57 protein-coding genes, 1 tRNA gene and 1 pseudogene (1 of these 59 only partly in view) are annotated in these 56112 nt (G+C 60.1%); 13 read left to right on the forward strand and 46 right to left on the reverse strand.

What is annotated here, in order from left to right; all coding sequences use genetic code 11:
- Window positions 1–37: 37 nt before the first annotated feature.
- The 6 genes from pstB to AB1805_06455 all read right to left on the reverse strand — a co-directional run bounded on the left by pstB (window position 38) and on the right by AB1805_06455 (window position 5578).
- Window positions 38–802, reverse strand: a complete 765-nt coding sequence (pstB, locus tag AB1805_06430) for a phosphate ABC transporter ATP-binding protein PstB (GenBank protein MEW5745054.1) — start codon at window positions 800–802, stop codon at window positions 38–40.
- The gene (gene pstA / locus AB1805_06435; GenBank protein ID MEW5745055.1) at window positions 799–1638 is read right to left on the reverse strand and encodes a phosphate ABC transporter permease PstA; all 840 of its coding nucleotides are present in this window, start codon (window positions 1636–1638) and stop codon (window positions 799–801) included. The genes pstB and pstA overlap by 4 nt, the downstream gene beginning before the upstream one ends.
- Window positions 1635–2570 (reverse strand): phosphate ABC transporter permease subunit PstC, encoded by a 936-nt coding sequence (pstC, locus tag AB1805_06440; protein MEW5745056.1) that lies wholly within the window; start codon window positions 2568–2570, stop codon window positions 1635–1637. The genes pstA and pstC overlap by 4 nt, the downstream gene beginning before the upstream one ends.
- A 110-nt stretch (window positions 2571–2680) precedes the next feature.
- Complete coding sequence (gene pstS / locus AB1805_06445; GenBank protein ID MEW5745057.1) at window positions 2681–3691, reverse strand: phosphate ABC transporter substrate-binding protein PstS; 1011 nt, start codon at window positions 3689–3691, stop codon at window positions 2681–2683.
- Between the two features lie 290 nt (window positions 3692–3981).
- Window positions 3982–4962: an inorganic phosphate transporter gene (locus tag AB1805_06450; GenBank protein MEW5745058.1), complete on the reverse strand. Its 981-nt coding sequence runs from the start codon at window positions 4960–4962 to the stop codon at window positions 3982–3984.
- Complete coding sequence (locus AB1805_06455; protein ID MEW5745059.1) at window positions 4955–5578, reverse strand: DUF47 family protein; 624 nt, start codon at window positions 5576–5578, stop codon at window positions 4955–4957. Before AB1805_06455 ends, AB1805_06450 begins: the two co-directional genes overlap by 8 nt.
- A gap of 108 nt (window positions 5579–5686) precedes the next feature.
- Between AB1805_06455 and AB1805_06460 the strand changes: the two genes are divergently transcribed.
- Window positions 5687–6487 (forward strand): lysophospholipid acyltransferase family protein, encoded by an 801-nt coding sequence (locus AB1805_06460; GenBank protein MEW5745060.1) that lies wholly within the window; start codon window positions 5687–5689, stop codon window positions 6485–6487.
- A 7-nt stretch (window positions 6488–6494) separates the two neighbouring features.
- Here AB1805_06460 and malQ read toward each other — a convergent pair whose 3' ends face one another.
- The 6 genes from malQ to AB1805_06490 all read right to left on the reverse strand — a co-directional run bounded on the left by malQ (window position 6495) and on the right by AB1805_06490 (window position 12834).
- A complete protein-coding gene (gene malQ, locus AB1805_06465; protein MEW5745061.1) occupies window positions 6495–8759 on the reverse strand; it encodes a 4-alpha-glucanotransferase in 2265 nt (754 codons plus the stop codon).
- 245 nt (window positions 8760–9004) lie between these two features.
- A complete protein-coding gene (locus tag AB1805_06470) occupies window positions 9005–9412 on the reverse strand; it encodes a hypothetical protein (protein ID MEW5745062.1) in 408 nt (135 codons plus the stop codon).
- A gap of 530 nt (window positions 9413–9942) precedes the next feature.
- Window positions 9943–10194 carry a bacteriophage holin gene (locus AB1805_06475; protein ID MEW5745063.1) on the reverse strand — a complete coding sequence of 84 codons (252 nt, stop codon included), beginning with the start codon at window positions 10192–10194 and terminating at the stop codon, window positions 9943–9945.
- Window positions 10195–10251: 57 nt separating this feature from the next.
- Entirely contained in the window at window positions 10252–10467 is a 216-nt protein-coding gene (locus AB1805_06480; GenBank protein ID MEW5745064.1) for a DUF1059 domain-containing protein, read from the reverse strand.
- A 59-nt stretch (window positions 10468–10526) separates the two neighbouring features.
- Entirely contained in the window at window positions 10527–12506 is a 1980-nt protein-coding gene (locus AB1805_06485; GenBank protein ID MEW5745065.1) for a copper-translocating P-type ATPase, read from the reverse strand.
- A 97-nt stretch (window positions 12507–12603) separates the two neighbouring features.
- A complete protein-coding gene (locus AB1805_06490; protein ID MEW5745066.1) occupies window positions 12604–12834 on the reverse strand; it encodes an SHOCT domain-containing protein in 231 nt (76 codons plus the stop codon).
- A 142-nt stretch (window positions 12835–12976) separates the two neighbouring features.
- Here AB1805_06490 and AB1805_06495 point away from each other — a divergent pair, with 142 nt between their 5' ends.
- Window positions 12977–13993 (forward strand): DUF1566 domain-containing protein, encoded by a 1017-nt coding sequence (locus tag AB1805_06495; GenBank protein MEW5745067.1) that lies wholly within the window; start codon window positions 12977–12979, stop codon window positions 13991–13993.
- A gap of 27 nt (window positions 13994–14020) precedes the next feature.
- Here AB1805_06495 and AB1805_06500 read toward each other — a convergent pair whose 3' ends face one another.
- The 4 genes from AB1805_06500 to AB1805_06515 all read right to left on the reverse strand — a co-directional run bounded on the left by AB1805_06500 (window position 14021) and on the right by AB1805_06515 (window position 18754).
- A complete protein-coding gene (locus AB1805_06500; GenBank protein MEW5745068.1) occupies window positions 14021–17320 on the reverse strand; it encodes an EAL domain-containing protein in 3300 nt (1099 codons plus the stop codon).
- Window positions 17321–17585: 265 nt separating this feature from the next.
- Window positions 17586–17921 carry a hypothetical protein gene (locus AB1805_06505; protein MEW5745069.1) on the reverse strand — a complete coding sequence of 112 codons (336 nt, stop codon included), beginning with the start codon at window positions 17919–17921 and terminating at the stop codon, window positions 17586–17588.
- 207 nt (window positions 17922–18128) lie between these two features.
- Window positions 18129–18428 (reverse strand): two-CW domain-containing protein, encoded by a 300-nt coding sequence (locus AB1805_06510; GenBank protein MEW5745070.1) that lies wholly within the window; start codon window positions 18426–18428, stop codon window positions 18129–18131.
- Window positions 18429–18538: 110 nt separating this feature from the next.
- The gene (locus AB1805_06515) at window positions 18539–18754 is read right to left on the reverse strand and encodes a two-CW domain-containing protein (GenBank protein ID MEW5745071.1); all 216 of its coding nucleotides are present in this window, start codon (window positions 18752–18754) and stop codon (window positions 18539–18541) included.
- A 718-nt stretch (window positions 18755–19472) separates the two neighbouring features.
- Between AB1805_06515 and AB1805_06520 the strand changes: the two genes are divergently transcribed.
- Window positions 19473–19835 carry a hypothetical protein gene (locus AB1805_06520; protein ID MEW5745072.1) on the forward strand — a complete coding sequence of 121 codons (363 nt, stop codon included), beginning with the start codon at window positions 19473–19475 and terminating at the stop codon, window positions 19833–19835.
- A gap of 319 nt (window positions 19836–20154) precedes the next feature.
- Here the strand turns inward: AB1805_06520 and AB1805_06525 are convergent, their stop codons facing one another.
- The 7 genes from AB1805_06525 to AB1805_06555 form a co-directional block, all read right to left on the reverse strand.
- Complete coding sequence (locus AB1805_06525) at window positions 20155–22524, reverse strand: heavy metal translocating P-type ATPase (GenBank protein ID MEW5745073.1); 2370 nt, start codon at window positions 22522–22524, stop codon at window positions 20155–20157.
- 13 nt (window positions 22525–22537) lie between these two features.
- Complete coding sequence (locus AB1805_06530; GenBank protein MEW5745074.1) at window positions 22538–23713, reverse strand: type II glyceraldehyde-3-phosphate dehydrogenase; 1176 nt, start codon at window positions 23711–23713, stop codon at window positions 22538–22540.
- 100 nt (window positions 23714–23813) lie between these two features.
- On the reverse strand, window positions 23814–23993 hold the full coding sequence (locus AB1805_06535) for an ATP-binding protein (GenBank protein ID MEW5745075.1): 180 nt from the start codon (window positions 23991–23993) through the stop codon (window positions 23814–23816).
- Window positions 23994–24063: 70 nt separating this feature from the next.
- Window positions 24064–25566 (reverse strand): multiheme c-type cytochrome, encoded by a 1503-nt coding sequence (locus tag AB1805_06540; GenBank protein ID MEW5745076.1) that lies wholly within the window; start codon window positions 25564–25566, stop codon window positions 24064–24066.
- Between the two features lie 176 nt (window positions 25567–25742).
- Window positions 25743–26192: a hypothetical protein gene (locus AB1805_06545; GenBank protein ID MEW5745077.1), complete on the reverse strand. Its 450-nt coding sequence runs from the start codon at window positions 26190–26192 to the stop codon at window positions 25743–25745.
- A gap of 354 nt (window positions 26193–26546) precedes the next feature.
- Entirely contained in the window at window positions 26547–27350 is an 804-nt protein-coding gene (locus tag AB1805_06550; GenBank protein MEW5745078.1) for a copper resistance protein B, read from the reverse strand.
- 15 nt (window positions 27351–27365) lie between these two features.
- Window positions 27366–29138 carry a copper resistance system multicopper oxidase gene (locus tag AB1805_06555; GenBank protein MEW5745079.1) on the reverse strand — a complete coding sequence of 591 codons (1773 nt, stop codon included), beginning with the start codon at window positions 29136–29138 and terminating at the stop codon, window positions 27366–27368.
- 490 nt (window positions 29139–29628) lie between these two features.
- On the opposite strand from AB1805_06555, the gene AB1805_06560 reads away from it, so the two are divergent.
- The gene (locus AB1805_06560; protein ID MEW5745080.1) at window positions 29629–29991 is read left to right on the forward strand and encodes a hypothetical protein; all 363 of its coding nucleotides are present in this window, start codon (window positions 29629–29631) and stop codon (window positions 29989–29991) included.
- 536 nt (window positions 29992–30527) lie between these two features.
- Here AB1805_06560 and AB1805_06565 read toward each other — a convergent pair.
- The 6 genes and pseudogenes from AB1805_06565 to AB1805_06590 form a co-directional block, all read right to left on the reverse strand.
- A pseudogene (locus AB1805_06565) lies at window positions 30528–30980 on the reverse strand (class I SAM-dependent methyltransferase).
- Between the two features lie 149 nt (window positions 30981–31129).
- Entirely contained in the window at window positions 31130–32509 is a 1380-nt protein-coding gene (locus AB1805_06570; GenBank protein MEW5745081.1) for an amino acid permease, read from the reverse strand.
- Window positions 32510–32846: 337 nt separating this feature from the next.
- Window positions 32847–33224 carry a DUF1622 domain-containing protein gene (locus AB1805_06575; GenBank protein ID MEW5745082.1) on the reverse strand — a complete coding sequence of 126 codons (378 nt, stop codon included), beginning with the start codon at window positions 33222–33224 and terminating at the stop codon, window positions 32847–32849.
- Between the two features lie 152 nt (window positions 33225–33376).
- Entirely contained in the window at window positions 33377–34450 is a 1074-nt protein-coding gene (locus AB1805_06580; protein MEW5745083.1) for a HAMP domain-containing sensor histidine kinase, read from the reverse strand.
- Window positions 34451–34530: 80 nt separating this feature from the next.
- Window positions 34531–34959 carry a peptidylprolyl isomerase gene (locus AB1805_06585; protein ID MEW5745084.1) on the reverse strand — a complete coding sequence of 143 codons (429 nt, stop codon included), beginning with the start codon at window positions 34957–34959 and terminating at the stop codon, window positions 34531–34533.
- Window positions 34960–35147: 188 nt separating this feature from the next.
- Window positions 35148–35285 (reverse strand): hypothetical protein, encoded by a 138-nt coding sequence (locus AB1805_06590; GenBank protein MEW5745085.1) that lies wholly within the window; start codon window positions 35283–35285, stop codon window positions 35148–35150.
- Between the two features lie 43 nt (window positions 35286–35328).
- On the opposite strand from AB1805_06590, the gene gltX reads away from it, so the two are divergent.
- Window positions 35329–36738: a glutamate--tRNA ligase gene (gene gltX, locus AB1805_06595; protein ID MEW5745086.1), complete on the forward strand. Its 1410-nt coding sequence runs from the start codon at window positions 35329–35331 to the stop codon at window positions 36736–36738.
- A gap of 1 nt (window position 36739) precedes the next feature.
- A complete protein-coding gene (locus AB1805_06600; GenBank protein MEW5745087.1) occupies window positions 36740–36931 on the forward strand; it encodes a Trm112 family protein in 192 nt (63 codons plus the stop codon).
- Window positions 36932–37075: 144 nt separating this feature from the next.
- Here AB1805_06600 and AB1805_06605 read toward each other — a convergent pair whose 3' ends face one another.
- Window positions 37076–37951 carry an RluA family pseudouridine synthase gene (locus AB1805_06605; GenBank protein MEW5745088.1) on the reverse strand — a complete coding sequence of 292 codons (876 nt, stop codon included), beginning with the start codon at window positions 37949–37951 and terminating at the stop codon, window positions 37076–37078.
- Window positions 37952–38135: 184 nt separating this feature from the next.
- On the opposite strand from AB1805_06605, the gene AB1805_06610 reads away from it, so the two are divergent.
- Together AB1805_06610 and AB1805_06615 are read left to right on the forward strand one after the other, a co-directional pair.
- A complete protein-coding gene (locus AB1805_06610; GenBank protein MEW5745089.1) occupies window positions 38136–38384 on the forward strand; it encodes a helix-hairpin-helix domain-containing protein in 249 nt (82 codons plus the stop codon).
- A 113-nt stretch (window positions 38385–38497) separates the two neighbouring features.
- Complete coding sequence (locus tag AB1805_06615) at window positions 38498–39145, forward strand: ABC transporter substrate-binding protein (GenBank protein ID MEW5745090.1); 648 nt, start codon at window positions 38498–38500, stop codon at window positions 39143–39145.
- Between the two features lie 22 nt (window positions 39146–39167).
- Here the strand turns inward: AB1805_06615 and AB1805_06620 are convergent, their stop codons facing one another.
- Window positions 39168–39725: a hypothetical protein gene (locus AB1805_06620; GenBank protein MEW5745091.1), complete on the reverse strand. Its 558-nt coding sequence runs from the start codon at window positions 39723–39725 to the stop codon at window positions 39168–39170.
- 245 nt (window positions 39726–39970) lie between these two features.
- On the opposite strand from AB1805_06620, the gene msrA reads away from it, so the two are divergent.
- Entirely contained in the window at window positions 39971–40549 is a 579-nt protein-coding gene (msrA, locus tag AB1805_06625) for a peptide-methionine (S)-S-oxide reductase MsrA (protein MEW5745092.1), read from the forward strand.
- Between the two features lie 13 nt (window positions 40550–40562).
- Window positions 40563–40880: a c(7)-type cytochrome triheme domain-containing protein gene (locus AB1805_06630; protein ID MEW5745093.1), complete on the forward strand. Its 318-nt coding sequence runs from the start codon at window positions 40563–40565 to the stop codon at window positions 40878–40880.
- 58 nt (window positions 40881–40938) lie between these two features.
- Here AB1805_06630 and AB1805_06635 read toward each other — a convergent pair whose 3' ends face one another.
- Entirely contained in the window at window positions 40939–42696 is a 1758-nt protein-coding gene (locus AB1805_06635) for a glutamine--tRNA ligase/YqeY domain fusion protein (protein MEW5745094.1), read from the reverse strand.
- 222 nt (window positions 42697–42918) lie between these two features.
- On the opposite strand from AB1805_06635, the gene AB1805_06640 reads away from it, so the two are divergent.
- Both AB1805_06640 and AB1805_06645 read left to right on the forward strand, forming a co-directional pair.
- A tRNA-Leu gene (locus AB1805_06640) sits at window positions 42919–43005 on the forward strand.
- A gap of 257 nt (window positions 43006–43262) precedes the next feature.
- Window positions 43263–43646, forward strand: coding sequence for a PA2779 family protein (locus AB1805_06645; protein ID MEW5745095.1), 384 nt, complete (start codon window positions 43263–43265; stop codon window positions 43644–43646).
- A 144-nt stretch (window positions 43647–43790) separates the two neighbouring features.
- Here the strand turns inward: AB1805_06645 and AB1805_06650 are convergent, their stop codons facing one another.
- The 14 genes from AB1805_06650 to sdhA all read right to left on the reverse strand — a co-directional run bounded on the left by AB1805_06650 (window position 43791) and on the right by sdhA (window position 55553).
- Window positions 43791–44510, reverse strand: a complete 720-nt coding sequence (locus AB1805_06650; GenBank protein MEW5745096.1) for an RNA ligase partner protein — start codon at window positions 44508–44510, stop codon at window positions 43791–43793.
- A complete protein-coding gene (locus AB1805_06655) occupies window positions 44491–45804 on the reverse strand; it encodes a tetratricopeptide repeat protein (GenBank protein ID MEW5745097.1) in 1314 nt (437 codons plus the stop codon). Before AB1805_06655 ends, AB1805_06650 begins: the two co-directional genes overlap by 20 nt.
- A complete protein-coding gene (locus tag AB1805_06660; GenBank protein ID MEW5745098.1) occupies window positions 45804–46268 on the reverse strand; it encodes a 23S rRNA (pseudouridine(1915)-N(3))-methyltransferase RlmH in 465 nt (154 codons plus the stop codon). Before AB1805_06660 ends, AB1805_06655 begins: the two co-directional genes overlap by 1 nt.
- Window positions 46269–46372: 104 nt before the next feature.
- Window positions 46373–46888, reverse strand: coding sequence for a ribosome silencing factor (gene rsfS, locus AB1805_06665; GenBank protein MEW5745099.1), 516 nt, complete (start codon window positions 46886–46888; stop codon window positions 46373–46375).
- A gap of 6 nt (window positions 46889–46894) precedes the next feature.
- On the reverse strand, window positions 46895–47209 hold the full coding sequence (gene sdhD, locus AB1805_06670) for a succinate dehydrogenase, hydrophobic membrane anchor protein (protein MEW5745100.1): 315 nt from the start codon (window positions 47207–47209) through the stop codon (window positions 46895–46897).
- Between the two features lie 5 nt (window positions 47210–47214).
- Window positions 47215–47562, reverse strand: coding sequence for a succinate dehydrogenase, cytochrome b556 subunit (gene sdhC, locus AB1805_06675; GenBank protein ID MEW5745101.1), 348 nt, complete (start codon window positions 47560–47562; stop codon window positions 47215–47217).
- Window positions 47562–48206 carry a CBS and ACT domain-containing protein gene (locus AB1805_06680; GenBank protein MEW5745102.1) on the reverse strand — a complete coding sequence of 215 codons (645 nt, stop codon included), beginning with the start codon at window positions 48204–48206 and terminating at the stop codon, window positions 47562–47564. Before AB1805_06680 ends, sdhC begins: the two co-directional genes overlap by 1 nt.
- Window positions 48207–48293: 87 nt before the next feature.
- Entirely contained in the window at window positions 48294–48998 is a 705-nt protein-coding gene (locus AB1805_06685; GenBank protein MEW5745103.1) for an ABC transporter ATP-binding protein, read from the reverse strand.
- On the reverse strand, window positions 48991–49713 hold the full coding sequence (locus tag AB1805_06690) for an ABC transporter ATP-binding protein (GenBank protein ID MEW5745104.1): 723 nt from the start codon (window positions 49711–49713) through the stop codon (window positions 48991–48993). The genes AB1805_06685 and AB1805_06690 overlap by 8 nt, the downstream gene beginning before the upstream one ends.
- Window positions 49710–50696, reverse strand: coding sequence for a branched-chain amino acid ABC transporter permease (locus AB1805_06695; GenBank protein MEW5745105.1), 987 nt, complete (start codon window positions 50694–50696; stop codon window positions 49710–49712). The genes AB1805_06690 and AB1805_06695 overlap by 4 nt, the downstream gene beginning before the upstream one ends.
- Window positions 50693–51622, reverse strand: a complete 930-nt coding sequence (locus AB1805_06700; GenBank protein ID MEW5745106.1) for a branched-chain amino acid ABC transporter permease — start codon at window positions 51620–51622, stop codon at window positions 50693–50695. The genes AB1805_06695 and AB1805_06700 overlap by 4 nt, the downstream gene beginning before the upstream one ends.
- Window positions 51623–51716: 94 nt before the next feature.
- Entirely contained in the window at window positions 51717–52910 is a 1194-nt protein-coding gene (locus tag AB1805_06705; protein ID MEW5745107.1) for an ABC transporter substrate-binding protein, read from the reverse strand.
- 50 nt (window positions 52911–52960) lie between these two features.
- Window positions 52961–53680, reverse strand: coding sequence for a succinate dehydrogenase iron-sulfur subunit (locus AB1805_06710; protein ID MEW5745108.1), 720 nt, complete (start codon window positions 53678–53680; stop codon window positions 52961–52963).
- A gap of 148 nt (window positions 53681–53828) precedes the next feature.
- Entirely contained in the window at window positions 53829–55553 is a 1725-nt protein-coding gene (gene sdhA / locus AB1805_06715; protein MEW5745109.1) for a succinate dehydrogenase flavoprotein subunit, read from the reverse strand.
- 209 nt (window positions 55554–55762) lie between these two features.
- Here sdhA and AB1805_06720 point away from each other — a divergent pair, with 209 nt between their 5' ends.
- Window positions 55763–56112: the start of an NAD-dependent malic enzyme gene (locus AB1805_06720; protein ID MEW5745110.1), read on the forward strand. Its footprint extends 1057 nt past the window's final position; 350 of the gene's 1407 nt are visible here — the first part of the coding sequence; the start codon lies at window positions 55763–55765; the stop codon falls past the right edge of the window.

Below are 56112 nucleotides of genomic sequence, written 5' to 3' on the forward strand. Positions count from 1 at the left end.
CCCTTGAGCTGCATCAACTCGGTATCGAAGACAGACATCAGCCGAACCTCCCCGTTACGTAATCCTCCGTAAGCTTCTCGGAGGGAGCCGTGAAGATCTTGTCGGTCCTGTCGAACTCGATCAGCTCGCCCAGCATCATGAAGCCCGTCCAGTCCGAAATGCGCGCCGCCTGCTGCATGTTGTGCGTCACTATGAGTATAGTAACATTTTTCTTGAGCTCCACCAGCAGCTCCTCGATCTTGCCGGTCGATATGGGGTCGAGCGCCGAGGTCGGCTCATCGAAAAGCAGCACATGCGGCTCGACCGCCAGGGCCCGGGCGATGACGAGGCGCTGCTGCTGGCCTCCCGAAAGATCGTAGGCGCTGACGTTCAGCTTGTCTTTCACCTCGCCCCAGAGCGCCGCATCCTTCAGCGCCCGCTCGACCCGTTCGGAGAGGTCCGAACGCCTCTTTATGCCCTTCAGCCGCAGCCCGTACGAGATATTGTCGAAGATGGTCATGGGAAAAGGCGTCGGCTTCTGGAAGACCATGCCGATCGTGCTGCGCAGCTTTATGAGATCGATATCGCCGCCCAGGATATTCCTGCCTTCGAAGAGGATCTCCCCCTCGTACCGGTTCTTGGGGTAGAGATCGTGCATGCGGTTGAAGCACCGCAGCAGCGTCGTCTTGCCGCAGCCCGAGGGGCCGATCAGCGCGGTGACGCTGTTCTTGAAGGCGCCGAAGTTGATCTTTTTGAGGGCGTGAACGTTCCCGGCATAATAGAAATCGAGGTTCCTGGCCTCCAGCTCCACATCCGCCACTATTTGTACCTCCACTTGATAAGAAGTCTCCCCAGGATGGTGATGACGAGGATGACCACCGTGATCATGAATGCCGCTGCCCAGGCCTGCTGGTGCCACTCGTCGTAGGGGCCCATTGCGTATTGAAAGATGCTGACCGTCAGCGAGGCGACGGGGCCGCTCATGTCCGTCGTGAAAAACTGGTTGTTGAACGAGGTGAAGAGCAGGGGGGCCGTCTCGCCGGCGACCCGCGCGATCGACAGGAGAATGCCCGTGAATATGCCGGTCGCCGCCCCACGGTAGACTACCTGAACGATGACCTTGTAGTACGGAGCGCCGAGTGCGAAGGCGGCTTCGCGGAGCGTCCAGGGCACGAGGGAGAGCATATCCTCGGTAGTCCTCAGCACAACGGGGATCATGATCACGGCCAGCGCTACCGCTCCCGCCCAGCCGCTGAAATGGCCGAGGGGCTTCACGAGCACCGCGTAAATGAACGTTCCGATGACGATGGAAGGGACGCTCACCATGATATCCGAGAGTATGCTCGTCACCCGCGCGAGCTTCGTACCCCGCGCATATTCCGCAAGGAACGTCCCGCCGAGGACGCCGACGGGAACGCCGATCACGGTCGCGGAGATCGTGATCAGCAGCTGCCCGACGAAGGCGTTCCGCAGTCCCCCGCCGCTTATCCCCGGCGGCGCCGGATCGTTCGTGAAGAGCCCGGGATGCAGCGCGCCGATGCCGTGGACGAGCACGTCGCTGAGGATGAAGACGAGCCAGAAGAGCCCGAACACCGCGGCGAGCGTGCTCAGGGAGAGGGCGATGAAGCTCTCGACTTTTCTCCTCTTCTCCACGTTCATCGGGAATATCTCCGTTCCGCCTTGAGGAGGAAGAATTTCGCTACGGCGAGGACGATGAAGCTCAGCGCGAAGAGCACCAGGGCGAGATAGAAGAGCGAGGAGAGATACACATCGGTATCCGCCTCGGTGAACTCGTTGGCGAGCGTCACGGTGATCGTCGCGGCAGCGTCGAACAGCGAGGTCGTTATCTGGTGGTTGTTCCCCAGCACGAACGCTACGGCCATGGTCTCGCCGAGCGCCCTCCCCAGGGAGAGGGCGACCCCGCCGAAGACGCCCAGCTTCGAATAGGGGAGGACGACGTTCTTCACCACCTCCCACTTCGTAGCGCCGATCGCGTAGGCCGACTCCTTGACCACGGAGGGCGTCAGGGTGAACGAGTCTCTCGCTATGCTGGCGGTAAAGGGAATGATCATGATGCTCAGGATGACGCTCGCCGTGAAGAGGTCGATGCCCATAGGGGTCCCCTGGAAGAGGATGCCGACCCCGGGGAGCGCGCCGATGCTCTTCTGGAGCGCCGGCTCGATATAGTTCGCCATGATCGGGGCGAGGGTAAAGAGCCCCCACATGCCGTAAATGATGCTCGGGATCGCGGCCAGGAGCTCTATGGCGATCCCGATCGGCCCTTTCAGGAAATCAGGGGCGATCTCGGTGACGAATATCGCGATCCCTATGGCGGCGGGTATGGCCATGAGGAGCGCGAGAAGAGTGGTGACGGCCGTTCCGTATATCGCGGTCGCGGCGCCGAACGATTCGGTCACCGGGTTCCAGTCGGTAGAGAGGAGGAAGTCGATAACGCCGAACTTCCGGATCGAGAGGGAAGACTCCTGCCACAGCACCACGAAGATCCCGCCGATCAGCACGATCACCGTCAGCGACGCAAGAGCGGTGATGAGAGAGAACGCGAAATCGACCGGGTTCTTTTTCTGCAGTATCGGCACTCGGTACACTCCTTACGCAGCTGTGCACTGCCGTCTCTCGGGAGGGGCAGGCTCGAGGACCGGGAGACACCGCCTGCCCGGCCCTCTCTTTCACTCCGAACGGATCAATAAAGGTTGTTCGCCTTCCAGTAGGCGCGCACCTTGTCCTTGAGTTTTTGGGGGAGCGGGACGTAGGTAAGGTTCTTCGCCGTCGCGTCGCCGTTCTTGAACGCCCAATCGAAAAATCTAACGGTCTTCCGGTTCGCCTCGCTCTTGTCCTTCGCCAGGAGGATGAACGTCGCCCCTGCTATGGGCCAGGCGGTCTTCCCGGGAGTATTGTTGAGCCACGTATGGAAGTCCTTCTTCGGATCGAAATCCCCGGAATCAGCCGCATCTTCGAAGCTGTCGAAGCCCGGCTCGACAAAGCTGCCCGCCCGGTTCTTCAGCTGGGCGTGGTTCAGCTTGTTCTGTTTTGCATAGGCGAACTCGACATAGCCGATCGAGCTCTGCGTCCTCTTCACGTAATTCGCTACCCCTTCGTTACCCTTGCCGCCGATGCCGACAGGCCACTTCACCGCCTTGCCTTCGCCGACCTTCGCCTTCCATGCAGGGCAGGTCTCGCTCAGGTAGTTGGTGAAGATCGCGGTGGTCCCCGAACCGTCCGACCGGTGGACGACGGTGATTTCGGTGTGCGGCAGCGCGAGCTTCGGGTTCAGCGCTTTGATCGCGGGATCGTCCCAGTGCTTTATCTCCCCGAGGAATATCCTGCAGAGCGACGCTGCATCGAGCCGCAGCTCGCCCGCTTTTACCTTGGGGATATTGACAACCGGGACGACGCCGCCGATGACCGCCGGGAATTGGAGCAGCCTGTCTTTTTTGAGCTCTTCGGGCGTCATCGGGTCATCCGATGCGCCGAAATCCACGGTCCTGCCGGCGATCTGGCGGACTCCTCCTCCCGAGCCGATCGATTGGTAGTTGAGCTTCGCGCCGGTAGCCTTGTTGTATTCATAGGCCCACGCCTGGTACAGCGGCGCGGGGAACGACGCCCCTGCCCCGTTCAGTATGTCTTCTGCCTGTGCTATCGAGAACGTCGCTGCGACGATCAGCGCTGCGATGATTCCTGCCACTGCTCTCATGGTCCCTCCTTGCGTTCGACTCGCGTGCGGTTAGCATAGTATGCAGCCCGTTACACCATCGTTACGTCAGTGTTACATTTCTGTTACATGCCTGCCTCCCTCAATTATAGTGTCCGTACCCCGGCCGCGCAATTCCCTCGCATCCAATCGGAACAGGCCGATTGCCCGGCAGGCGCTCCGGAGCAGCCAGAGCGCTCCGTATCTTATAATTATACGGGGGCGGCGTTACGGCATTATTAAAGGGACGTTACGGTAAGGTTACAGGTGCGGCGACGGCGACAGGAGGAGGCTTACAGGGAAAGAGCCGCTTTGCAGAGGGCCCACGCAAAGACGGCACAGGCGGGCAGGGTAAAGATCCAGGCGAGCAGGATCTTTCCGGCGACCCCCCAGCGCACTGCGGAGAGCCGTTTCGTTGCACCCACTCCCATAATGGAAGTGGAGATCACATGGGTCGTGCTCACCGGAAGTCCCATCTGGCTCGCGCCGAGGATGATCGCCGTAGCCGACGCCTCTGCTGCGAAGCCGTGGATGGGCTCGAGCTTGAGCATGTTCATCCCCATCGTCTTGATGACCTTCCATCCCCCGAGCGCTGTGCCGAGCCCCATCGCCAGAGCACAGATGAGGACGACCCAGAACGGCACCTCCACGGACTGCAGGTAGCCGCCGCTCACCAGGGACAGGGTTATGATCCCCATGACCTTCTGGGCGTCGTTCGAGCCGTGGCTGAGGGCCATGAACGCCGAAGAGAGTATCTGCAGCCTCCCGAAATACTGGTTGATCGCGCCGGCAGGGAGCGTACCGAACCACCTGAGAATGAGCTTCATGAAGGCGAACCCGAAGAGAATTCCCATGAGGGGCGACGTGATCAGCGCCGCGAATATCTTCACTATCCCCGAGATATTGAGTATGCTCACCCCTCCGTAGGATACGGCGGCGCCGATCAGCCCCCCGATCAGGGCATGCGATGCGCTGACCGGCAGGCCGAGCCAGGTCATGGCCGCATTCCATGCGAACCCCGCGAAGAGCGCCGAGGCGACGACCACCTCCGTCACCGCTTTGGGATCGACGACGCCCTTGCCGATCGTCTTTGCCACGGCGGTCGTCAGGAAGGCGCCGATGATGTTCATGGTCGCAGCGAGCAGGACCGCCTGGACGGGGGTCAGCATACGGGTGGAGACGACCGTGGCGATGGCGTTGGCGGAATCATTCCAGCCGTTGCTGATATCGAAGAGGACGGCGAGCACAACGGTGAAGATGACTATTTCATGCATGCTTGAGGACTATGGCTTCCAGGATATTCGCGACATCCTCACAGCGGTCCGAGGCGTCCTCCAGGTGCTCGTAGATCTCTTTCCACTTTATGATCAGGACGGGATCTTTCACCTCGTCGAAGAGCTTCCCCAGCGCATCCCTGAAATCCCTGTCGATCCTGTTTTCGAGCCTGTTGATCTCGATGCAGAACTCCTGCACATGGGAATAGTTCTTCTCCTTGAGCTTCCGTATGGTCCTGTGGATGACCTCGGTAATGGCGAGGAGGTCCTTGGCCATCGAGGCCGCTTCCGGGGTGCTCTCCCTGATCCTGAAGACGTTCATCCTGTCGACGGCGCTCCAGATGAGGTCGATGACATCGTCCAGCCGTGAGGCGAGGGAATGGAGGTCCTCCCGGTCGATAGGGGTGATGAAGGTCTTGTTGAGCTTCTTCATGATATCATGCGTCAGCATATCGCCTTCCTGCTCGACCTCGTAGATCTCCTTTGAGAGCTCCTCGAGCCTGTCGAAGTTCTCCATGAGCTCGACGAGGAGCGAGGCTCCCCTCGCGATATTCGCCGCAGCCCTGTCGAAGAGCTCGAAGAAATCTATTTCTTTAGGGAATAATTTTCTGATCATGGCAGCCGGCTGATAGCATATAAAAAGCCCGGGCGAGATGTCAAATAACCCTGCTGCTGACCCGGCTCTGCCGGGCATGGTATAGTTCAAGGTGACTTTTCGATCGTCATGACGGTGATGGTGCTCAAATTACAGAGAATAGCCCTGCTGCTCCTTCTGCAGCTCGCCTTCCTCGCGCTCGGCGCGTCGGTAAGCATCCTCCCTTTTGCGGCAAAGGAGAGGAGATTGAGAATCGCTTCGCGCTGCATGCGGTGGTGGGCCCGGATCGGCTGCCTACTCCTCGGTATACGGGTAACGGCAACCGGCGCCTTTGATCGGGATGCGGTCTACTTTCTGGCGAGCAACCACTGCAGCTACCTCGATATTCTCGTCATCGGCAGCATCATGCCCGCGGTATTCGTCTCGAAGAGCGAGGTCGGTTCGTGGCCTGTAGCCGGCTGGCTGGCGCGGCTTGCCGGGACCGTGTTCGTCGAACGGCAGTCAAAGGCCTCGTCGCTCCCGGCGATCGGGGAAGTAAAGAGCCGCATCGCGAGCGGCGTCAGCGTCATCATCTTCCCTGAAGGGACGACGAACGACGGGAAGACGATCCGGGAGTTCAAGAGCACCTTTTTTCATGTGCCGGCGGAAATGCCGGTCCCGGTGCTCCCGGTGAGCCTCCTGTATGCGCGGATCAACGGACAGCCGGTGACCGCGGAGGCGAAAGACCCGATCGCCTGGTACGGGGAAATGCCCCTGCTCCCCCATTTCTGGAATCTTGTCGGGATACGGAGCATCGACGCGCGCGTCCACTTCAGCCCGCCGCTCTCCCCTCGCATTCGGGCCAGCAGCTTCCAGGAAAGAAAGGAGTTGGCCTCCCGGGCCGAAGCTGCGGTCAGGGCCGGGTACCTTCTCCTGCGGGATTCCGCATAGGTACGCATTACGACGGCAGGGTTGCCGTGCGGCGGTATCCCCTTCCGTTCTCCCTGAAGGCCTCCGCAAAGGAGGCGAGATGTCCGTCCGGGGCGATCTGTTCGATGGTGAAGGGCGTCCTCTGCATCCAGTTGGGATACTCGCCGGTGGTCCCCGGCATGTTCTGCTGGTTCAGCGTCCCGATGAAGTCATCGAGGCTGACCGCCAGCAGTTTGCAGGGGGTGCGGGCAAGATAGCGGTATATGGCCCGGCAGAGATCGTCCGTCATATGCGGCACCGCTGCGGGGTCCGTGGAAAGTCCTTCGGGCAGGAGCCCTTCCGCAGCAAGGGCCTGCAGCAGGAGGCCCTTGTCCCTCTCGCGGTCCTGTACATACCGCCGGTACTGCTCGTCGCCCGTGAAGAGGCTGAGCTCTTTCTTCACCTCGATATCACGGCCGGCCCAGTACCCGTACAGGGTCGGCAGGTCGTGGGTGGTGACGGCGCAGAGGGCGATCTCGGGGTATGCCCCGGGACGCACGAACGAGGGGTCGGGATAGGTGCGCTCGAAGTAGAGCAGGCGGTACGAAAGCATGCGGAACCTCAGGAGCATCTTGTGAACATTCTCTCCCACAGTGCCGAGGTCCTCGGCGACGATCACCGCCCTGTTCCTGACGCTCTCGAGCGCGATGATGCGCAACAGGTCTTCCACCGGATACGCCACGTACGCTCCTTCCAGGGGAGGCCTGCCCCGGGGGATCCAGAAGAGCCTGAACATGCCGAGGGCGTGATCGATCCTGAGGGCGCCGTTATACGTTATGTTCTTCCGAATGATGTCCGTAAAGAATTCATAACCCGTCTCGCGCAGCCGCTCAGGGATTATGGGCGGGAAATTCCAGTTCTGTCCGCTGGCGTTGAATTCGTCCGGGGGAGCGCCGACATCGATCGGTCCGGCGATGAGGTTCTGGTAGCTCCAGCCGTTGCTCCCCCCGCCTATCGAACCGATAGCGAGGTCGTGGTAAATCCCTACCGTCATGCCGAGGGATGCGGCGAGTGCGGCCGTTTCGCGGTGCTGGAGATCGATGAGCCACTGGATGTACTGGTAGAAGAGCACCTCCCGGCCGTTCTCATTCCTGAAATCCCGCACTGCGCTGCTGTCGGGATTATGGTACTCGGGAGGCCAGTCCTGCCATTCGTAAACCCTCAGCCGCGTATTCATATGCTCCCAGAGCGCCTGGAAAACGGCATAGGCCTCGAGGGGCCGGTCTTCGTCCTTGACATACTGCTTGAACGCCCTGCCCCGTTCGGTATTCTTCAGGTAGTGCTGCCCGTAAAACTGTTCGAAGGCATACGTGAGGATGGTCCTCTTTATAAAGGCGATCTTCTGGTAATCGATGAGCGCCGCGCTCTTCAGCTCCTGAAGCTCCCTGGTGAAGACCTCCGAGCGGAGAATCACCTGCGCTTCCTCCGACTCGGCCACGTCGGGGATGCTGTCCATATCGAGGTAGATGAAATTCTTGTACAGACGGCTGATGGGAGAATAGGGGCTGGTGCCGTAAGGCCTCTTGTTGGGGATGGCGTGGAGCGGGTTGATCCCCACAAAACCGCCGCCCGCACCGGCAACGGCCCTCAGGAGCTCCTTGAGATCCGCAAAATCACCGATCCCCCACTGCCGCCCGGAACGGACCGCGTAAAGGTTGGCATAGAGCCCCCAGGTCTTGCCCTCCTCCAGCGCAGGGGGAAGATAGCAGCGGTCCGGGGCTACAATGATGCGGGTCGGCTTCTGGAGAACAGTGCTTTCGCCGGGGAACACGGGCTCGGGATGGGCGCAGGCGACCGAGAGGAAATAGTAGCCGATAGCACGGGGGGCGGCATCCCTTATGAAGACCTTTATATACCGGACACCGTCGATCCAGTGCTGGCCGGCAACAGTGAGCGCCTCGCCCGGCAGGACGAACTCCTCCCTCCTGCCCGCCTCGTCCGCTACCGACCACGACAGCGTCACGCGGCGTTCCTCTCCCTCGGCCACAGGGATATAAACGGGGAGGGCAAACGGCTGCTCATTGACCGAGATAACCGTGACCGGCTCGACAAAGAGGTTCCACGGTCGCCCTTTTACCTTCCCGATCTCCCCGGCAAGGCTCCCGGGAGAGCTGATATCCATTCCCATCGCGCCGAGGATCGCCCTCTTCGTCTCGAGGGAAGCGACATGCCTCGTGCCGAAGGCATCCCAGTACTCGGGGATGATATCGCACACCGCCGCCAGTTCATCGATCAACGCCTCATACGATTGCATGCATGCCTCTCAATGGCCGGGGAGTATGCCGATAATGATCGTGAATAGCTTAGAGCTCATAGCAATAATGAACCAGCATGGAGTCGGACGAGGCATAGTATGAGAGCGGTATCAGCAGCCCGGGCGAAGTCATGGATGACGAAGCGGGCTGGTACCTCGGAGGACGGCTGGATGCCGTCCGAGAATGAGCGAACATACTGTGCCTTGTCTGACTCCCCCTGCTCATTCTGCGAGACACTCTTAGATCAGTGCTTATGCTCCTCGGCTTTCCGGGGTGCCTCTTTCTTCTGGGCATCCTTCTTCGGCGCGTCCTTTTTCTGTTCCGGCTTCTGGTCGGTCTGGGGCGCGGCGCCGTGCTGCATGCCGCCCATGCTATGCATTCCGGCCATCATCGTGTCGAGGCGCTCTCTCATTGTCGAGAGCTCCTTGAGGAGCCTCTTCTTTTCGGCGTCCGGGACCCCGGTCAGCATGCGCTCCTGTATCTCCATCATGTCCTTCATCATATGCATCATATCCATCATCGCCGTGCCGTGCATCTGGCCCATCATTCCCATATGGCCCATCATGCCACCGCCCATTTGACCCATCATGCCGCCACCGCCCATCATACCGCCCATGCCGCCGCCCATCGGGCCGCACTTCATTCCCCCCATTTGGCCCCCCATTTGGCCCCCCATTTGGCCCCCCATTTGGCCCCCCATTTGGCCCCCCATTTGGCCCCCCATTTGGCCGCCCATTTGGCCCCCCATTTGGCCGCCAGCCTGCTGGTCTCCGCCGGCTGCGGCGCCTGCCTGGCCATGCTGATGCTGCGCTCCCGCAGCCGGCGTATCGGCAGCGGTCTGTGCCCCTGCTGCGGCGGTCATCACAAGGGAAAGTACTGCAACGAGAACGAGACGTTTCATAGGATATTCCTCCGTGTTTGGTTTTAAAAGCCCCTGACAAAATAAGCAGCTTTGGAGTCGGACGAGGCATAGTATGTGGAGCGGTATCAGCAGCCCGAGCGGAGCAATGGACTGCGGAGCGGGTCGGTACGACTCGATTCCGAGCTGGTGCCTCGGAGGTCGTATCGACCGAGAATGAGCGAGCATACTGTGCCTCGTCCGACTCCCCCTGCTCATTCCGTTCAGACGCTTTAAGTAATTATACGATAAGTTGGAAGCAATTTCTCCATCAGAGGAGAGGCCTATACCCGGGCGACCTTGTTGTAAATCCACCCGAAGAGAGCGCCGAAGACGAGCATATCGATAAAGCCGTAGAGCAGCCCTATAATGCTGCCGGCAGGGGAGATGCTATACCCCGGGTAGATCGAGCCTCCCATCACCTGGAGGAACAGGGTTCCGTACCCGGTGAAATAGGATATCCAGGTCGTTATGAACAGCACGCCTCCCCATACAATACCGAGACTCACGCCTAATGCAACAGGTTTGAAGCGCATACCTCCCCCTCGCCGCTGCGAATGAACCGGAGCACAACGTGCGTCTGCCCGCGGGTATCAACCCTGTTCTTTATCGCTTATCTTCGTTCTCCAGCCTTTGAGCTCTTCTTCCGTGATTTCCCGCTCGTTATGGGTCTTGGCGTGGATACGGGCAAGTCGCAGCACCTCTTCATCGGTTTCACCTTCAGCAATGTAGTCGCAAAAAGGCCCCATCATACCGGCATCCCTGCACCGGAGCAGCCTCGTTCTCCCCTTCGTGCTGGTTTCCGCCATAGCACACCTCCTCATGAACGGTGTAAGGGGTTGGGTGATTGTCCGCACTTCTGCAGACGCTATCGCTTGAGCTTCAAAAACCTCGCGTTGATCGCGACGATGATGGTGCTCAACGACATGAGTACTGCGCCCAGGGCAGGGCTGAGCAGGATGCCGTAGTTGTAGAGCACCCCTGCCGCAAGCGGAATGGCAAAGGCGTTGTACCCTGTGGCCCAGGCGAGGTTCTGGACCATCTTCCGGTAGGTGGCGCGGGCCAGACCGATTATCGCCACCACATCGAGAGGATTGCTCCTCACCAATATGATGTCGGCGGTCTCGACCGCCACATCGGTGCCCGCGCCGATCGCGATGCCGACATCGGCCTGCGCGAGCGCCGGGGCGTCGTTGACCCCGTCGCCGGTCATCGCGACCACCAGCCCCCGCGACTGCACCTCCTTCACCTTCGCGGCCTTGTCCTGGGGGAGCACCTCGGCGAAATACTCGTCGAGACCGGTCTCTTCCGCCACCCATTTCGCGACCAGCCGGTTGTCGCCGGTGAGCATGATGCAGCGTATCCCCATATCCTTCAGCAGCGAGACCGCTTTCCCGGACTCGGGCCTGATGATGTCGGCGAGGGCGATAGCGCCCTTCACGCTGCCGTCGACGACCACGAAGATGACGGTCTTGCCCTGCGAGGAAAGCCGCTCGATGCGCTCATCGGCAACCGCCATGCCCTGCAGCCGCAGGTATCCCGGGCTCACGACCTTGATATCCCTGCCGTTCGCCCTCCCCTCGGCGCCCTTGCCGGGGATCGCCCTGAACCCCTCGACCGGGTACGTCTCCGGGAACGACGAGACGATGCCCTTGGCGAGGGGATGCTCCGAATGCGCCTCGATCGACGCCGCATACTTCGCGAGCTCTCTTTCGCCGATATCACCCGAAAGGACGAGCAGGTCGGTGACGCCGAACCTCCCTTCCGTGAGCGTGCCGGTCTTATCGAAGATGATCGCCTGTATGTTTCTTCCCCGTTCGAAGGCGGCCCGGTCCCGTATCAGGAGCCCGTTCGAGGCCGAGAGCGCGGTCGAGACCGCGACCACCAGCGGCACGGCGAGCCCGAGGGCATGGGGACAGGCGATCACCATCACCGTCACGGTCCGTTCGAGAGAGAAGGCGAGATCCCTGTTCATGATGCCCACCCATGCGCCGAGCGTCACCGCTCCTCCGCCGAGGGCGATGATCGTCAGCCAGAAGGCGGCGCGGTTCGCCAGGTCCTGCGTCCTCGACTTGCTCTCCTGCGCCTGCCGCACCAGCTCCATCACCTGCGAGAGGAACGAATCGCTCCCGGTCTTCCGCACCTCGACCACGAGCGACCCCTCGCCGTTGATCGCGCCGCCGATCACCTTGCCGCCCGCCTTCTTGTGCACCGGCTTCGATTCGCCGGTGAGCATCGCCTCGTTCACCGAGGACTCTCCCTCGACCACATCGCCGTCCGCGGGGACCTTCTCGCCGGGCTTCACCAGCACCCTGTCGCCTGCTGCGAGCGTGGCGAGCGGCACGTCCTGCGTCCCGCCGCCGGGCATGAGCTTGTGCGCCTCCGAAGGCATGAGCCGCGCAAGCTCCTCGAGCGCGCGCGAAGCGCCCATGACCGACCGCATCTCGAGCCAGTGGCCGAGGAGCATGATATCGACGAGGGTGGCGAGCTCCCAGAAAAAGTCCATCCCGGGCAGCCCGAAGACGATGGCGCTGCTATAGACGTACGCCGCCGAGATCGCCACGGCGACGAGGGTCATCATGCCCGGCTTCCTCTCCTTCGCCTCGTCGACGAGCCCCCTCAGGAACGGATAGCCGCCGTAAAAGAAGACGAACGAGGAAAGGACAAAGAGGACGTACATATCGCCGGGAAACCGCAGGCTCTCGCCGAGCCCCAGAAAGTGGTGTATCATCGGCGAGAGGGCGAGGATGGGAATGGTGATGATCAGCGATATCCGGAAGCGCTTCCTGAAGTCCTCGACCATGTGGGCGTGATGGTCGCCATGGCCTTTATGCTCATCATGCGCCATCCCGCGGTGCTCCGCAGGCGTCGCGTGCCCTTCGTGCCCCCCCTCTTCGGCTGCGCCCTGCCGATGTCCCGTATGTGTTCCGTGTCCCATGGACGCCTTACCGGATATCCTTCTTCTTCTCTTCGAACTCCTCTTTGCTTATCTCGCCTTTCGCGTACCGTTTCTTGAGGATATCGAGCGGCGTCTCATCCTCGAGCCCTCTCCCCCGTCCCGTGCCGGCGACCGCTTTCACGAGGTAGACGATCCCGATGATGACCAGTATCCAGAAGACCACCATGAGCAGGCCCATGCCCCACCCCCATCCGTGGTAATTCCAGCCCCAATGCATAGTCCTCACCTCCCTACCCCAAGGATACCATGGAATCCGCGACATCGAAAGAGCGGGACAGAAGCCGGGATAGGTGAGGGATGCAGCGGCGCTGCTCACGCGGACCCGTTGCGCTCATTCCCGGCTGTGATAAGATATCGCAATGAACGCCCGTGCTTATCTGCAAACAGGCCAGGTGACGTGCCACGATACGCTCGGCTGCCCGGTTCCCTGTACAGGCAGCGGGCAGGATGCGGAATTCAAGAGAGGCGTACCATGGCCGGCCCCGAGATTCGAACAGAAGGACGGCGTGGTTTCAGACCGCCTCACCGGCCTGGTGTGGACAGAGGACGCCAACCCTGCCGAGCTCCCTCTGACCTGGCAGGAGGCGCTGGACCTCATCGCCGATATGAACCGTGAAAAAGCGCTCGGCTTCACCGACTGGCGGCTCCCCAACCGCCGCGAGCTCAGGAGCCTCATGAGCCACCAGACCAGGAAACCCGCCCTGCCGGAAGCGCATCCCTTCAGGAACATTTTTTCGGGATGGTACTGGACCTCGACCACCGCAGCGATCAATACCGCGTATGCCTGGTATGTTCATACGGAAGGTGCACGTATGTTTTACGGGAACAAGGAGCAGTTCTTCCTGCTCTGGCCCGTGCGCGGCGAAGGATACGATCTTTTGCCCCGTACCGGCCAGGTGCAGTGTTACGACGCGTCCGGCCGCCTCATCCCGTGTGCAGGCTCGGGCCAGGATGGAGAGCTCCGTGCAGGGCTCGCATGGCCCGAGCCCCGGTTCGAGACCGCCGGGGACGGGGTGATCGACCGTCTTACCAATCTATGCTGGATGAGAACGGCGGACCTGACCGGCAGGCACGAGACATGGAGCGACGCGCTCGAAGCGGTGGAGGAGCTCAACCGGAGCTCAGGGGGAAGTACCGCCTGGCGATTGCCGAACATCAATGAGCTCGAATCGCTGGTGGATTGCAGTACGCATCATCCCGCATTACCGGACGGCCATCCGTTCGCCGAGGTCAAGGAGGCGTACTGGTCATCGACCACGAGCATGTTCGAGCCTGACTGGGCATGGGCCCTCTATCTCGACAAGGGCGCTGTCGGTGTCGGCCAGAAGCGGGGCGCTCATTTCTCCGTGTGGGCAGTGTGCGGCGCCGTTGATTGACAGGGATGCTCTTGGCAGGGAGCCGGGCTACCGGCCCTCGGCAATCAGCTCTCCGAGCTCCTTCGCCGGCAGCGGCCTGCTGAACAAGTATCCCTGCATCTCCTGGCAGCCTACCGACTTGAGGAACTCGAGCTGTTCCTCTGTCTCCACACCCTCGGCAATCACCCTGAGCTTCATGTTATGAGCCAGGGCAGTCACTGCCTTGACTATGGTCCGATCGTCGGAATCCGCAGCAATATCCCGGACAAAGGACCGGTCTATCTTGAGCTTATGGATAGGAAGCTTCTTCAGGTAGTTCAGCGATGAATAGCCGGTTCCGAAGTCGTCAATGGCAATCCCTACTCCCATTGCGGATAGTCTGGTCATGGTAGGAACCGTATGCTCCAGGTTTTTCATCGCTACGCTCTCGGTAATCTCGAGATCGAGATGCACGGGATCGAGCCCGGTCTCTTCCAGTATCCGGGTGACCCGCTCTACGAGGTCGGCCTTCTGGAACTGCTTGGCCGACAGATTCACGGTGACACAGAGCGGCGGCAAGCCGGTTTCCTGCCACTCTCTCACCTGGGCGCAGGCAGTCCTCAGGACCCATTCATCGATAGCTGAAATGAACCCGGTCTCTTCAGCAAGGGGGATGAAGTGCTCAGGGTCGAGCAGCCCTTTCTCGGGATGCCTCCAGCGGACCAGGGCCTCGGCACAGACCACCTGTCGCGTATCGGTCGTGATCTGGGGCTGGTAATAGACCTCCAGCTCCCCCCGGATGAGCGCCTGTCTCAGCCAGCTTTCGAGGCGCATGCGCTCGACGGTCCGGATGTTCATGGCCGCATCATAGAACTGGTAAGTGCTGCCGCCCAGCTCCTTCGCATGGTACATCGCGATGTCGGCATTCTTGAACAGGGACTCGCTGTCCAGGGCATCGTCGGGACAGATGCTGATGCCGATGCTGGTACTGATATGGAGGGTATGCTTTTTGACCGCAAAAGGCTCTCTGAAGGAGTCTATGATCTTCCGCGCAACGGTGATGATGTCTTCCGGATGTGCTATATCTGCCAGGAGGATGTTGAACTCATCGCCTCCCATACGGGACACGATATCCGACTCCCTGACACTGCCCCTCAGCCGCTCGGCAACCATGTTCAGAAGCTCATCGCCGATATCATGGCCCAGGGTGTCGTTGATGTATTTGAACCGGTCGAGGTCGAGGAAGAGCACGGCGAACCGCCCCTGGCTTCTCCTCGCTTTGGCCAGCTCCAGGCCGAGGATATCCGCGAAGAGCCGGCGGTTCGGCAACCCCGTGAGCGCGTCGTGGTGGGCCATGTGCCTGACCTCCTCCTCTCTCCTCCTGCGGTCGGTTATATCGGTAATGAAAGCATAATGATACAGTACGTCTCCTCGTTCATCGGTGACCTGGTGTACTTTCAGTTCCAGGGGAATCCGCGTGCCGTCCTTTCTGATGTATTCCTTCTGGAAAAGCTGGGGCTGCCCTGTGCGATGAAGCTCTTCCAGTATTCTTGCCTCATGCCCGTGCCATTCAGGGGGCGTGAGGTCCATCATGGTCATTGAGCGCAGCTCTTCCGTACTGTAGCCGGTGAGGTCGACAAATGCCTTATTGAAGATCATGAACGTGCCATCGGGGCAGATCGAGGCAAACGGCTGCGAGGAGTTTTCAAGCGCATCAGCAAAGAACGACGCATGCTCTTGTGCAGCCTTTACTTCTGCAAAGAGCCGGGCGTCCTCGAGGACCAGGGAGAGCGATGCCGAAAGCTTCCTGCCGAAATCGATATGCATATCTGAAAAGCTGCACTGAGATGCCAGACAGTAAAAACTGAGAGCGCCGAAAACGGTTCCCCGGGCGATAAAGGGGACCACCATCAGGGAACGGGCGCCGAGCCGCTGCAGCAGCTCGACATTGAGCCGCTCATCGTCAAGGGCGCTATCGAAAGCGACGACATCCCTCACCGACGCGGCATAGTGAACCCCCTTGATCTCTTTTGACGGGACACGCTGTCCGATAAGACCGTCGGGCACGTTGTAACCGTACTTCACGACAAAATAGTCGTCCTGGAACAGTCCTATCGAGGAGGCATCGGCATTCAGTGCGGCAGCTGCCTCCACAACCACCCGCCGCATGATCGTATCGATATCGAGCGTTGAATGGATGGCTGCATTGATACGGTTAAGCGCGTCGCTGAGCTCTTTTGACCTCCTGAGCTGCTCCTCGGACCTCTTACGCTCGGTAATGTCTTCGATCATACCCAGGAAGTAGAGCGGCGTTCCGTCATCGGCCCGTATAAGGGAAGCGGTCAATATTACCCAGATGATCCCGCCGTCTTTCCGTATATAGCGCTTATCCATGGAGAAATAGGGGATGCTTCCCTCATAAAGGCGGGATGCCAGCTCAGTGTCCTTTTCGATGTCGTCGGGATGGGTGATGTCGAAGGGAGTACGCGCCTTGAGCTCTTCCTCGGAGAAACCGACCATCTGGCAGAACCTGCCATTGACCTTGCTGAAACGGTAATCCGCTCCCACGAGTCCTATGCCGAGAGGCCCCTCTTCAAAAACCTTCCGGAACCGCTCCTCGCTCTGCCGCAAGGCATCCTCTATCCGCTTGCGCTCGGTAATGTCCTCGACCGTACCTACAAGCCGTACGGCGCGACCGTCCGCGAAAAAGACCTGCCCTGCAGCCTCGACCCAATGCGTTATGCCGTCTTTGCGGTTGATGACGCGGTATTCGGCATGGTACCGCCCGTCGCCCCGGGGGTCGAGGGCCTTGTCCACCGCCGCCTGGGTGGAGACGCGGTCGTCGGGGTGCAGCCCTGCGATGAACATCTCATAGGTGACCGGCTCATCCGGCCCCACGCCCCACAGCTCCCTCACGCGCCGGTCCCAGCGGATCGCCCCGGAAGCCACGTCGTAGTCATGGATGCCGATCCGGGCGGCCTCGGTCGCAATGGAAAACCGCTCCTGAACGCTCAGCAGCTCATGCCCGCTCTCCTGCAGCTCCCTGTTCACGTCTTCAAGAGCGCTCTCTGCCGCCCTGATGCGCCAAAAAAGAAAGGACATCGTCCAGAGGACGAAGAGAAACCCTATGCGATTGAGAGTCCCGATTGCCGATGTTATTCCCGGAGGGGACGCGAAGAGCCCTACGATGGTGAGTGCGGTGCTGAGGAGCAGGAATAAAACGAGCTGCAATCTCTGGCCGACGCGCGATACGAGGAAAAGCGGGAACAGATAGAGCAGCCACACGGCAGATCCCAGAGGGGTGAGCATATCGGCAGCGAAAATGCCGAGGAGGAGCAGAGCGACAACAAAATAGTCTCTGTGTTTCATCGAACGCACCCCCCCCTTGACGATCATATCCAAGAGCTTTGAATGCTGCTTCTCGGGACTCTGTGCCGGCGTCCTCTTTACCGGGCTCACGATGAGGCTATTAGGTAAGTATAAGGGAAACATAGACTATTATCAACGGCATAGGGGGGGAGGGGAAACAGTCGGATCTGACGAGGATTTTCCGGGCGTTGAAAAGCGCTCGTCGGGAAGGAGTGGACTGCGCCTTGCCGGGAGACGCCCCGGAAAGCTCGGTGCGCAGTGGCGCTCAAGGCGTCTGCCTGGTTCTGATCCGCTTCTGTCGCGCCCTGCCCCTGAGGAATATCATCACGCCGGAAACCGCTACCCATATAGTGCCGGCGCCCAGGACTATATGATAGGGGACGCTGAGCGGACCGAAACCGTAGTGGATCTCCACCAGCAGCTTGTCCCAGAGCAGCACGAGCGGAGGGAGCGTCCCCTCGATCGCCTCGCCTACCCGGTGGTGAACGCCGAGGAGCCAGTTCGCGCTGAGGAACATGCCGCTCGCCGCCTGGAGGACGAGCAGCAGGGCCAGCACGATCCCCGCTCTGCGGTGCCATTTTCTCAGCTCTCTCTCTTCCATTGGCAGGCCTCCTGGTCGGTACGCGTCCGTTCCACGGCAAAGAGAAGAAGCCATGATAGAATCCTATCAGGAAGCAGAGGGGAAATCCACCGCGCAGGCGGCAAACGACAGGCCGTACCGGGAAAGGCATCCTGTAGACAATGCCTTCTCAGGTCGTTTTTTACCGATACTGCTTTCGGCAGAGCCTCCCGGGCAGATCGGAAGCTGCTAGGAGCCGATGATCTCTAATATCTTATGAGCCGGGACTAACTTCTTTTCTTCCTTTGCCACACGATCAAAAAAATCACAGTTTGCACAGTCTCTCATCTTACTGGCAAAAGTGCCTTGCACCGTACCGCCGCAATAGGTCCCGGTAATTGCCCAGCAGGCACGACCACCGTTGATGCCATCATTGACTCGGTGAGCCTTGAAACAGCCGACAGCGGGGCATTCACCATATTCCACTACCTTCTCTCCTCCGGGCTGGCGGCCGCACTTCTTCTCTTCCCAGCAGTTCTTCTTAGCCATGACAACAATCCTTTCCCTGTACAAGTTTCTGCTAGCCGAAAACGTACTGCCTCTACGCCGAGCGTAATAGATGCGTTTGAGCGATAACGTCTTTTCGGTCAGGATTTCATCTACCCTTTCAAGTAATGCTCGCTCTTGTAGAACTCGCACTGCATGCAGTTGGCGAGCTTCACCGCAAAGGTGCCCTGCACTTTCCCTCCGCAGAGAGTTCCGGCTACCCGGGCGCACCTCCTTCCGTTGTCGGGGTACGCCGGGCACGGCCCGAGCTCTTTCTCCTTTACCCCGCCCTGCTCTCTGCCGCACTTCTTGAATTCCCAGCAGTTCATCGGTCTACTCCTCCTTTTCGAAACAGTTCGCTGAAAACCGTGCACCTTATATAGCGGAACGTAATGGAAAGGGGATAGAGATCTGTCCCCCGTTACAAGCTGCTAAATAATTATATCGTGGCTATGCCGGACATCTTTAGAGTCTCCGACGAAATACCGCAGCATGGAGTCGGGCGAGGCATAGCAGGTGAGCGGTATCAGCAGCCCGGGCGGGATCCCCCTCTCACTATGAAAGGGACGCCCGGAAAGCCGAAGGCTTTTCAGGGCGGTGGAGCGGGTCGGTACGACTCGATTCCGAGCTGGCCTCTCGGAGGACGGCTCGGATGCCGTCCCGAAGACGGGTCCCCCGAAGATCGTATGATCTCTGGGATAACAGTTGAGACGAACATACCATGCCTCGCCTGACTCCCTCTCGTCATTTTGTTAAGTCTTCTTGGTCATCTCACGTCTGAATAACAGATGCACTGTTTATTGTCGGCTGACAGGACGAAGCGCTCGCGTCGGCACCTTTATCGTGCCTTCACAAAATCTTCATAGAAGGTGTGGATACTAGGTTCTGCATTCGCCGGAGCCTGGCGCTCCGGGACGGATGCAAACCGCTGCTGCAGAGCGAAGAGGAGACAGGCGCGTCTGCTGCAAGTAAACAGGAAATGAACCGAAGAGAGAAAGGAGAAAAGACGTTATGAAGATCTCAGGCAGTTTAGTTGTTGGAGTCGCTATGGCTCTGTTGTTGGGCGTATCGCCGGTATTGGTGCAAGAGACGCATGCCGGCAGCTGGACAATCCGTGAGCAGATTCCTGCCGAATCACAGGAAGTGGAGATCGGCGGCGCAGCTTCCCGGACCTCCGTGCCTCAGCAGGACACGTATGCTGCGGATCGGGGTATCCGCCATCAGGTTCCCGCTGAATCGCAGAATGTGGATGCGGGCGGGACCCCCTTCAGCACATCCGCGGTGAAGAGGGAAAGAGCGCATACCGGGTGGACTATCCGGCACCAGATCCCTGCTGAGTCGCAGGAAGTCGATGCAGGCGGCGCAGCCCCCTGGACATCCGTCGCCAAAGGCGGAGCAGAGAAAGAATAGCAGGCGTCCTCTCACAGCGAAGGCATGGACGGATGATAAAGGGCATCCGTCTCATGCCTTCGCTGCACGCACCACGGTGGCGCCATGCGGAGAACGGTTCGGTCCGCAATGCCCGGTAATGTTTCTTATCTCCGAATTATATGTCTTTGAAGGGGATAGCAAACGTACTACATACAAAACACGTCGCCTTCAATCCTGCAAGCACAATGTTTCGCGTTTTCAATCACCTGCTTTCCCTCTCACTGCGGGTTCTCTGTTTAATGCGTTTGCCCCGGGGAAAAGAGAGCTTCGCAGAGAGTTCCAAGAGAGTGCCCGGACCTTACCCTTTGACACGCCGCAGACCGGGCAGGCGCGCCCACTTCAGCAGCAGCGCATTGATCGCAACGAGCAGCGAGCTGCCGGACATCGAGAGCGCAGCGATCCAGGGTCTCAGCAGCAGCCCGAACGCCGGGTAGAACACCCCGGCGGCAATCGGGAAGGCGATGATATTGTACCCGGCGGCCCACCACAGGTTCTGTCTCATTTTCCTCACGGTGGCCCTGCTGAGGGCGATTGCGCCGAGCACATCGAAGGGATCGCTCTTCATCAGCACCAGGTCCGCCGTCTCCATCGCCACATCGGTGCCTGCGCCGATGGCGATGCCGACATCGGCCTGCGCGAGCGCCGGCGCGTCGTTAATTCCGTCGCCCACCATAGCGACAAGCTTTCCCTGCCCCTGGAGCTCCTTGACCTTGTCCGCCTTGTGGCCGGGCAATACCTCGGCAAAGACGGTCTGGATACCCAACTCGGCCGCAATGCGTTCAGCCGTAGCCCGGTTGTCTCCGGTCAGCATCGCCACCTGAACACCCAACCTGCGCAACTCCGTAACGGTCTCCTTCGATGCGGGCCGGAGGGCGTCCGCAATAGCGATAATACCCGCCGACTTTTCGTCGACCGCAGCGTACACTACCGTCCGTCCGGCTCCCTCCAGGCCCGCCGCCCGCTCGCCTAAGCCGTCCAGTGCGATATTGCTATCGCGCATGAGCTTGCGGTTGCCGACGAGCACTGTCCGGCCGTTCACCGTAGCCCGCAGGCCGTGGCCGGGAACGGCCTCGAACCCGGTTGCCGCTGAAAGTTCGATATTCAGTTCCTTTGCATGCTCGACAACAGCTTGAGCCAGAGGGTGCTCGCTCGATTGTTCGGCTGAGGCAACCAGCTGCAGCAACTCGGCTTCTGAAAGGGGATTACCGGCTGCCGCCACCTCCACCACCCGGGGTTCGCCGACCGTAAGGGTGCCGGTCTTATCGAAAATGACCGCCTGCACCTTGGACGCCTGCTCGAGCGCGGTTGCATTTTTGAAAAGGATGCCGTTCAGGGCGCCGAGCCCGGTGCCCACCATGACCGCTGTCGGGGTGGCAAGCCCCAATGCGTCCGGACAGGCGATGATGACAACGGTTATGGCGAGGGTCAGGGCAAAGATAAGGCCGGCTCCGGCAACCCAGTACCACCCGGCAAAAGTAGCCAATCCGAATACTACCGCTGCCGCTACCAGCCATTGTGCGGCCCTGTCGGCCAGCCGTTGCGCCGGCGCTTTTGAATTCTGCGCTATCTGCACGAGCTTGACGATCTGGGCAAGGGCCGTATCCGCTCCCACCTTCGTGGCGCGAAAGCGGAAGGCGCCCGTTTTGTTCAGGGTTGCTCCGGTGACGACGTCGCCCGTCCTCTTCCTGACCGGCAGGCTCTCGCCGGTGATCATCGATTCGTCAACGCTGGATTCGCCCTCGACCACGACCCCGTCGACGGGGACTTTATCGCCGGGACGGATCAGAACGATATCGTCCGCCAGGACTTCCGACGTAGGCACCTCGACCGGACGGTTATCGCGAATGACGGTCGCTTTCGGCGGCGCAAGATCGAGCAGCGCCCGGATCGCGTCCGATGCCCCGGCGCGGGCGCGCATCTCCATCCAGTGGCCGAACAGGATAAACGCCAGCAGCACTACCGCCGCCTCATAGAACATTTCGCTCTCGAACAGAAACGTCGCCCCGATGCTGAAGAGATAGCCTGCACCCACCGAAAGCGCTACCAGCACCGACATGTCCAGGACACGGTTCTTGAGGGCGCGGTACGCACCGACGAAAAACATCTGCCCGCCCCAGAGCACTGCAGGCGTCGCCAGGACGAACATTATGATGTCTACGGGTATGTTGAACGGAACCGGCGGGTTGACGCCCAGCACCTCGGCGCCTATGGGGGAGTATACGGTGATGACAACCGCGAGCACAAACGTAACCCAGAAGCGGCGGCGGACATCGCGCACCATCTCCTCTAAGCTCATGCCGCCGCCGTGGCCCATTTCGTGCGCCGTCTCCGCTGCCTCGCCGGAGACCGCCTTTTCCTCTCCGGGAGGAGCGTGGCCGAAATGCTCCCGTGCCAGCACCGGCGGACGATGCCCGACCGCGCCCTGATCCGGTGCGCAGACATGCCGCGGCAGCACCTCGCCCCGGCAATGATACCCGCACTGCCCGATAAGATCGCGAACGGCGCTTTCCGTAACGACGTCTTCATCGTACGCGACGGTGACGGTCTCGCTCATATAGCTCGCTTCGGCGCGATGCACGCCCGGCTGCCGGCGCAGAAAGGTTTCGAGCGCAGGGCCGGAGCTGCCCCGCAGCAGACCTCCGGCCTCAAAAACTTTCTCTTTCACCATGCCTCCTCCTTACCTATCGCCGCTGCGCCTCGGTCGGGACCGCCTCCGCCGGCTCCTCTCTTCCTTTGAATCCCTCTTCCATGAACTCCCGCTGCGCCGCCTGCAACGATTCGCCCATGGCTGCGTGAACAGCCTCTTCGGGAATAGTGCGGGGGAGGAAGCTCTTGACTATCCCCAGCGACCGATCGGTCTTCTCGACGGACGTTCTCCAGTCCGTTTCGATGCCGGTCATCGCCCGTATGGCGTCGATCGCCTCGGGAATGACGATCGCCTCGTTGTGGACCTGATAGGTGATATATACTTCCCGGTCGTCGGCGGCGAGCGCGTCGTCCCAGACCGCCACCTCCCACATATCGCCCCGCGGGCGCTTGAGGTCGCGCATCATCTCTATCACCGCATTGAGCGCTACCAACCCGTCGACTGCGCGGATGAAGGCGATGCGGGACGACTCCCAGAGGGAGTGACGCAGCTCGTCCAGGTGCACCCTGCGCGTAGTCTCCAGCATGAGATAATGAAGATGGCTCAGGTTGTACGGGCCAGCCCCGGCCATCGTGGTGATGTCGAGGTCGGGGATGACCGTCCGGGCGTCGGGCCCCTGATGGCTGGGGACCTTTGTCTCCGGGATGGCGGTATTGATCATGCCGTTCTTGTGTGATTCCCAGGGGTCGGTCCCGCGCCGGAGGATGACGCCGCGCGCCCGCTTGACCAGGCCCTGCTTGTGCAGTGCATGGGTAACCCGGCAGATAGCCGTAGTGTTGCACGATACCACGCGTACGAAATCGCGATTGAGAGCGCCGTCGTAATTGACCTGCGCCACGAAGGAATAGCCCGCGAGCTCGTGCTTCTCTCCTCCCTGGAAGACGGCTTTCACCCCTGCCGCCGCGTAGCGCTCCTTATTGGCGGAGGCCACCTTCTTGGGTGTGCAATCGACGACAATATCCACCTGCTTCAGCAGGTCGTCTAACGTGCCGGCGACGGGGATGCCGGCGTCTTCCATGACCGCCCGCTTCTCGGGCGCCGAGGCATAGACAGGATAGCCGCGCTCGACCGCCACCCTGATCCGGTAGTCGTATACCACATCGGCGACCCCGGCGAGCTCCATATCGTCCTGCAGCGCCACTGCGTCGGCGACCCGCTTGCCGATGACCCCGTACCCGTTCACCGCCACGCGTACTTTAGTGCGTTCCATAGTCCCCTCCTTTCCAGCATATCGTGGGCTTCGTTCGCACCGGCTACGCCGCTGCCTGTTTTCGGTTCCCGACGGAACACGTGCCTCTCTTGGAGACCTGTTATCGTTTATAAGGCAATTCTAGCACTATTTCGGTCCCTCTTCCCGGCTGGCTGGTCACATGGAGTTTCCCCTGATGTCCCTCCACTATCTTTTTGGCGATAGGCATGCCGAGGCCGGTGCCGGTACTCTTCTTGGTATAAAAGGGAACGAAGATATTCTCGAGCGCCTCGTCATCCATGCCGGCCCCTGGTCTTTAATTCTGATAGTCACTATAATACCCCCACTTTTTTGCGGTGTCTCCGCCTCGCTCACCCTCCCCCTATGCCGAAGAACGAAAGGAGCACCGTAAGGTACTGAACAAGCCAGAACACGGCCAGGCCGATGCCCCACACCATTCCCGATCGCGCCCATCCCTTCTTGTACTTTCTGACCGCGATGATCTTGCCGCCGTAAAGAACAAGCCCGAGCACGCCGTTGAGGGGATGGACCAGGAACCAGCCGAGATTGAGCGCCTTCGAGGGATTGCGGAGGGGGAAATGAAAGTAAACGCACATAGCGGAAACGAATACATAGCAGGCAAAAGTGATCCAGGCCGCATGCTTGTGAACGCTCAGCGCTCTTTTCATGTTTTGCGCAGGCAGCAGCCACTTCTTCAGAGAGGCGGCGGACAGCAGCGCTAAAGCGGCACTAATAACGCCGAATGATGCGAACAGCATCTGGAAGCGCATGATCCTGATATTCGACGAGACCTGTATCCGGTGCGCCCCCATACTGTGCCGGACGGCCCACTCCCTGCTTTCGTACACGTTGTGGCATCGCATGCAGGCGTACTCGACGCCCAGATAGCCGGGGTTCACTCTCCGCCCGTTCCGCACAACCGCGGGGAAGGGCGCCGCATGGTCGATGGTGAACAGATGGCTTTTGAGGTCGCCGCGAAACAGGGCCGGATTCCCCTCGGCAACCACGCCCGCAGGAGGCATATGGCAATCGATGCAGGTTATGCCCCTTTTGCCCTTGTAGCTCTCCTTGAAGCGTGCCGCTATCCCCTGATGACAGCTCTCGCAGGACTGCCGTACCGATTCTTTCGAGGGGAGGTGCGGGTTGTGGCACACAGTGCAGGAAAAACTCCGCATCGTGCTCTTCAATAGCTGATTCGTTTCCGTGTACGGCGCTATAAAGACTCCCTGGACAGGGATGTCTCCCCGCGGCGAAAGGGCGTGGCACGTTGCGCAGCTGTTCCTGTCTATCCTGATATCCGCCTTCAGAGCTGAACGTGCATGGAGAGCGCCCGGACCATGGCAGGCCTCGCACTGCACCCCCTCGAGCCTCCAGGTCCCGATAATGCCCTCACGCCCTTCGTGATGCCCTTCCGGCGAGAACCCGGTCGTGTGGCATCCGCCGCAGTCGTAGGGGACCTTCTGTCCGGGGAGATAATCGACCCACTTCCTGCTTTCGAGGTTGTACTGGTTCCCGCCGCTTCCGTGCGGGGTCGAGGTAACCAGGTAGCCGTTGCCGTCAAGGAACAGGGCTTTCCAGCGGAAGCCCCCTATGATATAGGAAATATCCTTCTTCGTGAGGCCGGGAGGGAGCGGGACCTCTTTGCCTTCCTTTGAGGACGGCTTGAGAAGGATTCTGGCGTGTCCAGAGGTCTTCCAGTCGTCATACACCTGCCGGTGGCAGGGGGCGCACTGCCCGGCGCCGACATAGGCGTTTTCCGGAGCTGCCGCACGGGTCTGAAGAGGGAAGAGAAACAACATCAGGCACAGAATAAAGGGGGACAACGCTGCACTGCGTTGGGTGAAGCGCTCCATCGGCAAGCCTCCTGGTGGCAGTGTGCTTACGTTCCACGGCAGAGAGCAGAAGCGATGATAAAATCCTATCAGGAAGCGGAGGGGAAATCCACCGCCACGACGACAGCCGGGGCAGCCCGCGCCGCCGGGAGCCTCCTGTCACGGATATCCTCTCATCAGGCAGTGCCCTGCCCGCATTACCGGCGGCATAGCATCCTTCTCGTCAGCCAGAATGCCGCCGCCCCCGTAACGCTCAACTGGAGCAGCGGTGAAAGACCGATTCCGAACAGCGTGGGCATGAGCGGCGTGTAGCTCCAGGCTCCCAGCAGAAAGACTTTTCTATACTCGATGAGAAAGGCTATGGCAAGCCCGGCAATGAAAACGGCGGAGAGGTGCTTGCCTCCCATGCTGCATATCCAGAGCATATCCCGCCACAGCAGCATTACCATAAAGTAAATGCCCACGATAAGGGCTCCGTCAATAGCCGAAACATAGACGACCATCCGGACATACTTCACCGCCATGAAAGACGCGTGCCGCTCATAGAGGAAAGCGGCATGGAGTGATTCCCATACGAAGTTGAACACGTACGAGAACGCGAAAACCCACAGCAGAACCGCTCCGAGCGATGCGGCCCTGTCCCTCACGGGCTCCCTTTTCCCAAGGATGCATTCATAGTGATATTATATTCCTTTTGTCTGTGGCACGATCCCCGTTCTCGTTTCCTCACGCTACTCTCTTTTGAACCTATACTCTTTTTATAGCAGAGAGCCGAGTAGACTGCCTGTCAGAACTTTCCACCATCACTCGTCCTGAATAGTCGACTGACAGCGCCTCAGGGAAAGACAACACCATGGTGTAGAGAAACAGTGAGGTAACAGCTCCATGACCGGGCTCGGACCGCTCGACTTCGCTGTCAGGGGATGCCGCGTCTCAAGGGGAATAGCGATAAACAGGAAGGGAGGATAGCGTACACTTGCAAAGACGACACCAGAAAGTTTTTAAAACCATATCCTTATGCCGGCCACGAATGAAACGGACCCGGTGTCGTTACCCGCGGCTCTCGCCAGAGATGCCGTCTCCCCAATCTTCCGGCTCCAGGAAACGCCGATATACGGGGCGAATTCCCGGCGGAGCTCATAGCGCAGCCGGGCGCCGAGCTCGATATCGGTTATGCCCTGGCCGGTACCGTACTTTTCGACATCCTGAGCTGCGAGGCCTACTTCGAACCGCAGCTGCAGGATAAGCCGCTGGCCGAGGAAAAGATCATATTCCGCTTCGACGGCCGCCGAAACATCCCCGTCCTCACTGACATAGGCGGTCGCCTCCACCTCGAACCAGTTGGGCGCCAGCCCCTGTACGCCAAAAGCCGCGAACGTCCGGTCCGGATCGGGCTTGAAGTCGTGCCGGATCCCGAGCTGCAGGTCCCAGAACGGGGAGATGGTGCGGCTGTAGAACAGCTCTACCTGAGCCTCATCGACTTTCTCGTCATCTATCAGCCACGTTCCCTCGCTCTTGAGCCACAGCTTGTTGTAATCCGCGCCGACCCACGCCTGCACATCCCAGAGCAGCAGCTCCTTTCCCTCCCGGGTCTGATACTCGAGGCGGTCGCCGAAAAAAACCGCGAACACTTCATTGTCGTGGACGAACTGGACCCCGAAGTTTTTCTGCGGTCCCTCCCGGGCGTCTTCGGCATATTTAGGGATGTCCGGGCCCGCTTCAGGGACAGAAGGCCCTTCGGCGGTCAGCCCTGCACCGGGCATGAGCGCGAGGAACAAAAGCACCGCTAGTGTCTTGGTCGTCATCGTGATCTCTCCCTGTCAGGCGACCCGGATGATCTGGGCCATGCCGGCTTCCATGTGGTAGAGCAGGTGGCAATGGAAGGCCCAGTCCCCCTTCTCGATCGGCGTGATCAAAACCGAAAGCACCTCGCCGGGTTTGGTCAGAACCGTGTGCTTGAACGGCAGCTTGTCCGCGCCGTTTTCGAGCTGCATCCACATGCCGTGCACGTGTATGGGGTGCTCCATCATGGTGTGATTGACCAGGAAAAGGCGGAGCCGTTCGTTGTGCCGGAAAAGGTGGGGGCCGGGGTGCTCGCTGAATTTTTTGCCATCGAAGGAGAACATGTACCGCTCCATGGTGGCGGTGATATTGATCGTCATCTCCCGGTCGACGATTTCGGAGTAGGGCTGCGGCTCGGTGGAGACGAGGTCGTCGTAGATAAGGACTCGCCAGCCGTCATCACCCAGGCCGATGCCCGGTTCGTCCAGGCGGTACCTGGGGTTCATGACCACCATGGCCACATTCGTATTGCCCTTGTCCGGCTTGAAAGGGGTGGGACCGTTAGGGCCGGGGACCCTCGGGTCATGCCGCACTTTTGCGTGCCCGCCGTGTTTCATTTTGCCGCTGCCCATGTCGGCCATGCCTCCCATGCCGATGTCCTCAAGGGTGCGCACCGGACGGGGGCGAAGCTTCGGCACCGGCGCCTCGAGGCCGGGCTCGGGCGACAGGGTGCCCCGGGTGTAGCCGCTGCGGTCGAGGGATTCAGCGAAGATGGTGAACGGGCGGTCTTCTTTCGGCCTCACCAGGACATCATAGGTTTCGGCTACGCCGATCCGGAACTCGTGCACCGGGACCGGCCGCACCGACTTGCCGTCGGCCATGACCACCTCCATGTCCATGCCGGGGATGCGAACGTCGAAAATGGTCATGGTGGAGCCATTGATGAAGCGCAGCCGGACCGTCTCGCCCGGATTGAAAAGAGCCGTCCAGTTCATGGCCGGCGAGTGGCCGTTCATCAGGTAGGTGTACGTGGAGGCAGTCACGTCCAGGAGATCGACGGGGCTCATTCGCATCCGGCCCCAGGCCATGCGCTCGGAGATCGTATTCGCCAGGCCGCGCTTGCCGACGTCCTTGAAAAAATCCCACAGCGTGCGCTGCTGGAAGTTGTAGTAGTCGCTCCTCAGATTAAGGTGGCGGAAAATCGTATCGGGACTCTCGAAGGACCAATCGGAGAGCAGTATCGTATACTCCCGGTCGTAGGCGAACGGCTCGCCGTCTTTCGGATCGATGATCAGGGGCGCATAGGTGCCGGTCTGCTCCTGAAAGGCGGAATGGCTGTGGTACCAGTAGGTGCCCGCCTGTTTGAGCCGGAACCGGTACTCATAGGTCTCGCCCGGCCTGATGCCGGCGAAGTTGACCCCCGGCACCCCGTCCATGCGGAACGGCACCAGGACCCCGTGCCAATGGATCGAGGCGTGCTCGGTATCCATCAACCCGTTCGTCACATTGAGCGTGACATAATCTCCCTCCCGCAGATGCACCAGCGGACCCGGGACCGTGCCGTTGATTGCCGTGGCCGTACCCGTGCGTCCGTCGATCTTCAGCGGCGCATAGGCGATGGTGAGGTCATAACGGTCTTTCGGCCCCGTTATCCCGGGCTCCGGGCCCGGCGGTGATGCCCAGGAAGGCAGAGGCAGCGCGAACCGTACCCCTGCCAGAAAGATTCCCGCTCCCGCCGCCTTTATGAAGTCGCGCCGGGTGATGCCGTTCAAATCGCTGTTGCGAAGTGTCGTATACCCTTCTTTCAGCATGTGATGGTTATCCGTTGAACACTTGCCTAAAGTCTAGCTTCTTCAACACAGCTCGTCAACCGGAAAGTGCAAAGACTGCGGCTACAGCGCCTGCCGTCCTCTCCATTCCGCTCATACCGGGACGCCGTTTTCATCTCGCAGCTCAAGACGGCATCGCCCTTCCTGACTTCGGCGCGGTCGGAGAGCCGAAATCCCTCTTGAGCAAGCTGAAAAAATAGATGCGCTATCTATTGCGGGGCTGACAAGATATTACGTTTCATCTTCCGTTCATAAAATCTTCACAACAGGCGTGCATACTACTACCAAGCTAGCAGAACAAGAGGCCTCGGGATGAATGACTGCTTCCGTTACAGTGATGAACCCTGGTGTTTCATTATGCCGGAGCGAAGCAGTATCGGTTCGTGTATGACCATACGGAGAAGATGAACTAAAGTACAAAAGGAGAAAAAGCGATATGAAAAGTTCGAATGGTTTGTTTATTGGAGTCGCTATGGCTCTGTTGTTGGGCGTATCGCCGGTATTGGTGCAAGAGACGCATGCCGGCAGCTGGACAATCCGTGAGCAGATTCCTGCCGAATCACAGGAAGTGGAGATCGGCGGCGCAGCTTCCCGGACCTCCGTGCCTCAGCAGGACACGTATGCTGCGGATCGGGGTATCCGCCATCAGGTTCCCGCTGAATCGCAGAATGTGGATGCGGGCGGGACCCCCTTCAGCACATCCGCGGTGAAGAGGGAAAGAGCGCATACCGGGTGGACTATCCGGCACCAGATCCCTGCTGAGTCGCAGGAAGTCGATGCAGGCGGCGCAGCCCCCTGGACATCCGTCGCCAAAGGCGGAGCAGAGAAAGAATAGCAGGCGTCCTCTCACAGCGAAGGCATGGACGGATGATAAAGGGCATCCGTCTCATGCCTTCGCTGCACGCACCACGGTGGCGCCATGCGGAGAACGGTTCGGGAAACCCCTCCTGGCGCGGGGAGTATCCAAGCCCTTTATCCCCTCTCCTCTCAATGGAACACTACCGGCGCGGTCCGCTCTCCTCTTCCCGGTACGTTCGCCTGCACGGGACCGGAGTCCTTCTCGTCGAGCGGCGCCATGGTGCCTGCGTCGCGCCGGGCGCTCCACGCTGCTTTCGTCCCCTCCCCTGAACGCAGGTCGCCCGCGATCCGGTCCCCGTTGACCTTGGCGGTGAAGCGGGCGGGGGTCTTCATTCCCTGCACCGTATCGTTGATCGTGAATCTCAGCGTATCTCCTTTGAGCTGCACGTCGCTGAGCTTCACCCTGGCGCCTCCCGATTCGAGGGTGCCGGTGACGTTCTGGAACCGCTGCGTGAGCCTGAGCGTGTACGGCTTGCCGCCTCTCTCCGCTGTCCAGGTCCAGGTGCCGCTCACGTTGGCGGGAATGACCCAGTAGTAGACGGTATGCCCTTCCACGTCGGTCTTGTGGTCGGGTTTCCAGTCGTCCATGTCGAAGTCGTGGGACACCACGCGGGTCCCGGGTTTAAGCTCCCTGAGCAGTTTGGGGCGGAGCTGCAGGTTGACCGACGAGAGCAGGTAGAGCGTCACGACGCTCGCGTCGCGCAGGTCGACGTCGAAGAGGCTCTTCTGGACAAAGCGCACTTTGTCCGTTACCCCTGCCTTGCGCGCATTATCGTTGCTCTCTTTGATGCGCTCGGGGTCGATATCGACGCCCGTGCCGCGGGTCCCGTACTTCTGGGCGGCGGTCACGACGATGCGTCCGTCGCCGCACCCGAGGTCGTACAGCACGTCGTTCCTGGTGACGCCGGCCATCGAGAGCATGGTGCGCACCACCTCATGGGGTGTCGGCACGTAGGGGACATCGAGTTGGACGCCGTCATCGCTCTCGGTGAAGGAGAGGGCGGGGACGATCTGCGGGAATCCTCCCTGCCGTTCGATGAACACGCCGCGGTCCGGGGTGATCCCCCAGAGCGCGATCATCGCGATCACGATCGACGAATACATGAAATTTCGCTTCATTCCGGTCCTCCTTTTCGGTCAGACGTTTTTTCATGACTCCGGGCCACCAGCAGGAGCGGGAGCCCGGAGACCAGGACCGCCACGCCGGCCAGTGCCCCTATCCCGGTATACGCCAGGCTCGCCCTGAGCATATACGCGCAGAAGGCGCAGAAAATAATCGGGGTGAGGGGGTACAGAGGGACGCGAAAGGGGCGCGCAAGGGCGGGGTCTTTCCGCCGCAGGACAAAGAGCGCGATCCCCACGAGGAGAAAGAAAAACCAGAAGACCGGCGCGGTATACTCGACCATGGTGGTGAACCCGCTCCGCGTACCGGTGCCCATGAGGACCAGCGCCAGCGCGATCGCGCCCTGCAGGAGCAGCGCGTTGGCAGGCGTTCCGCTCCGCTCGTGCCACTGCCCGAGGAAGCGGAAGAGCGAGAAGTCCCGGCCCAGGGCATACGCGCTGCGGGCCCCGGTGATGGTCGCCGCATTGCCGGTGCTGAGGGCCGCGACAATAACGAGAAGGCTTATGAAATGAGCGCCGCTCTCGCCCGCGAGATACCGCATGAAGTCGGCGGCAACGGTCTCGGACGCCGCCGTGCCCGCAACGCCGAGCACGCGCATGAAGATGAAGTTGATCCCGACGTAGAGCACGGTTATAATGCCGATACCGTAGAAGAGGACCCTCACCATGGTGCGCTTCGCGCCGCGAAGCTCCGAGGAGAGGTACGCCGCTTCGTTCCAGCCCCCGTACGTGAGCAGCACGAAGATCATCGCCTTCCCGAGCACGGGGCTGCTCTCCACCGGCGGAGCGCCGCGGGGCAGCGCCGCAGGGGCGGTCGCCAGCCCCAGGGCGACGACCGAGACGAGTCCTCCCATGATCGCGGCGGTCAGGACATTCTGCACCCGTTTCCCCTGCTGTATGCCCGCGACATTGAGTGCCGTCAAACCGGCGATGATCAGCGCTGCATAGACCGAGGAAGAATAGGGACCGAGCCGCGCGACCCCTGAGGCATAATCCCCGATGAGGAACGCTACTAGGGCGATCGATCCGGTCTGTATCACCATGATCCGGGCCCAGGCGAAGAGGAAGGCCGTGCTGTTGCCGAAGGCGCGGCGGAGATAGTAGTAATCGCCGCCCGCATGAGGATAGGTGGAGGTCAGCTCCGCGTAACACAGGGCGCCGATGAACGACAGCACGCCGCCGAGGAGCCATGCTGTCAGCGCCGCTCCCTCGCTCCCCGAATTCAGAGCGACGAGCGAGGGGGTCTTGAAGATCCCCGCTCCGATCACCATGCCGATGATCATCGAAACGGCATCCGTTGTGGAGAGCGTCGGCCGGGGCATCGCTGCCCTGCCTGATACGGCCTCCTTACGGGATACTGTCTTTCTGCCCATTCAGGTCACCTCCCGGCAGAGCGCCCTGTTGGAGAGAGAGAGGGGGCGGGCTGTGCAGTAAGCATCGGGGAGAGCGGCAGCGCTGCGGCGTCAGCATCGAGCCGCAGCGTGCTCACTGCAGCGCCTCAGCGATGGTTGTCCCTGTGTGGTGGCTTGCTCTGTTGCGCGGTACTGAATACGGCTGTTGAACAGGTTTCGAGCGGGGTGCTGCTGTGCTGCCCGCGGCAGCCGCTCATTCCTTCATAAAAGCGGAGAAAGGTACTCCCCCCGACTTATTTAAACCATAGCACAGAACCGGGGAGTTGTGAAGGCAGCGGGAAGGACGTCCCCGCTTCTGCTACTGCTCCCCGGGCTGTTCCGTCCCGGTATGCTTCAGCTCCTGCATCAGGAAGAAATTGAGGACGACACGGATCCCGACGATCGCGGCGAGCCGCCCGATATCCTCCCACGAAGGCGAGATGGCGGTCCTCAGGAGATCGGCACCGATCAGGAACTCGAGGCTCAGGGAGAGGGAGTAGCCGAGACGCCGCCTGCTTGCAGCCAGGGCGCGGTATCCGGCAGCGCCGGATACCGCTCTCCGCAGATAGACGATCACCGCGCCGACGATCCCCGCGAGGATGAAGAGCACCGCGATCCCCTCGGCGAGGATAGCGATGTAGTAGGCGAACGTTTTGATGATGCCATGGAAGTCCGGCACTGCCTGGAATAGGACCACCGCTCCCCTCCTGTTCCGAAGCGATCTTCTTAATGGGGATGAGGACTGAGCAGCCCGATGATGAGAGTGTGCTCCATGTCTCATTATACCGTCGGAGCCCTGAAAACATAAGGGGGATACGCGGATACGGCAGCGACAGCAGGGAGGGCTCCTCACCGCCGCGCAGAGCGGCCGGTGAACGGTATCGATAGCAGGGACAGGGGCGCCGCCTTGCAGGGCAGCGTGATCATCGCTTCGGTACCCGCTCCCTCACGGCTGGTTATGCGGATCGTGCCGTAATGCCCCTCGACGATCTTCTTTGCGAGCGACATGCCGAGGCCGGTCCCCTTGCTCTTGCGCGTGAAGAAGGGGACGAAAATATTCTCGAGCGCCTCGTCATCCATGCCGGTCCCCTCATCCTTGATAGTGATCCTCAGGGAGGCCTCTTCGTGGAGCGCGCGAACGAGGACCGCCTGCCCCTTCCCGGAAGCTTCGAGGGCGTTGGTGATGAGATTCACCAGTGCCCGCTCCAGGTAAAACCGGTCCACCTCGACGTTCACGGGATACCCGGGGAGCTCCGCGGAGAGCGTTATTCCCATCACCGCGGCCTTTTCCTTGCAGGACTGGCACGCCTTATCGACGATGGAGCGGGCGTCCTCCTCTTTGAGCTCGAACCGGATCGGCCGCGCGAAATCGAGGACATCGAAGACGATGCGCTGCATCGTCTGGGCTGCATCGAGAATCTCCCGGGCGGCAGAGAGGACGTCTCCCTTCCCGTCCCGGATGCGCCGTGCGAACCCATGGACCGTGATGAGCGGGGTCTTCAGATCGTGAACGATGGTAGTGGCGACCCGGCCGATCGTGGCGAGGTCGTGCTCCCGCTGGAGCTCTCTCCGCTGCCGCCGCTCGCGGTCGATGAGAAAGCCGGCGAGCGAGGCGAAGAGCCCGGTGAACAAGAAGTGGAGGAGCCGGTCTGCTTCGTGCAGAGGAGATCCTGTCCAGTCCGCCAGGAAGACATAGGGCAGGTAGAGCACTGCGCAGAGGATATACGCGCCGACAGCGCCTTTGAGGCCGAAGACCAGCGCTCCCAAAAGCACCGGGATATAGTAGAGCTCCCGGTAAATGTTGTGGAGCGCATGGATCTCGGGGATCGTGACGTAGTGGAGATACGTGATGGCCAGTGCGGACAGAACGATGGCGCCGGCGGCGCATGTTCTCTTCTGTCCTCCCATGATACGACCTTTCACCGCGACCCTGCAGGGATATCCCTCGCAGGGGAAATCTATTCCACGTGTGGGGGAGGGCGGCTCGCTGCCGCCGGCCCCGCTCAGGAGAGCGATACGAGCTCGATCTCGAAAGTCAACCGCTTTCCGGCAAGAGGGTGATTGGCATCGAGAACGACCGTGCCGTCGTCTATCTCCCTTATCACCACGCTCATATCCTTACCGCCCGGCTGGCTGAGACGGAGGGTCATGCCCCGTTCGAGACTGATGTCCTTCGGGAGCTGCTCTCTCCGCACGCGCACGACGAGATCGTCGCGGTGCGGTCCGTACGCCTCTTCAGCGGGGATGGTGACCGTCTTCCGCTCACCCACCTCCATCTCCCCTACCGCTTTCTCGAAGCCCGGGATGAGATCTTTCTCGCCGAAGACAAACTCGATCGGAGCGCCCCCGTGCGAAGAGTCGAACGTCGTCCCGTCATCGAGCCGCCCCGTATAGTGCACCTTCACCCTGCTGCCGCTCGGTACCCGTCCCATGCTCCTCTCCTTTTCCGCCGGCTCCCCGTCCTCTTCCCGGAGGGCCGGGGAGAGTACGCCATGCAACCGGGACCTCACATCCCCTCTGCATGGCCGTCTATACCCTATACTAGCAAAAGCCGCCCGTTAAAGAAACCATGCTCCGGCAGATACACGAACAGGAGAGGGGCCGCGGCCCCTCTCCTCCCCTATGCAATTGCCCCCGGCTTGCCGGATTTGCCGGATTTGCCGGATTTGCCGGATTCGCCGGGCTTGCCGGGCTTGCCGGGCTTGCCGGGCTTGCCAGGCTTGCCAGGCTTGCCAGGCTTGAATGAATGCAGGGGCATAAGGTATCATGAGCATTCAGACTTTCATTACGAGGAGGCTTGCTTGGGCCGTTCTGTACGCGTCAGATTCGCGCCGAGTCCGACAGGGCATCTGCACATCGGCGGCGCACGAACCGCACTGTTCAACTGGCTGTTTGCACGCCATCACCAGGGGACGTTCATTCTCAGGATCGAGGATACCGATACCACCCGCTCCACCGAAGAGTACATCGGAGCCATTATCGAGGGTATGACGTGGCTGAAGCTCGACTGGGACGAGGGACCGTTCCGCCAGACCGCGCGGTTCGACCTCTACCGGAGCTATGTAGAACGGCTGCTCGGGGAGCATAAGGCCTATTACTGCTATTGTACGCCCGAAGAGCTCGAGCAGCGGCGGCAGGAAGCGCTCGCCCAGGGGAGGACCCCGAAGTACGACGGCCGGTGCAGGCTGCTCACCGAGCCGATGCCGGGACGTGCTGCGGCGGTGCGCTTCAAGATGCCCCAGGAGGGGCAGACCGCGGTGAAGGACCTCATAAAAGGGACCATCGAGTTCGACAACAGCGTCCTCGAGGATATGATCGTTCTCCGCTCCGACGGTACGCCGACCTATAACTTCGTCGTGGTCGTCGACGATATCGATATGAAGATAACCCATGTCATCAGGGGCGACGACCATGTCAACAACACCCCCAAGCAGATCCATATCTACAAGGCGTTCGGATGGGAGGTCCCCGAGTTCGCCCATCTCCCCATGATACTCGGCTCCGACAAGGCGCGGCTCAGCAAGCGGCACGGCGCTACGTCGGTGATGGCCTACAAAGATATGGGCTACCTTCCCGACGCGCTGGTCAATTACCTCGTGCGGCTCGGCTGGTCCTACGGAGACCAGGAGGTCTTTACCCTGGAAGAGCTCGTCCGCTATTTCTCGCTCGAGAGCGTCGGGTCGTCCGCAGCGGTGTTCAATCCCGAGAAGCTCCTGTGGCTCAACAGCCAGTACATAAACAACGCAGACGCCGGGGAGCTGGCGGAGCTGGTGGTCCCTTTTCTCGTACAGGAGGGCGTCGTCACCGCGGGAGGGGAGCTCGACCGGGCGTGGCTCGCCAGGGCAGTGGCATCGCTCAAGGAGCGGTCGCGGACCCTGGTCGAGCTGGCCGGCCAGATGCGCTACTATCTTCTCGATTATGTCGATATCGATCCCAAGGCCCGGGAGAAGTTCCTGAAGCCCGAAGCGCTCTCGCTGCTCGCCGAGCTGAGCCGGATGCTCTCCGACCTCACCGACTTTACCGCTCCCGAGGTCGAGAAGGTGTTCCTCGCCCTCGCCGAAAAGCACGGCGTCAAGCTCGGGGCAATCGCCCAGCCGGTGCGGGTCGCCCTCACCGGCGGCACCGCGAGCCCCGGCATCTTCGAGGTGATCGAGATCGTCGGAAAGGATAAAGTGCTCAAGAGATTGTCACGAGCCGCTTCAGGAGGATAAAATGGCGCTGTCAAAAGAACTGCTCGATATACTCGCCTGCCCGAAATGCAAGGGCGACCTTGTTTACCGCGAAGCGGCAGCGGACGACCAGAGCGGAGCTGAAGCTGCGCTGATCTGCGATGCCTGCAAGCTCCTCTACCCGGTCAGGGAGGGCATCCCCGTAATGCTCATCGACGAAGCGGGCGCGTTATAGCGTTATAGCGTTATAGCGTTATTGCGTTATAGCGTTATTGCGTTGCAGCGTTTGTAGCGTTATTGCGTTCATCGCGCTTGTCGGGTTTATCGCGTTGCGGATGACGAGAGACCCCGCGGTTGAGGAGACGGCACGATGCTCCGTTCACAGCTCGGGCGCCGTGAACTCGACCTCTCTGTCCTGGAAGGGGCAGGGGAAACGGAGCGAGACGGCGGTGAGGCGCATGCCTTCCGTGTTCTTGTTGCCGGTCCCGTATTTGGGGTCGCCCATTACAGGATGGCCGATCATGTCGAAGTGGCGCCGGATCTGGTGGAGCCGTCCGGTAGTGATGACCACCTTCGCCTCCGTGGTATCGCTTTCAGGACGGTAGCGCACCACCTCGTACTCGGTCCTCGCCGGCTTGCCGTCGAGGGGCAGCTCGATAATCTCCTTTGTTCCCTTTTTGCCAAGGCTGCCGAGCACCTCGACACGATACCCCTTGACGATGCGGTGCTTCCGGAAGAGCTCGGAGAGTCTTGCCGCCGCCTCCCTGCTGTGCGCCAGGAGCATAACACCCGAGGCCTCGCGATCGAGGCGATGGACGAGGAAAGTATCGCGGCCGGGTCCGAAGCGCACCTCGGCCTGCCGCACGAGCGAACAGTGGTCGCCGTACATGGTGCCCTGGGACATCAGTCCCGGGGGCTTGAGCCAGATGCTGTAGTGCTGCCGGTCGCTTAATAATACACCCTGCGGCGGTGCTGCCGAAAGGACTTTATCGTCGTAGTACAGCTCCAGGTAGTCGCCGGGAGCGAGCGCCGCGGTCGCGCGCCGAATCCGCTTCAGCCCGCTCTTCTTCTTCCGCACCCAGACGGCCCCCTTGTTCATCGCCTCTTTGACCTTCGTCTTCGAGAGGCCCGAGCGGGCGGCGAGGAAGTCGCTGACCGTCTCGTTCGTTGCGGTCGTGACCGTCGTCTTCACGACAAACTTGTCTTTCGATTGTATGCGCATACTGTTATTGTACCATTCTCTTGCCCGGTCCATGCCCGCTGCACGTTCTTGACAATTTCCCCTGTTCCCTTATCCTTGAGATAAGATACCGGGAGATGACGCCACGCTATCCCTGCGTTCTGTTCCGATCTTCACCACGGTTGCCCGCGTTCGCCTGCAGCGCCTCTCCCGTCGCGATCCGGTTCGCCGGTAACAGCACGCGCAAGGAGGAACGCCCATGACCGAAACCACGACCCGTGTGGTCAACATCAATATCGCAGCAGCGCCGGAGCTGGCCCACCTGACGATGCTCGGCAAAGAGCGGGCAGAGGCCCTTGTCAGCTACCGCAATGAGCACGGCTCGTTCAAGAGCTGGGAAGACCTGCACGCCGTCCCCGGCTTTTCGGACATCATTATCGACGATCTGAAAAACAGCGGCGCCACCCTGGGCGGCATCGCCGAAGAAGGAGAACAGATTCACGACTGACCGGGGCTCGCCCTCTCCCGTTTGTACCCGACCGCTTCATAATGCTACACTGAATACACGCCGGTGCGTCCGGCCTGATATCATCGTTACCGGGAAGGAGCTGAGGCAGCGTTATGCAGCAGAGAATGGCGACCAGGAGTGCGGCGCTCGTTGCGTTCGTTCTGCTCTGCTTCGGGTATGTCCCGGCTGCAGGGGCCGGGGAGGCTACCGAACAGGTCCGGCAGACGGTTGAACAGATCCGGAGCGTCTTCAAGGACAGGGACCTCAACAAACCGGAAAAGAAGAAACAGCGCAATGCCCGGCTCCGTACCATTGTGGAGGGGAGATTCGATTTCGAGGAGATGTCGAAACGGTCACTGGGCCTCCATTGGAGCAAGAGGACGCCGGAGGAGCAGCGCGAATTCGTCTCCCTCTACAAAGACCTGCTCGAAGATGTCTACCTGCGCAAGCTGGAGCAGCATGAGAGCAAGATAAAAGAGCATGTCGAGGATAAAGTAGTCTACCTGGACGAGCGCACCGAGGGCTCCTACGCCCTCGTCCGGACCGCCGTGGTCACCAAAGGCGGCAAGGAGGTGCGCCTCGACTACCGGCTCCTCAGGAAGAACGAGAAATGGGAAGTCTATGATGTGTATATCGAGGGGGTGAGCCTGGTAAACAACTACCGGAAACAGTTCAGCCAGATCATCCGCTCCGGCTCTTATGAAGATCTCTTGAAGCGCTTGAGGGCCAAGAGCTTCAAAGAGCCCGAGGAGAAGCCGTAACACACCCGCCCTCCGCCGCTCTTCAGTGCTCCCGGTCGAGTCCCTCTATGCACTTCCTGGTAATGGCGGTGATCGGTTCGAAGTTCCTGCTCATGCACCAGCCGATGGGTCTCTTCGTCTTTGCGTAATAGAGGGAGTAAAGCTGCATTCCCATTTTTGCGTAATCGCCTTTCTTCATCATCCGCCAGGTGCGCCGCTCCTCGAAGAGGATGCAGAGAAGACAGCAGAGGTCGGCGCCCTGCTGCAGGATCGCGGGGTCTCCCCTCTCAAATCCCTGAATATAATAATCCGTCACATAGCAGCTGCCGATCTCTCTCGAGAGGGTCTCGCTCAGGAGGTGTGCGACATACAGGCCGCAGCGGAACAGGTCTGCAGTGATGAGCTTATGCTCGATGATGAATGAGCCGATCTTCGCCTTCAGCATGCTCTCGAAATCGACGTTCATCAGGAAGACGCCGTTCACCTCGGCGCCCAGCGATTCCCTCCCGATCTCGACCACATCCTTCAGTATCCCGGTGAAGTCTCCTTCGGGCGAGATGGTCTTGCCTCTCGTGCGCCTGAACGGAACGATCTCTCCCATACCCTCTCCTCCCGGCAGCCTCTGCGCCGCCCGGATCCGCTCCTCCGGGCATGCTGCCCGCTTGCTGCACGGTGTTTCTTTCCATAGTTATCGGAAACTCGTCATGAATCTTCACGCCGGGGAAGGTATGCGCAGGTAAACGGGGATTCTTTATACGACCGATGCTTCTCCCTGCTATAATTGTAATAGAGACAGTCTTCTCCATCTCTCATTATTATGCCTTATTCCAAAGGGACAGGACGGGCATGGATACCGCAGCGGAACGGAAAGAGGCCGGCGCTCCTCGAGAAAAGCTCGAAAAGGCGACCTTTGCCGGCGGCTGTTTCTGGTGCATGGAATCCCCCTTCGATAAGCTCAAGGGCGTGGTATCCACCACCGTCGGCTATACCGGCGGTCATACGGAGGACCCCACCTATGAGGAGGTCTCGACAGGGACAACGGGGCACGCCGAGGCCATCGAGATCGTCTACGATCCCTCGCAGGTTTCCTATACCGAACTGCTCGAGGTCTTCTGGCAGCTGATCGATCCCACGGTGCGGAACCGGCAGTTTGCGGATGTCGGGAGCCAGTACCGGACCGCGATCTTCTACCATACCGAGGAACAAAAGAGATTGGCCGAGGCGTCAAAGGAGCGGCTCGAACAGTCGGCCAGATTCACCAAGCCCCTCGTCACCGAAATCGTCCCGGCATCGAAATTCTACCCTGCCGAAGAGTATCACCAGGACTATTACAAAAAGAACCCTTTCCGGTATAAACTGTACCTCTCGGGGTCGGGGAGAGAGGACTTCCTGAAGATGCTGTGGGGAAAGGGGCCGAAGAAATAGGGAGAGGGTAATTATGCGACCACTGCAGATCTGTTTCGCGCTGTTCCTCAGCGCCGCGTTTTTTTCCGCAGCAGACGCCGTTCCCGTGGGGAGGACGCTCGAATGGAAGGCGGGGGGCAGTATCGTCCACTTCGACGGCACGCTCCACGCTGCGAGGGGATACGGCTGCTCCGATTGCCATCCCTCGCCGTTCCTGATGAAAAAGACATCGGCCAGGATGAAGATGGCGGAGATCAACGCCGGGGAGCACTGCGGCGCCTGCCACGATGACGGAGAGGCCTTTCCTGCGAAGAGACCCGAGAACTGCATCAGGTGCCACACCTGGGAGTAGGCCCTTTCATTGCTTGAGCGCATCCCCGCTGCACTGTTCTGCCCGCCCCGGGTCTCCTTTACTTCCTTTCCATCTTTGAACCCGGCTTCTGGCCCGCCTTCTGGAGCTTTGCCCACTCGTCTTTCAGGGTAACGGTACGGTTGAAGACCGGCCGCCCGGCAGCGGAATCGACCGGATCCACACAGAAATAGCCCAGACGCTCGAACTGGAACGTGTCGCCCGGCTTCGCTTCCTTGAGGCTCGGTTCGAGCCGCGCCGACGTGAGGACTTCGAGGGACCGGGGATTGAGGTAGTCGGTGAAGTCCTTGCCCTCTTCCGTGTCGTTCGGATTCTCTCTCGTGAAGAGGGTATCGTAGAGCCGCACTTCCGACTCGACCGCGTGGGGGGCCGAGACCCAGTGGAGCGTTGCCTTGACCTTGCGGCCGTCGGGCGCGTCGCCGCCACGGGTTGCGGGGTCGTACGTGCAGTGCAGCGCTACGACCTCGCCGTCGGCGTCCTTCTCCACGCTCCGGCAGGTGATGAAGTAGGCGTAGCGCAGCCGCACCTCGCGGCCCGGTGCGAGGCGGAAGAACTGTTTCGGCGGGTCTTCCATGAAGTCCTCTCTCTCTATGTAGAGCTCCCTCGAGAACGGCGCCTTCCGTGTCCCTGCAGCGGGGTCCTCGGGGTTATTCACCGCATCGAGATGCTCCACCTGCCCCTCGGGGTAGTTGTCGATCACCACCTTGAGCGGCCTGAGGACACCCATCACCCGGGGCGCCCGTTTATTCAGGTCCTCCCTGACGCAGAACTCGAGGAGCGCCCTATCGACGAGGCTCTCCTTCTTGCCCACGCCGATGCGCTCGCAGAAGTTCCTGATAGCCGCAGGCGTGAAGCCGCGCCGACGCATGCCCGCCAGGGTCGGCATCCGGGGATCGGTCCAGCCCTCCACATATCCCTCGTTCACGAGCTTCAGCAGCTTCCGCTTGCTCAGCACGGTATGGCTGAGATTGAGACGGGCGAACTCGATCTGCTGCGGGTGGTACACCTTCAGCTCATCGAGGAACCAGTCATAGAGCGGCCGGTGATCCTCGTACTCCATCGTGCAGAGCGAGTGCGTAACGCCCTCGTACGAGTCCGACAGGCCGTGCGCCCAGTCGTACATGGGATAGATGCACCACCGGTCGCCGGTGCGGTGGTGGTGCTCCTTCTTGATGCGGTACATGACCGGGTCGCGCATATTGATATTGCCCGAGGCCATATCGATCTTTGCCCTGAGCGTGCGGGAACCGTCCTCGAACTCCCCGTTCCGCATGCGCCCGAAGAGGTCGAGGTTCTCCTCCACCGTGCGGTTCCGGCAAGGGCTCTCCCTGCCGGGGGCGGTGAGAGTGCCGCGGTACTCCCGGATCTGCTCCGCCGTAAGGTCGCAGACGTACGCTCTGCCCGCCTTGATAAGCTGTACGGCATGGTCGTAGAGACGCTCGAAATAGTCCGACGCATAGTAGAGCCGGTCACCCCAATCGAAGCCGAGCCAATGCACGTCCTCCTGTATCGACTCGACATACTCCACCTCCTCTTTGCTCGGGTTGGTGTCGTCGAAACGGAAGTTGCAGAGGCCGCCGAATTCTGCGGCAAGGCCGAAATTGAGGCATATGGACTTGGCATGCCCGATATGCAGATAGCCGTTCGGCTCCGGGGGGAAGCGGGTCATCAGCCGCCCGCCGTATTTTCCCGTACTCGTATCCTGTTCGATAAGGGCCCGAATGAAATTCGGCGCCGGCGCAGGGCCGGGGGCAGCCTCCTGTTCCTGTATCTTTTTATCCGGTTTCGGCAGTTCCATCATTACTGTACCTCTGATCAGACTTTCTTATTGTTTTTCAAAGCAATGGTCAACGGTTTATTTTACCATATCGCCCGGTGCGGCCGGAAAAGGCCGCCCGGCGCTACCTATACTTCAGGTGGTTTATGGTACAATAGAACGTTATGGGGTTTATCGCGTTCAGCGTTATAGCGTAAAGAACGCTATAAGCGCGATAGACGCGGTGAACGCTGTACGTATAGTGCCGAAGTGGCGGAACTGGCAGACGCGCTAGGTTCAGGGTCTAGTGGTCGCAAGGCCGTGCGGGTTCGAGTCCCGCCTTCGGCACCACCTTTTTTCCCGGTACCCGCCGTCATTCCTCCGCAGCAGTAAGAACGGCACTCTCCAACTGCTCTCGCCCTGGCGGAAAGAGCATCGTTTGACACCACCCTATTTTTATGGTAAGTCTTAGGTAGAGGAACAAAGACAGCCGCCCTGCCCTGCAAAGCCCGTCGCTCCCCTGTTGCTGCGGCAGCGTAATCACCGTCCCTGCCGGTCTCGTCCGCCCGTCTCGTATTAACGGCGCACCAAAAAGGAGGTAAAAGCGTATGGGTCCCTTCATGAAAACGGTTGCATGGTACCTTGTGGTCGCGATGTTCGTCATTGGCATAGCCCCCCGGGTCGACGCCGCCTTTTCGCCGTCGCCGGCGATGCTGCACCAGATCGACAGGAATGCCGATCTCCAGAAGATCCAGGGCGTACTCGAGACCAAGATGGTACAGGAGCGGCTCGCGCAGATGGGGTACACCCCTGAGGAGATCCGGGCGCGCCTGGCGCAGCTCAGCGACCAGCAGATGCACGAGCTCGCCCTCAATCTGGATCAGCTGCAGGTGGGAGGTGATTTCTGGAGCGTTGTCGTGGTGCTCATCATCATCGCGGCAGTCGTCTGGGCAGTCCTCTACCTGACAGGGCACAAGGTCCTGGTGAAGTAGTCTTTCGCACCAGGAGAGCTGTCCCGGCGCTTTACGAACGCAGAGGAGGGTCTTCTGCGGGTTTGAGGTTAAGGCCGGAGTCCGGGCTTGTGGCCTGATGTCCGAGACCTGGGGAAAGGCCAGGGACTCCCCTCCGCCTCGACCTCATGCTCCTTCGTGCGGGGAAAGAAGTTTGGTCCTCTTGATGGCGCTCATCAGGTACTCCCTGAACTTCTCGGGAAAGAGCCACCGAATGCCAAGCTTTTCCGCCCACCGTACGAGCCCCTGGTCGGCGGAGACGAGCAAGGCGTCGAGCTCCATGGCGAGGAGCAGGAGATCCACATCCTCCTTGCTGTCGATAATACCCTCGCGGAGCGCCTCGCGGTATTTCTTGCGCAGGTCCTGGATGATCTCGTCGGGCTTCTTGTGCTCCGCGGCTCTGACCGCCTTTTCGGCGAGGCGCAGCCCCTTGTTGACCCGGTCCCGCATATCCTCGATCAGCTCGTACAGGAGAAACCCGGGACAGGTGAGCTCATGCTTCTTGGGCGGCTTCTGGTGGAGCACGACGAGCAGGTCGCCGGATATCCTGTCCCGCTCGACAAAATGCATGAGCTCCTCGAAGATCGAGGGCGGCATATAGAAGTCGAGGATGTGGATCTGGGCGGCAAGGAAGAGAAAGGTCTCGAGCGCCTCTGTCGGCGTCCTTCCCAGGGTCGTCCTCGCATCGGGATTCACGAAGAGGCTCGTGTCCAGGACCACCTTTAACGGGGTGCGCGCCGACGCCCGCCGGCGGGTCGATGCCGAAGACTTCTTCCTGCTCTTTCCCTCTCCCGCGCTTCCGCCCTGCTGCTCCTCAGTGTTGCTGTTATGCCTTGCAGGTGCCATAGAAATCGAGACGATAGGTATTCCATTCCTTGCAGCCCGGGCAGCGTCCCGACCAATCCGCGGCCTTGAGCCCGCAGTTCGTGCAGCAGTAGGGAATGATGAGTGATTGGCGGATGCCGCAGGCCCTCCTGAGCTCCTCCACTGCCTGGGCGGTCTGCTTTCTCTTCAGGTAGAGCTCTCCCCTGAGGCTGTAGAACTCGGGAATGGAGAAGGCGCTGGCATCGATGGTGTTGAGCATCTCGAGGGCGTCATCGACCATCTCGAGACGGTAGTAGAGCTTCCCCAGGAGGAACTTAAGCCGGTTATCCTGGGGACTCCTCGCCATGGCGTTCTTGTAAATGCGGATCAATCTCCCCGGCTCGCCGACACTGATCAGGAGATCCTCGAGCCGTGCGAGGAGGATGACCGAGCTGAGCTGCTCATACCCCTTTTCGAGGAAGTTGATCGCCTCCTCCGCCTCTCCCTTGGTCAGCATCACCTCGGCGAGCCCGAGATAGGCGGGGATGAACGTGCTGTCCATCTTCAGCAGCGTCCTGAAGGCCTTTTCCGCCTTTTCGAGATGGGCGTTTTCGAGGCTCGCCCGGGCGTATTCATACTTATATCCCAGGAGGCGGTGCTCCTCCTTCTGGCGTTCCTTCTCATTCTGTTCGAGCTTGATGATCGTCTTCTGGAGCGAGAGGAGACTGTCCCACTCCTCCTTCGCTTCGAGGAGCGCCCGCTTCCGGCAGAGGGCGGTCAGGTTCTCGGCATCGAGATCGAGAATTTCCTCCGTATACCTCAGGGCGTCGTCGGAGCGTTTCATCCGCTCGAAGACGGTCTCCATCGAAAGGAGCGCCTGCAGGTTGGCCGGATTGATGTCCTTCACCTTCTTGTAGTACTCCAGGGCGGTTTTGTAATCCTCGTTGCCGAAGGCGATATCGCCCATTCTCAACAGGGCCTCGACATGCTCGGGGTCCTCCTTCAGAATGCTCCCCAGGGCATCCTTCGCCTCTTCATCCTTGTTGCCGAGCACCGCGTTGAGGGCCTTGGCATAAAAAGCTTCGATCCGCTCGCCTCGCCGCTGCCGCTTCTGGGCCTGCAGGTTATCGATGATGCGTTTCGTGTCGCGGATAAAAAAGATAAAGAGGATCACCAGGGCGCCCGTGATGGTGGTAAAGACCATCAGCGCGGTCTTCGAAACTTCGTAGAGATTGCCGAAGGGAACTTTTACCACGAAGGTGCCCTTGTTCTCCATGGCGAAGAGCCCGAGCGCCAGGAGGAGGACTAAAAACAGCAGAATCGAGAACTTTCCCATCAGTGATGATACTCCTTACCCTTTAATATGGTCATTGCCCGGTACAGCTGTTCGAGGAGGATCAGCCGCACCATCTCATGCGTGAAGGTCATGCGCGAGAGGGCGATAACGGCCGTCGCCTTTTCTCTTATCTCATCGGCGACGCCGAAAGGGCCCCCGATGACGAAATCCACTGCTCCCTTCTCCTGCAACGTCTCTTGCCACCTCTCCTGAATGAAACGGGCGAACCCGGGAGAGCTGAACTCCTTGCCGCGCTCATCGAGCAGTATATACGAAGCGGTCTGCTTCACGATCCGCTCCGCCTCGGCAGCTCGCGAGCGCTCCCTGTCCTTTCCCTTCTCCTCCCGTATCTCGACAACGGAGACCCGGCAGAGCGGCTGGAGCAGCATGAGGTACCGGCTGATCCCCTCCTCGAGGCACCGCTCTCTCGTCCTGCCCACCCAGAGTATCCGTATCCTCATCATAACAAGTAGGAAGTGAGAAGCGAGAACCGAGAAGTAGGAAGTAAAAACAGGAGCCAGAATAAAGGATATCCCTTAAGCTCCCCCTTCCTCTTACTTCTTACCTCTTACTTGTCCTTTACCGTTATTCTCGGCGCATCGAGCCAGAACTTTTCGAGCTCGTAATACGCCCTCGTTTCGGCTTCGAAAACATGCACGATCACATCGCCGTAGTCCAGGAGCACCCAGTGGGCATAGTCCGTTCCCTCAACGCCCAGCGGCTTCTCTCCCTCTTTGCGCAACACCTCCTGCACGTGATCGGCTATTGCTTTGACCTGGGTAGTGCTTTCGCCGGAACAGATAATAAAGTAATCGGCGATAACGGTAAGACCTTTCAGTTCGAGGATAACGGGATCCTTTGCCTTCTTGTCGAGCGCGGCCCGGGCCGCCAGTTCCGCCTTCTCTATGCTTTCTATGAGCGTTGCTCCTTTCCTCTTTTTTGTGGATATTATAGCAGAATTAAAAAGGGGAGCGTACTCGGGGGGATGCGAAACTCTAAATCCCGACCTCGCAACCCTTTCGCAACGATCTTTGAAGGCAGGATTTCGGATTTCAGGTTCGGAATTCAGGACTTGGCCTGCCAGACCAGCCTACGAGGTCAGGATATATATCCCCGCGGCGATCAGCAGGGTCGAGGTCACGAGGAGAGCGACCTGGAGCAGCTTCAGCAGGCCCGCCGACCGTACATACTCTATCGCCATACCCCACAGCCCGTTGAAGCCGTGGTACACGGCCGCAACGAGGAAGAGCATATCGAAGGCCTTCCAGCAGGGGTTCGAGAGGCGCTGCACTACCGCCTCGTAGCCGATCTGGCCGGCGCCGCTGTAGTGCATCACGAAGAAATGGACCGCGAGGCCTGCCACGAGCAGCACCCCGGTCACCCGCTGGAGAAGCCAGCCCAGCACCCCCCTCAATGGGCGCCTCCGATAACGAAGGGAATCGCGCCAAAAACCGAAAGCAGGCCTCCGATGACGACCGCCGCCCAGAACAGCTTTTTCTGGAGCCGGGTCGGCACGCCGAGGTCGAGGAGGACGAGGCGTATCCCGTTAAAAGAGTGGGCGACCACCAGGCCGAGCAGCCCCACCTCGCTCAAACGGACCAGGGGATGCTTCATGAGTCCCATGAGCGCCTCGTACTGTACCGGGTCCTTGAGATGGCTCAGCACATAGAGGTGAACGAAAACATAGAGCGTGAGCAGGACTCCGGTCAGCCGGTGAACGATCCACGCCGACGATCCGGCAGTGAGCTTGTACCGCATCAGCCTTTTATCACCCTCGCGTTCTTGTACTTCTTTTCGATCTCGTTCTTGAGTCCGATAAAGCTGCCCTTGCCGGCCGTCCGGATCACAATGGCGCGATAGCCCTGCCTGACCCCCTCGTAGGACGTAAGGATGCTCTGGAGCTGGAAGCCGTATTTCCTGATGATATCGGCAACCTCCTTGATCGAGCCCGGCCGGTCCTCGATCAGCAGGGATACCCGGTGGCCTCCGTGGCGCACGCCGGTGATATCGATGAGCGCATGATAGATATCCCGGTCCGAAATAATGCCGGCGAGCCTGCCGCTCTCCACGACGGGCAGACAGCCGATCCTGCGGTCGTGCATGGTCATCGCCGCCTCTTCCACGGGGGTGTCCGGCGCCGTGGTGATGACGTCCGCGGTCATGATCTCCTTGATCCTGGTCTTCGCGAGGAGATAGTGGAGCTCGTAGATGTCGAGGCTCGTGGCCGAAGAAGGCGTAAACTCCTTTATATCCCTGTCGGACAGCATCCCCTTCAGCCGGTCGCCCTTCACCACCGGCAGGTGCTTTATCTTACGCTCCTTCATTATCTTCACCGCATCCGAGACACTGTCATCGGGACTTACCGTATAGACCCTCTTCGTCATCCAATCCGAGACGAACATACGCCACCTCCAAAAGGTAAAATCCTAAATCCGAATTCCTAAATCCGAAACAAAACGTTTAGCATTTCGTGCTTAGGATTGAGGATTTTATACTCCAAGATACGCCTTCCTCACATGCTCGTCGCCGAGGAGCGCTGTCCCCGTGCCCTCGAGCACGATCCTGCCGCTTTCGAGCACGTACGCCCGGTCCGCGACAGAGAGCGTCTGTTTCACATTCTGTTCGACGATAAGGACCGTCGTCCCTTCCTGACGGATCTTCGTTATGACATTGAAAATCTCTCTGACGAGGATCGGGGCGAGGCCGAGCGACGGCTCATCGAACATCAGGAGCTTCGGCTTCGACATCAGGCCTCGCCCCACGGCGAGCATCTGCTGCTCGCCCCCGCTCAGGGTGCCGGAGAGCTGCCGCCGCCGCTCCTTCAGCCGGGGAAAGAGCGCAAACACCATCTCCTTGCTCTTTTCCCGCTCCCTCCTCGCTGCGCCCTTCAGGGCTCCCATATCCAGGTTCTCCTCGACCGTCATCTCGACGAAGAGCCGCCGCGCTTCGGGGACATGGGCAATTCCCTGCTCGATGAGCCGGTAGGGCTCGACCACATGGATCGGCGCACCGTTGAACTCCACTGCGCCGCGCCGGGGCCGCAGGATGCCCGAGACGGTCTTCAGGATGGTCGACTTCCCGGCGCCGTTGGCGCCGACGAGGGCGACGATCTCTCCCTGCCGCACCCCGAACGAAACCTCCCAGACGACCTGTACATCGCCGTAAAAGACATCGATTCCCTGTATCTCAAGCATGCTGGGCCTCTCCAAGATACGCTTCGATAACGAGCGGGTTGTTGCCGATATCGTTCGGTGTTCCTTCGGCGATCTTCTCGCCGTAGTTGAGCACCACGATGCGGTCGGAAATGGACATGATGACCTTCATGTGGTGTTCGATGATCATGATCGTGATGCCCCGGGCCTTTATCTTCTTTATGATCTCGATCGACTCGTTCAGCTCCGAGGGGTTCAGCCCTGCGAAGGATTCATCGAGCAGCAGCATCTCGGGGTCTGTCGCCAGGGCCCGTGCGATTTCGAGCCGCTTTCTCTTGCCGAGGGGAAGCCCCCTCGAGATCACGTCCCGGTCGTCGTGGAGCCCGGTGAACCGCAGGGTCTCGACCGCCCGCTCCTCGGCCTGGGCCTTGGTCTTGACCCGCAGGAAGGAGGAGGCGATGACGTTGTCGAGCACCGTCATCCGCTGCAGGGGCTTGACCACCTGGAAAGTCCGCGCGATACCGCGCTTGCAGATCTGGTGGGGCTTCAGCCCCGAGATCGTTTCCCCTTTGAACAGGACCTCGCCCCGCGACGGCCTGTAGAAGCCGTCGATGACATTGAAGAGCGTCGTCTTGCCCGCTCCGTTGGGTCCGATGAGCCCCACGATCTCTCCTTTCTCTACGGAGAAGGAGACGCCGTTGATGGCAGCGAGGCCTCCGAAGAACATCGAGACTCCCTTGACGTCGAGCATGCTCATGACGAAGACCTCCCGAACCCGAGGAGCCTCTTCAATTTATCCACGTCAGCTCCGTTCCGTAATCCGAACATTTTTTTCAGTCTGCCGAAGTCACCGGTAATGCCGTTCGGCAGGAAGATGATGATCACGATAAGCAGCACGCCGAAGAGGGTGTGATGCGCTGCGCCCAGCTTCGGGATGGAGCGCACCACCTCGGCGAGCAGTATCATGATGACCGCGCCCACCGCCGGCCCCCAATAGGTGGCGACGCCGCCGACCATGACGACCATGATGGTGACGATCGAGATGTCGTGGAGCGCGAAGACGACCTTCGGGTCGATATACCCCATGTAGTTCGTATAGAAGGCGCCGGCGACGCCGGTGAGCACCGCGCTGAGGCAGAGGGCGATCGTCTTGTAAAAGGTCGTATTGATGCCCAGCGATTCGGCGGCGTCCTGGTCCTCGCGGATCGCGACGAAGTAGTAGCCGAGCTTGGACTCGATCACCTTCTTGACGAGGAAGAAGGTCAGCGCAGCGATGCCGAGTATGATGTAGTAATACTGGACCTTTCCGACCCAGGTCCTCTGCTGGAGCATGATACCCATGTCGCCCTGGGTGAGCCAGGTGAGGTTTTCGGCGGATACGCGCAGCACCTCGCCCATCGCGAGCGTGGCGAGGGCGAAGTAGGGTCCCCGCAGCCTGAGGACGATGAAGCCGATCACGAGAGAAAAGCCCGCGACGAAGACGATGCTGAACGGCAGCCCCCACCATGAGGACATACCGGCGTGGTGGTACAGAATCCCCGCGGTGTATGCGCCGAGACCGAAGAACGCCGCATGGCCGAAAGAGACCTGGCCGCAGTAGCCGCCGAGGAGGTTCCAGGACATGCCGATGACCGACCACATGATGAAGATGATCAGGATATGCATTATATAGGAGCTCAGCCCCAGCAGGGGGGTGAGCCCGAGCAGCCCGAGTATGATGAGCGGCAGAGAGCGCTTCATTTTCCCACCCTCCTCTTTCGCAGGAGGGATGCCACCCCGCCGGGCAGGAAGATGAGGGCCGCCACGAAGATGACGAATCTCCCTACCGGCGCCCATCCCATCCCGACATAGGTGGCGGTCATGGATTCGAAGATGCCGAGGATCACGCCGCCGATGATCGCCCCCACCGTCGAGCCGAGCCCGCCGAGGATGGTGATGACGAAGGCGATGAGCGTAAACTGCCCGCCGAGAGCGGGATAGAGGTAATAGATCGGGATGAAGAGGCAGCCCGCTGCGCCGACGAGCCCAGCGCCGATGCCGAAGCTCAGCATACGCATTCTATTCACATTCACGCCCATGAGCAGCGCGGCATGAAGGTCCTGCGCCGTCGCCCTCACCGACTTGCCGGTGTCGGTCTTCGTCAGAAAGAACCAGAGCACCGCCGTGATGACGAGGGCGATGAGAAAGGATACCGCCCATGCGAAGGAGAGGGAGAGCTCGATGGGAGCGTCTTTCCAGTAGTCGGTGAGATACCAGGCCTGCGAGGCGTACTCGACCGAGACCGAGCGGTAGTCGGACTTGAAGAGGAGCGTCGCCAGGTTCGAGAGGACCATGCCGATGCCGACCGTGAGGATGACCTGGTTCTCGGGCAGGATCGAGTCGACCTTGAGCACCGGCGTGATCAGGAACTTCTGGAGGAGAACGCCGATGACGAAGAGCACCGGCGCCGCAATGAACACGCTCACGTAGGGATCGATCTGCAGGAGCGTGAAGAGCCAGTAGGCAATGAACATGGCGACCATCATCAGCTCGCCGTGGGCGAGGTTGATGATCTTCATCACGCCCATGATCAGGGTCATGCCGATGCCGATCAGCGCATAGAGGCCCCCGAGCAGCAGCCCGGCGATGAGTGTCTGCAAAAGAACTTCCACCTGCGGCGCTGTCATTGCCGCGCCCTCCTTGTACGGCCCGCCTTCCCCCGCCTCGCAGCGGGGGAGGGCAGCCGAAGATTCAGTTGTTCATCTATTACGGGGTTCACCGCTACCTTCTCTCTCTCCATTTCGGGATGGGGAATATATACTTCTGCGTCGCGTAGGCGGCGGGCCAGATCGTCTCGTGCTCGCCCTTGATCACCTGGCGCACATAGGTATCGGTGAAATTCTGGTTCTGGAAACCTTCCTTATCGGCAAACTGCACGGGGCCGAAGGCGGTCTCCATCTTCGTCGCCTTCAGGGCCGCCCTGATCTCGTCGGGCGTAAGATTCTTCGCTCTTTCGAGCGCGTCCTTCACCACATAGACCGTCGCATAGGCCGATGCGCCGTGATAGGAGGGGAAGTCGCCGTACTTGCTCTTGAACTTCGCGGCATACTCCCTGGCGCCCTTGAACGTGAGCTGCGGCGTCCAGAGCGTCGCCGTCACGACGTATTCAGCGGCATCCTTCGCATTATCGACGAACTCGGGGATGTCGAAGCCCGCCGCGCCGCCGGCGAAGAGCCTCGCGTCGACCCTGAGCTCCTTGATCTGGCGCATGAGCAGCGCCGCATCCATGACGTAGGACACCATGAAGATGACATCCGGGTTCGCGGCCTTCACCTTCGAAAGGATCGGCCTGAAATCGACCGCGCCCTTTTCGTACTTCTCGTTGACCAGGACTCTGATGCCCGCCCTTTCGGCATTCTTCACCATATCCTTGGCGCTGGAGCTCCCGAAGTCTGAGCTCTCGTAGATGATCGCCATAGTCGCCGGCTTGACGACCTCTTTGAAGTAGGACATGAGCCCGTCGGAATAGTGCGCGTTGGGCGGGTTCATGCGGAAGACATACTTGTACTTCTGCTGGGTGATCTCATCGGCGGCGCTCGCCACCACCACGTACGGGGTCTTGCGCTCTTCGGCGACCGCGGCGACCGCCTTGGCGCAGGCCGACGTATATTCGCCGATGATGATGGGCTGCTTCTTCACGTCGATCAGCTTCTCGACGATCGCCCTGGCGATCTCGGGCTTTGCCGAGGAGTCCTCGAACTCCAGCGCCAGCTTCCTGCCTCTGACGCCGCCCTTTGCGTTGATCTCCTCGGCAGCCATTTCGTACGACCGCTTCATCATCTCACCGAACTTCGCCTGTCCGCCGGTGAGGGGAAGGGGAATTGCCAGCCGCAGCGGCTCCGCAGCGAAGACCTCTGCTGCAAAGAGCACCGCCATAACCATCACGAGCACCGATAAGTGTCTTAAACGCTCCATCCTCTCCTCCTCTTCACAAAGTGTTTATCCCTGCTCGCCTGCCCGCCGTCCTATCCCAGCTTCTTCTTTACGGCAAGCCTCTTCAGCTTCGCTATATGCCCGGTGATGTCGATCTCTTTCGGGCAGACCTCGACACAATTGAATACGGAATGGCACCGCCACAGGCCATGCAGCCGCGTGACGCTCTCGAGCCGTTCGTCCACCGCCCTGTCCCTCGTATCGAAAATGAACCGGTACGCCTTCAGGAGCGCCGAGGGGCCGAGATACTCCTTGTCGGCCCAGAAGCTCGGGCAGGAGGAGGTGCAGGAGCCGCACATGATGCACGTGATAGACTGGAGGATCTTCTGCTGGTCCTCGGGGCTCTGCAGCCGCTCGCGCTCGGGCGGCGTCTCCTTATTGATGAGATACGGCGCCACCTCCTGGTTCTTTGCGAAGAAGGGCTCCATATCGACAACGAGGTCCTTGATGACCGGAAGCGCCGGAAGGGGCTCGAGCACGATGGTCGAGTCTCCCGCGAGAGGAACGTCCTTGATGAGCGTCTGGCAGGCGAGGCCGTTCCTGCCGTTGATCTTCATGGCGCAGGAGCCGCAGACGCCGTGGGCGCAGGAGCGGCGGAAGGTCAGGCTGCCGTCCGATTCATCCTTTATTGTGATCAATCCATCAAGCACCCGCTGCGCGGGATCCATCTCGAGGCGGAATTCGTCCCACCGCGGCGCAGTGTCCTTTTCCGGATCGAACCTTCTTATTCTGAAGATATACTGTTCCGTCACATCAGACTCCACGCACCAAGTCCCAAACTCCAAACTCCAAACAAAATCCAAATTCCAAATCTTAAATTCCAGCAAAGACACTTCTTCTTTGTGTTTGGAGTTTTGCGTTTGTTCGGAATTTGGAGTTTGGAGTTTGGAATTTGCCTCATCAGTACTTCCTCTCGACCGGCTGGAACCGGGTTACGGTCACGGGCTTGAACCTGAAGTCGATGCCCCGTTCAGTCTTGAAGGCAAAGGTATGCTTGAGCCAGGCGTTGTCATCCCGTCCGGGATAGTCCTCGCGGGAGTGCGCGCCCCTGCTCTCTTCCCGCTGCAGGGCCGAGCCGGCGATCGCCTCTCCCAGGTTGATGAGGTGCCCGAGCTCGATCGCTTCGAGCAGCTCGGTGTTGAAGGTCTTGCCCTTATCCTTGATGCCCAGCCTTCCGGCCCGCTCTCTATACGGCCGGAGCTCCTGTATGAGATCGGCAAGGTCGGCCTCATTCCTGTAGACCGAGCACTTGTCCATCATCAAGGCCTGGAATGCGCTCCTCACCGCTCCTGCCTGCTCGCCATTCTTCCTGTTCAGGAGCGCATCGATGCCGTCTTTTACCGTATCGACCTCGCCTGCGGCGATTGTTCCCTTGTCTGCCTGTTTGATAAAGCTGCCGATCGCCATTCCCGCCCGCCGCCCGAACACCACGGTATCGAGCAGGGAGTTGCAGCCGAGCCTGTTGGCGCCGTGCACCGAGACGCAGGCGCATTCACCGGCAGCGTAGAGACCTTCCACCACTGCGCCTTTTTCGTCCTTGAGCACCCTGCCGTCCACGTCGGTCGGGACGCCGCCCATGGCATAGTGCGCTGTCGGGAGCACGGGGATCGGTTTTTCGCCCGGATCGATGCCCATATAGATCTTGCAGAAGGTCGAGATCTCGGGCAGCCGCTCTTCGATGATCTTTCTGTCCACATGCCTGAGGTCGAGATGGACGTAGTCCCTGCCGCCGATCCCCCTGCCCTCGCGGATCTCGGTCATGATCGCCCGCGAGACCATATCGCGGGGAGCGAGGTCCTTGATCGTCGGCGCATAGCGCTCCATGAACCGTTCGCCCTTGTCATTGAGCAGGATGCCGCCCTCGCCCCGCGCCCCCTCGGTGATCAGTATGCCGAGGCCGTACAGTCCCGTCGGATGGAACTGGAAGAACTCCATATCCTCGAGCGGGATTCCTCTGTTGAAGAGGATGCTCAGACAATCGCCGGTGCTCGCGATGGCATTGGAGGTGGTCTTGAAAATCCTCCCGTAGCCGCCTGAAGCGACGAGGGTCGCCCTGGCAATAAAGACATGAAGCTCGCCGGTCTTGAGATGGAGGGCTATCGCCCCCGAGCACCGTCCGTTTTCGATGACGATATCGAGGACCTGGAATTCGGGGAAGAAGGTGACGCCCTGCAATTCGCTCTGCTCATAGAGCGCGAAGAGGATGGCATGGCCCGTCCTGTCGGCAGAGTAGCATGCCCTGCGCACCGGGGCAGCGCCGAACTCCCTGGTGTGGCCGCCGAACCGCCGCTGGGCGATCTTGCCTTCAGGCGTCCGGGAAAAGGGGACGCCGAGATGCTCGAGCTCGACGATGGTACGGATAGCGTCCTCGCACATGACCTGAATGACATCCTGGTCGCCGAGAAAGTCGCTGCCCTTGGTGGTATCGTAGAAATGCCATTCAGGGGAGTCGGGCTCCTCGTTGCCGAGGGCTGCGCCGATGCCTCCCTGGGCTGCGCCTGAATGGGAACGGGTAGGGTATAATTTGGTTATGACCGCCACCGAGCCGTGCCGGGAGGCCTCGATGGCTGCCCTCAGACCGGCGAGTCCTGCACCTATGACGAGCGTGTCAAAATCGTGGGTCATAACCCCTCTTCTGCGTTCCCCCCGCCATACAAAAGCGTAAGCAGGTACATAATTACACATTTCAACCGAAAAAATCCATATTGACTAACCGGGAGAGGGAAAACTATAATGCCTGAAACTGTTTGTAATCATTTGTTAATTATATAACCGATTGAATTAGGTCGTTTATTGGCAGCAAAATGGCAATAAGCTTCGCAAAGGGGGTCCCCATGCCACATGTCCCGAGTCCGAGTTACAGCCTTACCATAAGAGCGGAGATAGAAAACCGTATCGGCATGTTCGCGCAGATCGCCACCACCATAGGCAATGCAGGAGGAGACCTCGGCTCTATCGATATCGTAAGGGTGGAGAAAGGCAAGATCGTCAGGGACATCACGGTCAATGCCCGCGACGAGGAGCACGAGAAGAAGATCGTACGCGCAATCAGGAATATCGACGGGGTGAAGGTCCTCCGCGTCATGGACCGCACCTTCACCGCCCACGAAGGGGGCAAGATCGAGGTGCGCGCCAGGATCCCGGTGCGGGACAGGAACGACCTCTCGAAAGTCTACACCCCGGG

The organism is Nitrospirota bacterium (genome assembly GCA_040752355.1).
GTDB lineage: Bacteria > Nitrospirota > Thermodesulfovibrionia > Thermodesulfovibrionales > Dissulfurispiraceae > JBFMCP01.

Excerpts from the sequence above, each read along its gene's own strand:
- malQ (MEW5745061.1), bottom strand. The coding sequence starts at position 8,759 with ATGCAATCGTATGAGGCGTTGATCGATGAACTGGCGGCGGTGTGCGAT.
- AB1805_06450 (MEW5745058.1), bottom strand. The coding sequence starts at position 4,962 with ATGCATGAAATAGTCATCTTCACCGTTGTGCTCGCCGTCCTCTTCGAT.
- AB1805_06655 (MEW5745097.1), bottom strand. The coding sequence starts at position 45,804 with ATGGGAAAGTTCTCGATTCTGCTGTTTTTAGTCCTCCTCCTGGCGCTC.
- AB1805_06530 (MEW5745074.1), bottom strand. The coding sequence starts at position 23,713 with ATGGAACGCACTAAAGTACGCGTGGCGGTGAACGGGTACGGGGTCATC.
- AB1805_06535 (MEW5745075.1), bottom strand. The coding sequence starts at position 23,993 with ATGGATGACGAGGCGCTCGAGAATATCTTCGTTCCCTTTTATACCAAG.
- AB1805_06685 (MEW5745103.1), bottom strand. The coding sequence starts at position 48,998 with ATGCTTGAGATACAGGGAATCGATGTCTTTTACGGCGATGTACAGGTC.
- AB1805_06485 (MEW5745065.1), bottom strand. The coding sequence starts at position 12,506 with ATGGCGCATGATGAGCATAAAGGCCATGGCGACCATCACGCCCACATG.
- AB1805_06700 (MEW5745106.1), bottom strand. The coding sequence starts at position 51,622 with ATGACAGCGCCGCAGGTGGAAGTTCTTTTGCAGACACTCATCGCCGGG.
- AB1805_06460 (MEW5745060.1), top strand. The coding sequence starts at position 5,687 with ATGACGGTGATGGTGCTCAAATTACAGAGAATAGCCCTGCTGCTCCTT.
- AB1805_06650 (MEW5745096.1), bottom strand. The coding sequence starts at position 44,510 with ATGGCACCTGCAAGGCATAACAGCAACACTGAGGAGCAGCAGGGCGGA.
- AB1805_06620 (MEW5745091.1), bottom strand. The coding sequence starts at position 39,725 with ATGGGAGAGATCGTTCCGTTCAGGCGCACGAGAGGCAAGACCATCTCG.
- AB1805_06560 (MEW5745080.1), top strand. The coding sequence starts at position 29,629 with ATGGCTCTGTTGTTGGGCGTATCGCCGGTATTGGTGCAAGAGACGCAT.
- pstS (MEW5745057.1), bottom strand. The coding sequence starts at position 3,691 with ATGAGAGCAGTGGCAGGAATCATCGCAGCGCTGATCGTCGCAGCGACG.
- AB1805_06635 (MEW5745094.1), bottom strand. The coding sequence starts at position 42,696 with ATGGAACTGCCGAAACCGGATAAAAAGATACAGGAACAGGAGGCTGCC.
- msrA (MEW5745092.1), top strand. The coding sequence starts at position 39,971 with ATGGATACCGCAGCGGAACGGAAAGAGGCCGGCGCTCCTCGAGAAAAG.
- AB1805_06455 (MEW5745059.1), bottom strand. The coding sequence starts at position 5,578 with ATGATCAGAAAATTATTCCCTAAAGAAATAGATTTCTTCGAGCTCTTC.
- sdhC (MEW5745101.1), bottom strand. The coding sequence starts at position 47,562 with ATGCGGTACAAGCTCACTGCCGGATCGTCGGCGTGGATCGTTCACCGG.
- AB1805_06610 (MEW5745089.1), top strand. The coding sequence starts at position 38,136 with ATGACCGAAACCACGACCCGTGTGGTCAACATCAATATCGCAGCAGCG.
- AB1805_06600 (MEW5745087.1), top strand. The coding sequence starts at position 36,740 with ATGGCGCTGTCAAAAGAACTGCTCGATATACTCGCCTGCCCGAAATGC.
- AB1805_06500 (MEW5745068.1), bottom strand. The coding sequence starts at position 17,320 with ATGAAACACAGAGACTATTTTGTTGTCGCTCTGCTCCTCCTCGGCATT.
- AB1805_06490 (MEW5745066.1), bottom strand. The coding sequence starts at position 12,834 with ATGCATTGGGGCTGGAATTACCACGGATGGGGGTGGGGCATGGGCCTG.
- AB1805_06540 (MEW5745076.1), bottom strand. The coding sequence starts at position 25,566 with ATGGAGCGCTTCACCCAACGCAGTGCAGCGTTGTCCCCCTTTATTCTG.
- AB1805_06555 (MEW5745079.1), bottom strand. The coding sequence starts at position 29,138 with ATGCTGAAAGAAGGGTATACGACACTTCGCAACAGCGATTTGAACGGC.
- AB1805_06605 (MEW5745088.1), bottom strand. The coding sequence starts at position 37,951 with ATGGACCGGGCAAGAGAATGGTACAATAACAGTATGCGCATACAATCG.
- AB1805_06515 (MEW5745071.1), bottom strand. The coding sequence starts at position 18,754 with ATGAACTGCTGGGAATTCAAGAAGTGCGGCAGAGAGCAGGGCGGGGTA.
- AB1805_06520 (MEW5745072.1), top strand. The coding sequence starts at position 19,473 with ATGGCTCTGTTGTTGGGCGTATCGCCGGTATTGGTGCAAGAGACGCAT.
- AB1805_06475 (MEW5745063.1), bottom strand. The coding sequence starts at position 10,194 with ATGCGCTTCAAACCTGTTGCATTAGGCGTGAGTCTCGGTATTGTATGG.
- AB1805_06570 (MEW5745081.1), bottom strand. The coding sequence starts at position 32,509 with ATGGGCAGAAAGACAGTATCCCGTAAGGAGGCCGTATCAGGCAGGGCA.
- AB1805_06630 (MEW5745093.1), top strand. The coding sequence starts at position 40,563 with ATGCGACCACTGCAGATCTGTTTCGCGCTGTTCCTCAGCGCCGCGTTT.
- AB1805_06525 (MEW5745073.1), bottom strand. The coding sequence starts at position 22,524 with ATGGTGAAAGAGAAAGTTTTTGAGGCCGGAGGTCTGCTGCGGGGCAGC.
- AB1805_06495 (MEW5745067.1), top strand. The coding sequence starts at position 12,977 with ATGAACGCCCGTGCTTATCTGCAAACAGGCCAGGTGACGTGCCACGAT.
- AB1805_06480 (MEW5745064.1), bottom strand. The coding sequence starts at position 10,467 with ATGGCGGAAACCAGCACGAAGGGGAGAACGAGGCTGCTCCGGTGCAGG.
- pstA (MEW5745055.1), bottom strand. The coding sequence starts at position 1,638 with ATGAACGTGGAGAAGAGGAGAAAAGTCGAGAGCTTCATCGCCCTCTCC.
- AB1805_06705 (MEW5745107.1), bottom strand. The coding sequence starts at position 52,910 with ATGGAGCGTTTAAGACACTTATCGGTGCTCGTGATGGTTATGGCGGTG.
- AB1805_06680 (MEW5745102.1), bottom strand. The coding sequence starts at position 48,206 with ATGTTCGTCTCGGATTGGATGACGAAGAGGGTCTATACGGTAAGTCCC.
- AB1805_06615 (MEW5745090.1), top strand. The coding sequence starts at position 38,498 with ATGCAGCAGAGAATGGCGACCAGGAGTGCGGCGCTCGTTGCGTTCGTT.
- AB1805_06660 (MEW5745098.1), bottom strand. The coding sequence starts at position 46,268 with ATGATGAGGATACGGATACTCTGGGTGGGCAGGACGAGAGAGCGGTGC.
- AB1805_06550 (MEW5745078.1), bottom strand. The coding sequence starts at position 27,350 with ATGACGACCAAGACACTAGCGGTGCTTTTGTTCCTCGCGCTCATGCCC.
- AB1805_06695 (MEW5745105.1), bottom strand. The coding sequence starts at position 50,696 with ATGAAGCGCTCTCTGCCGCTCATCATACTCGGGCTGCTCGGGCTCACC.
- AB1805_06585 (MEW5745084.1), bottom strand. The coding sequence starts at position 34,959 with ATGGGACGGGTACCGAGCGGCAGCAGGGTGAAGGTGCACTATACGGGG.
- AB1805_06505 (MEW5745069.1), bottom strand. The coding sequence starts at position 17,921 with ATGGAAGAGAGAGAGCTGAGAAAATGGCACCGCAGAGCGGGGATCGTG.
- AB1805_06645 (MEW5745095.1), top strand. The coding sequence starts at position 43,263 with ATGGGTCCCTTCATGAAAACGGTTGCATGGTACCTTGTGGTCGCGATG.
- AB1805_06470 (MEW5745062.1), bottom strand. The coding sequence starts at position 9,412 with ATGGGGGGAATGAAGTGCGGCCCGATGGGCGGCGGCATGGGCGGTATG.
- AB1805_06590 (MEW5745085.1), bottom strand. The coding sequence starts at position 35,285 with ATGCCCCTGCATTCATTCAAGCCTGGCAAGCCTGGCAAGCCTGGCAAG.
- AB1805_06510 (MEW5745070.1), bottom strand. The coding sequence starts at position 18,428 with ATGGCTAAGAAGAACTGCTGGGAAGAGAAGAAGTGCGGCCGCCAGCCC.
- sdhA (MEW5745109.1), bottom strand. The coding sequence starts at position 55,553 with ATGACCCACGATTTTGACACGCTCGTCATAGGTGCAGGACTCGCCGGT.
- AB1805_06690 (MEW5745104.1), bottom strand. The coding sequence starts at position 49,713 with ATGAGCATGCTCGACGTCAAGGGAGTCTCGATGTTCTTCGGAGGCCTC.